Consider the following 56,701-nt stretch of genomic DNA (forward strand, 5'->3'; position numbering starts at 1 on the left):
AAATATATTTTACCGCTTACAGAGATGGTCAGTTCATTAATGCTCGCCTATGACGCATTTGACCGCGTTATGGATGAATATCATCATATGCCTGCACATTTTGAAACAGCATTGAAATATTACCGCCAGTTTAAAATGAAGGTAGACACAAATAAAGCTCAGTTTATTTTAAATCACTTACCGGATCTCCGCTTAAGTGTAGAGTAAATTTGATGCTATGTAGAAAACCCTGGCGAATGCACCAGGGTTTTCTACTTTTAGTGCTTTCGAATTTCGTAACCGCTTTCTTATTGCAGCTGGACTAACCTGACTGACAATTGAGAAATTACACAATTTTTAAGCATAAAAGGAGATAGTTATTTACTTCATGCCCTCCTTTTGATACATTAACTTTGATCTATTCTTTATGGATTAGATCAATCTTACATACATGGTGGTGGGTATATGAACATATTATGGGGATTGATGGGAATTGTTTTTGTTTTGTTTTTAGCTTTTTTACTATCTTCCCGCAAAAAATCAATCCGTTTTCGTCCTGTACTCGTGGGGCTTTTGTTCCAGCTCGTATTTGCGTTTTTAGTGCTGGGATCCACGTGGGGAAGCACTGCGTTTGAGTGGCTGGTCGTCCGCGTGCAGAACGTGATCGACTCTGCCCAGGAAGGGTACATATTCCTGTTCGGGGAAGACATTACGGAGACCGGCGCGTTTGCGTTTACCGTGCTTCCGGTTATTATCTTTTTCTCCTCGCTGATCGGCATTTTGTACTACATCGGTGTCATGCAGATAATTATTAAATTTATCGGCGGTATACTTTCCGCACTGCTGAAAACGAGTAAAGCAGAATCCATGTCTGCAGCAGCCAACGTATTCGTTGGACAGACGGAAGCACCGCTTGTTGTCCGTCCGTTTCTGCCGAATATGACAAAGTCCGAGCTGTTCGCTGTTATGACCGGGGGGCTCGGGTCGGTAGCTGGCTCGGTACTGTTCGGTTATGCAGGACTAGGTATTCCATTGGATTATCTGCTTGCAGCAAGCTTTATGGCTGCGCCGGGCGGTCTGATTATCGCAAAGGTGATTTTCCCGGAACCGGATCTCAGCCTCACCACGGATGAAATTAAAGTGGAAAAGGATACTGAGTCCCACAACGTGATCGACGCAGCAGCGCGTGGAGCTTCTACCGGCCTGCAGCTTGCCTTGAACGTCGGGGCGATGCTGATTGCGTTTGTCGCTTTGATTGCTCTTGCAAACCTTCTGCTGGGAGGCTTTTTCGGACTCTTTGGAGCAGAAGGTATTACAATTGAACTGCTTCTTGGATATGTATTCGCCCCAATCGCCTTTATGATTGGTGTTCCATGGAGTGAAGCTCTCCAGGCGGGCGGATTTATCGGCCAGAAGCTGATCCTGAATGAATTTGTCGCCTATGCGAACTTTGCACCGGAGATTGATTCCTTCAGCGAAAAATCCCAGGCGATCATTACCTTTGCGCTTTGTGGATTTGCGAACCTTTCATCCCTTGCCATCATTTTAGGCGGCTTCGCTTCGCTGGCGCCGACGCGCCGCAACGATATTGCCCAAATGGGACTGAAAGCAGTAGCAGCCGGGGCTTTAGTATCGCTCCTGAGTGCATCGATTGCCGGCATGTTCGTACTGTAAATTCAGAACCATCGCAGGCGCTCCTTTTCGAAGGGGCGCTTTTTTGTATCAATTACGGCGTCGCAGCAGGTGATATGCTACAATAAAAAAATACTCAAATGATTAGGAGGCCTACCATGATCCATGAGCAGTGGAAAAACAGTGAAACCCTAAAATATGTGACATGCCGGCATGCTGAAGCCGCCAAATACAAGGTCGACAGCGTGCTGACCCCGGGGAAGCAGTACCCGGTGAAAAACGAAACGGATGAATTCATTTTCATTATCGATAATACCGGGCGTATCGGCGGGTTTTATAAAGACTACTTTGAAGAAGCGTAAAAAGGAGCTGCAATCGCTGCAGCTCCTTTTGGTTTACATAATGTAATTATGAGAATTAGAAGAATCAGCAGCAACGACCGAAGACACCCAGGAGGATAATCGTTCGGAGAGGAAATCCCGGTCAGCATCAAGCGTCGCTACGTGATAGGAATGCTCAAGCCATTCAAATGACTTGGAAGAAGAAGAAAGATTTTCATGTATAGCGACTGCATTTGCCGGAGGCACAACATGATCAATCCGTGAGGCTGCGACAAACGCCGGGCATGAAATAGAAGGCACCTGAGGGCGCACGGCGGCAGTTAACTTAAGAAGCGAATATACCGACGCTGTCGGCACATACGAATACGTAATTTCTTCTTCCTGAGGAGTCCGGATATCAGGTCGCTCTTCTTCAATGAAAGCAGAGGACGTCTGCGTAACTGCACGCTCCATTTCCGGAACGTCTATGGCTGGGTTTATTAAAGCAATCCCGGCAGCATCCTGAAAAAAAGCAGCGGTGTGAAGGGCGAGAGTTCCTCCCATGGACTGCCCTGCAATGAAAACCCGACTGTGTTTAGCGCGAAGCGACCGGTACGCGGTATGAATGTCTTTGATCCAATCGTGGTGCGTAAAGCGTCCAAGATCTTGATAGGAGGTGCCATGGCCCTGTAGTCTGGGAGCATAAACAGTAAAGCCGTTTTGGGCCAGCTGGCGGCATACATACTGTACGCTCTGCGGGGTGCCTAAAAAACCATGACAGACCAGTACAGCCGTTTCACCACCAGGAAAATAAAGTGATTCAGCGCCAGGAAGCACCCGGGAAACCTGAGGCATGAACATTTCCTCCTTTAAAGTTAACTATTCTGATTAATTTACTAAGGATTATTATAGCTTTAGACATGAAGTTTGTCAATTTGAGGAGGTCTAGAATGCAGACAGTATTTGTATATGGTACGCTATTGCGAAAATTAAACAATTATCATTACATTCAAAACAGTGTATATAAAACGAAACAAGGGATAGTGAAGGGTTTTTTATACAATACAGGCCCGTACCCTGCAGTTGTTGTCGATAGAAACGGAATGAATATTGTAGGAGAATGGATACAAATAGATGATGGGGCTATGAGTGTACTGGATTGGCTCGAGCAGTATGAACAGCCGGGACAGGCGAACGAATATGAAAGGGTATGGGTGAAAGACGCTGGGGGAGAAAAAGAAGGGTGGATTTACACGTACACCCTTTCCCAGGCAGAACGTTACCCACTTATTCCTTCAGGATCCTGGCGTGAACATTTGCTGTCCACCGGTGGGAAACAGGATTGAAAAAAGTTATACTCAAATAGCTTTTTTGTCTCTTTCATGAAGACAGGCATTCCATTCTCCACCAAGAAGAATTGCAAACCCTGTAAGGTAAAACCAGAGCATGAGTACGATTAGATTGCCTAAATTGCCATATATCATAGAATAATCACTGATACTGACATAAAATGAAAATCCAAAAGAAGCTGCCTGCCAGGTGAACAGGGCAAGAGTAGCCCCGGGAAGGGATTCCTTCCAGGTGGTTTTGCGATTCGGTACTACTTTGTAAATCATGGCAAGAATCGCACCTATGACTAAAAAACTGATGATCCAGCGAATCCAGCTCCAAAGCTGCAGGAAATAATCATCTAGGCCGATGAAGCGAAAAAGAAAAGCACCGAGCGGTTCACCATAAATAGGAAGCAGGAGGGATAAAATGATAGCGAGCAGCAGAGATAAAACGATAATGATGCCTTTTCCCAACATGGATACAAAGGAAGGAAGCTTTAGCCGGTAGGCAGCATTAATTGCACGGATAATGGCAAGTGTGCCCATAAGGCTCAGCCAGAGTGTAGCGGCTGTACTGAGTGACAGCAGGCCTACGGACTGGGAATTCAAAATGGCATTTAGGTTGTTTTGAATAATCGTAAAGGCTCCCCCCGGAACATAGGTGCTTATAAGCGAAAGGATATCGTCTGTATTGATGGAAAAAAATCCGATAATACTGATCATCAGCATTAACAGAGGGAGCATAGCGAGAAGAAAGTAATAAGCCAGCTGAGCCGCGATGTCATAGATTTTATCTTCAATGCTTTTTTTAAAGAAAGATTGGAGAAAATGCATAAGATAATCCTCCTTTTTGCGGAAGTCCCTTTTTCTCATTATAATACAGAAGTAGAGAATGAGAAGAGGCGGAAAAGGAGAGGTGTATGAGAAGAGACGAAGAAGGGGAAGAACGCCTCGAAGGTGAACCGGATCCGGAAGACTTTGAGCCGGGTCCGCCGCGAAAGCCGAAAAATAAGCGCCGTGGTTTGTTCAGGGTAGTAGCATTGCTGATGGCAGGGATGCTGGTTTTTCAATCCGCCTATTATTTAATTGATACCTTCCGTTTGGATGCGTGGTCTTTTTTAACCGCTTCTTATCAGCTTTCCAAGCAGGAGGATGTTCAGCAGTGGCAAGAGGCAGTCACGAAAATACAGGCAATAGAAAACGGGGAAACGTCTTTTGGGACTGGTTTTTTCGTTGAAGACGCCAGCGTTTTCATTACAAATTATCACGTAGTCGAAGGAGCGGACAGTGTAGCGGTCGAAACCAGGGAGGGCGACCTTGCAGAAGCAGCAGTGGAAGCTGTAGATAAGCAGGCTGACCTTGCCGTTGTGACAATGAATGAGCAGTGGGAAGGGGGCGGCGTTACACTTGCGGACACGAGTGCACCTGCCGGTTCGGACGTTATCGTGATCGGGAATCCGCTCGGCTTTTCAGATGTCGCCAACCGGGGAGAGATCATTGAGAGGGAGGAAGAGCAGCTGGTGCTTGAAGCTCCCGTGTTCAACGGAAGCAGCGGCAGCCCGGTGCTGACAGAAGCAGGAGAGGTGGCCGGGGTCGTGTTTGCGAGCAGAGAATATCAGGGGGAACGATACGGACTCGCGGTACCTGTGGAGCAGGTGCACGAGGCAATCGCTCGAACAGAAGACAATTAAAAGCAGCATATTACCGCGGATGGGGCAGGTTCGTGGTAATTATTCTAAATAAATAAAAATTTCATTTACCGTATTTATATCAAAAAATTAATTTTATAATTAAGAAATGCAAAATTATAAATGAACATTAAAAGGCATCAGGGCACGAACACCCTGATGCCTGATAGATTACATAAAAACGTTACGCGCGAGCATACTGCTCTTCAATATACTCATCGTAGCTCATTTCTTTGTCGATCATACCATCCGGAGTGAATTCAATAATCCGATTGGCAATCGTCTGAACAAATTCATGGTCATGAGAAGTGAAGAGGACCGAACCGTTAAAGGACTTCAGGCCATTGTTCAATGCCTGGATAGCTTCGAGGTCGAGGTGGTTGGTCGGCTCATCCATAATAAGAACGTTCGCACCGCTTAACATCATTTTGGAAAGCATGCAGCGGACCTTTTCGCCACCGGAAAGCACATCCGCTTTTTTAAATACTTCTTCGCCGGAAAAGAGCATCCGTCCAAGGAAGCCACGAATAAATGTTTCGCTCTGATCGTCCGGGGAGTACTGGCGCAGCCAGTCCACCAGATTAATGTTCAGGCCTTCAAAGTAAGCAGAATTGTCTTTTGGGAAGTAGGAGCGGCTGGTGGTCAGTCCCCATTTGTAGTCGCCGCTGTCCGGCTCCATTTCGCCGGCTAAAATCTGCAGCAGAACGGTTTTTTTCGTTTCCTCTTCGCCTACAAACGCTACTTTGTCCCCGCTGTTAAGGGTGAAATTGACGTTATCAAGCACTTTGACACCATCAATAGTTTTCGACAGATTTTCGACAGTCAGCAGGTCCTTGCCAAGCTCCCGGTTCGGCTTAAATTGCACGAATGGATACTTTCTCGAGGACGGCTTGATGTCATCAAGAGAAATTTTATCCAGCGTCTTTTTCCGGGAGGTGGCCTGTTTGGACTTGGAGGCGTTTGCGCTGAAACGGGCAATGAAATCTTTCAGTTCCTTGATTTGTTCCTCTTTTTTCTTGTTCTGCTCGCGGGCCATCTTCTGGGCGAGCTGGCTGGATTCGTACCAGAAGTCATAATTGCCGACGTACAGTTCAATTTTGTTAAAGTCGAGGTCCGCAATATGCGTGCATACCTGGTTCAGAAAGTGACGGTCGTGGGAAACGACAATGACCGTGTTTTCAAAGTTGATCAGAAACTCTTCGAGCCAGTGAACCGCCTGCACGTCCAGGTTGTTGGTCGGCTCGTCGAGAAGCAGAACGTCCGGATCGCCGAACAATGCCTGCGCGAGCAGTACTTTCACTTTCTGGGAACCGCTTAACGAAGACATCGGCTTCTGGTGCAGATCCTCTGTAATGCCGAGGCCCTGCAGCAGCTGGGCAGCTTCTGTTTCCGCTTCGTACCCGTTCATTTCCGCAAATTCCGCCTCAAGCTCTGCAGCTTTCATGCCGTCTTCGTCGGAAAAGTCGGGTTTCATATAAATTTCGTTTTTTTCGTTCATCACTTCATACAGGCGGCTGTGGCCCATAATGACCACATCGATAACCGTGTATTCCTCATACGCGAAGTGATCCTGCTTCAGCACGGCAAGCCGCGAATCTTTATCCATGATTACATTTCCGCTCTGGGAATCAATTTCCCCGGAAAGAATTTTTAAGAACGTGGATTTGCCGGCCCCGTTCGCCCCGATCAAGCCGTAGCAGTTGCCGGGAGTAAACTTTATATTAACGTCTTCAAATAAAATTTGATCCCCGAACCGGAGCCCAACGTTTTGTACATCAATCATGTTCATATCTCCTTTATAAATAACAGTCTTTTTCATACTAACACGCAGCAGTTCAAAATGAACAGGGGAAGGGACGGTTTTCCGCAGAAAAGAAGACCGGCATTGCTGTCAGATACAGAAAAAGCATGATATAGTAAATGCAGAAAACGGTTAGAGACCAAAGGAGGCATTTCGGTGGCCAAAGGATTAAGCGGACGGCAGGTGATTCTTGCCGCATCCCGGAAAACAGAGGAAATGGAAGAGTTGATTCGGCGGCAGGGGGGAGAGCCGCTTAACTACCCGCTCCAGGGCACCTCATTTTTAAATGAAGAACAGCTTCGGGCTCCGATGCGGGCCTATCTGGAGCAGCCGGTGGACTGGAGCATATTCATGACGGGCATGGGACTGAACGCAATGCTTGATATTGCAGAGGAGGAAGGACTCCGGGAAGCTTTTGTGCAAAAAATCCAGCAGACAAAGGTGGCGGCCCGGGGATACAAGACCGCTAATGTCCTAAAAGGCCTGGACTGCGCTATCGCGGCCCGTGATGATGACGGGACGACCGAAGGCATGATCCGTGCTCTTGACGGCCACGATTTCCGGCAGAAGCAGGTGACGGTGCAGCTGCACGGGATTGAAAACCCGAGGCTCCGCCGGTACCTTGAAGATCACGGAGCCGACGTGTATGACATTCTGCCGTATCAGCATACGCCTCCGGAAGAAGCTGTGGCGTCCGCATGCCTCGAAGACCTTTTGAATGCAGAAAGTGACGCTATCTGCTTTACAACCGCCATTCAGGTGCACGCTCTCTTTCAGCATGCCGCAAAGGCAGGACGCACCGAAGAGCTGCAGGAAGCGCTCAGCCGCCAGGTGGTTCCGACGGCGGTCGGGAAAGTAACGGCGGAAGCGTTAAAAGAAAGAGGCATTGAAGACTACGTGGTGCCGGAAAACGAACGGATGGGCGCCATGATTGTCGCTTTATCCAAACATTTTGAACAACGAAAGGACTAATCCATTGAAACAACTATTCTCACGCATGCAGCGATGGAACGTATTGAATGATAAAGGCGAGTACTATGTTCTCGCTTCGGGAGCCCAAATTGCCCGACTGTATAAAGAAGATACTGACGAAGAGCTTTCCTCCGGGGACCAGGTGGAGGCGATCAGCTGGTTTGACGAAGAAGGAAACAAGCGGCTGGATGTGCATCTGCCGGAAGTAGAAGAGGAAGGCTTTGCCTGGCGGGCAGTCGTGACAAGCGACGCAAGCCATGGCATCGAAGTAGCGGTCGACGAACGGTGGAAGGCGCCGGTGGAACGGCATGATTACCTGCAGGATGAAGCGTACTGGCCCGCTCCGGGAGAGTTTCTGTTTGTGCACCTGGAGTACACAGCCAGCGGCCTGAGAGCCTTTCCGGCAAATGAAGACGATGTGCAGCAGCTGATGGCACCTGCCCCCGCAGAGCTGCACCATACGTGGCTCGATGCTACGGTTTACAGTTCACCGCCGTTCGGGGCCTTTTTATTAACCGCAGACCGTTATAAAATCTTCATCCATGAATCGGACTGGACCCACCGGCCGCGCGTAGGGGAAGAACTGAAGGCGCGTATTACCCACCGCCAGGAGGACGGGTCGCTAAACGCCTCGATGTATCCGCCAAAGGAAATAGCGATCGGCGAAGACGCCCGGCTGCTTCTGGATCGGCTGCAGCGGGAGGGCGGCACGCTCCCATTCGGGGACCGGAGCAGTCCGGAAACCATCCGGAAGGAATTTGGTCTCAGCAAGGCAGCGTTCAAGCGGGCGGTTGGTTCGCTGTTGAAGGAAAAGCACATCCGCCAGGAAAACAACACGCTGATCCTCGAGCATTCGGAGGGGCACAAAGAGTAATGGCTTCAGGTTTTACGAAACCGGGCGGCATATCATGACAGAAGAGCGGACCCTCCCAGGGCCGCTTTTTTTATGGGATGAATACATTAACCGCCGGGCGCCTCTTTAGTTTGAGCTTGAGCGGGAGCATGTTCCCGCGGGCTCTGGACCTAAAGTATGTTTATGAAACGAGTGTGGCTTAAGAACAAACAGATACGGGTATGGTACATGCAATCATACTTTTGAATGGTGGTGGGACAGTGAGCAGCAAGAAGAAAAGCTCCAAAAGCAATGACAACCTTACCTACGCGTTCATGGCTGCCGGCAGTTTAATCGGCGGGGCGCTGCCATTGCTGCGCAAAGATATCGGTAAAAAAACAGAAAAAAACGTCAACCAGACCGCAAAAAAAGCCCGGAAGCTGAGTCCGGAACCGCTGAGCCAGGCCATTAAATCCGGGCAGGGCATGGAGAAAAAAGCCAAGGGGACGGTGAAAACCGTCAAGCGGGCCGCCAAAGTATCAGCGGCTGCCTTTGCAATGGCCAAGGTGCCGAAAAAGATTAAAAAGAAAATTTACACTCTGCGCTATCATGTGGGTGAAGCCGTCATTCATACTGGCGAAAAAATTCAGGGCCCTGCGTATGACCCTGAGCGGACCGCTGCTGATCGTGAGAACAGCAGGGGGCAGCCTTCGTCTGAAACCGGGGAAAGTGCTACAGAAGCTTCTGACAGCAGCGGAACCGAAGACGCCTGGGAGCAGGAAGAAGAGTACGAGGAAGAAAAATTTGAAGGCACGAAAGCCTCGACGCAACAACCGGCAAAAGCAATCAAAAAATTAAAAAAAGCATCCAATGCCTAAGTGAACTTATACTAATTTAATGAGGTGAAGCGAATGGAACCTAAGTTCAAGATTTTTCATAACGACGAAACATTGAGTGAAACGATTGATAAACTTCGCAATGACGGGATCCGGGACGAGGATATGTACATCCTGGCGTACGATAATGATCACGACCGCCGGGCGAGAAAAGATACCGACGCTAAAAAAGTGGGAATGAAGGTGGTCGGATTCGGCACAAGCCTGAAAAACGTATTCCGGGGGAAAACGAAAACCATTTTAACTAAGCTGCAGAAGCTCGGTTTTGATTCAGAAAAGTCCGAGCGCCTCGAAGAAGAACTGCAAAAAGGCAAAACGCTGCTTGTGGTTACCAATCAGGATCAAGTTGAATTTTAAGCCCTGGCGTCAGGGCTTTTTTATTTTACATAGACAACCATTTTTTTACAGTGATATGGCTGATACAATAAAACTTATGCTTTGCTTCTATATCTTCGTCATTTCTTTTTTGCCTGAATGCCGCTCGGCAGGGAGAAAGATTATTTATTTCCATTTTAAGCAGGGTACGAATATCTCATCCCATAGACAGCAGCCATCGGAGAAAAGGGCACATACCTCTGCTGCTTACAGGGGAGTTTGGTGTGCGTTTCGTAATTTATCTCAAAAGTGATCATATCCCCGGAGAGTGATCGGATGCTTCTGCGGTTGAAAAATACGAGTGGCACGATGGACGCCCATGCTATGGTGGAGCGGGAGCATTTTTTATCACCTATGAGGAAGGAGACGATAATCTGTCAGGTACTAAGGCGGGAATTCCCCCTATAAGACAAGTCAAGTGCCCGTTGCTGCTTTACAATGAACGTACATATAAACGGTTAAGACCGCTGGCTAAATAGGCGGATCATGCCGCTTAGATGCCAACCGAACCTAATTCTATGACGCTTGGAGTGTTTTTTTGACTATTTTACTGACTGCTTTACTTGTGATGATTTTTTCTTTTATTGCCGCTCTGGTTATTGCTATTCTCCGCCCGCGTTTATTGGTTAAATCCGTTTTGCCTGCGCTTGGGCTGACATTTGTTTTAGCCGCGATTGCCAGCTACTTTTTCCTTCCGGCCTGGACGATGCTGTCACTGGCTGGGCCCAACCTCGTCGCCCTGCTGGTGTTCAGCGCCATCTTTTACGCCCTGGCCAGGACTTCAGGAGAAGGAGTGCCTGATAAAAGCATCAATATCTCCGCTCTTGGCGGTGCGGTGATCCTTCTCTTTCTGATTGTGCTTCTGGTACGGAGCCTGTTTGGCTACGGGGAGACGCACGAAGCGATCGACAACAACAGCCAGGTAGCGGACAATCCCCCTTCGTTTTCCGAGGAGGAGACGCCTGTGCAGGTGGCGCCTGAATCCGCCCGTAATAAAATGCAAAAAGCAATGTCGGAAGTGGAGAACGCGCAGTTTTATGACTTTGGAGACATTCAGGCCCAGGTGATTGACGGGGAGCCGATGTATGTCGCCAATGTGGATTACACGAACCTGTTCCGCTGGTTCCGTGGTGATGGAACGCCGGGATATTTCCAGATTTCTGCGGTCGACCCGAACGACAATCCGACCTTTGTAGAATCGTCCATGCAGTATACCAACAGCAGCTTTTTTAACGAGAAACTGAACCGGGTGATTTACAGCGCCTTTCCATCCTGGTACCAGAGCGGGAGCACCTATCTGGAGGTGGATGAGGAAGGGAAACCCTAGTACGTTCAAACGGTCTATCAGAACCGCACCTTAACGTGGCACACGGATCATACCAACGCGCAGGTGGTGATCGTTGATCCTGAAACAGGGGACGCGTCCAAGTACAAACCTGATGACGCTCCGCCGTTTGTGGAAAGTGTGTACAGCCCGGCGATGGCGAGTGACATGAACGACAAGTACGGAAAATACGGCCAGGGGCTTTTTAATTACATGTTTGGAAAAGAGGATGTGCTGATTCCAAATGAAAACGGAACCGAGAATAAGGTCACACCGGTTTTTGATGCAGAGGGAAATATGAGCTACTTTACCGACTTTACCAGTCCGAATGAAGACTCGGATTCCACGCTCGGCGTATCCTTTATTGACGCCCGCACCGGAGAGCTTCGTCTGTACAATGGCGAGGAATATACAGGTGCGATGGACACCCAGGGAGCGCGCGGCATCGTGAACCGACAGTTCCCCGAGAAAGAATGGACCGGCAGCATGCCGATCATGTACAACATTAACGGCAATGCGACGTGGGTGGTTAATACGCTCGATCCGGCAGGTTTGTTCCGGCAGTACGCCTACATTAAAGCGAATGATGCCGACGTATACGCGTTTGGCGACACCGCGCAGGGAGCGCTGGAAAATTACCGATCCGCGCTTGCCTCTACCGATGAAGGCGTGCAAGCGAGCGAAGCCGACCGGGAAGAAGCGGAAGGAACGGTCGACCGGGTCGTCATCACGTCCGGCGCCGAGGACGCCAATCTTGTCCAGTTTAAGCTTGAGGGCGATGAAACCCTTTATGTCTACAACACCTCCAGTGATGCTGACGCTGTGCTGATGCAGGAAGGCGACGAGATCAGTTTTACGGTCAACCGCAGCGAAGACATTGGCACGGTCCAGGAAATCACTGACCAGCCGTGGTAGGGACTAGCGGCTGGCACGATTCTTCATAATATAAGCAGCGCGCTCTCAGTAATTTAACTGCCTACAGGGACATATACGTGTCTTTGAAATGGCCCGGAGCGGGAGCGGTGTCTCAGGGCAATTAAAACAGCACCTACCCGCGGTTTTACAGAGCGGGAACGTCATTTTTTCGGCGATATGCCGGAAATGATCTGAAAAGACTCCTTCGGGGGTCTTTTTTATTGCTCATGGACACAGAAAACACTTCGAGTTTCAAATGGCTCCAGGGAATGAATGGAAGCAAGAAGCTTGTGTTGATTAAATAGCAAGGGAAATAAACGGCTATTAGGAGCGGGTTAAAAAATGCTTGTAAAGAAACCGAATCTGAAACTGACGGACACGCATCAAAAGTATCTGAACAGCCGCTGAAAATGGCTGGTATCATAGCAGCATCATTCTTTTCATCAGCTGCCGGGAACCGTCATTACAATTAAAAAGTTTGTTGGCAGCTGAAATGAACAATCGTCTTGGATGCGGTCAGGAATGCACGCAGTGTTAAATAATGAGCCCGGCGGGGAACGCTTAGCATGAAGGGTATCAGTTATCGCAGTTGAAACGACCCGCATAGAATTTATCAAATCTGTCGGAGTGACAGTACAGACGATTCAAGGCAAAGCCTGCATAGGAAAGTTGATTCCTGAAAGGGAAGGCGGAGATATAAAGCTAAAATGACAGCCTGAAGTACTTCATTTATTTCTAGTTAACATAATATATATTATCGGAAGTTAATGATATATTGTTTCAATACTAAAGATAACTTCGTGTTTTGAGACAAAACAAATAAGAAGCATCAGTATTATTCCGTACTGATGCTTCCTCCATTGATTTCTGGCGTATTGGTTTACAGCGTGAGATCAATCGAAAACAGCTGAAAGCTCACATAAAATAAACCGGCGATGAGCAAGGCGTTGATCAGGCCTTCACCAAAGGTGGATCCGGTTTTTGTCGTAAATGGGAACCGAAAGGCATAATGCAGCGGAAACAGCACATGGACGCCTTTGGTGGTCATCATGTCGAGCACAATATGGCTTAAAATTCCGAGGCTGACGCCCCACTGCAGCGCGAGTCCCCATCCTTCCTGCCACTGGGCAAGCGACAAAAAGACGAGCAGCACGAGCAGGAGGCTGTGGGTAAACGTGCGGTGCCCCACTAGCTTCGAAATCAGATGGGAAATGCCCGGCACCCGCCGCCCCATCCACGAATTGGGCTGGCAGATATCCGGGACCAGACCCCCGAAAACCAGGCTTGCGACATAAATACTGGTCTCCCACTCAAAAAAGGCAAACGGCACTGGCGTCAGCCACTGAACGGCCAGGCCGCCCGTGACTGCTCCGATCACATGTGTTCCTGCTTTCATGGTTGTTCAGCGTCCTTTTTGAAAGCGAGCGGAGTGTGATTTACTGGTACGGGATATCCTTCCATACGGCTTCAATCACTCCGTGCTTTTTCGTATCAATAACATAGGAACCATTGCTGTAACGGTCCACCCGCCGGTATTTTGCCGGGTCAATGGTGACCGTCATGTTTTTCGTACGGGCCTTCAGCACAAATGGCTCGCCGTCCAGAATATAGCTCGCGATGATCCGGTGCGGCCTGGATTTGACTTCCTTCCAGAGGACGACCCCCCGCTTGGCCCGGTTCGTTATTGGAATATCATCGAGACTCATGCGTTTAACGCCGCCGCGCTGGGTGACCATGACCGCATCCTCGGTTTTATAGGCCGAGGTTACATGCGCCCCGGCGACCACATCCCCGTCTTTTAAATCAATCGCTTTGACACCAGCCGCCCGGACACCGACAGGAGAAACCTCCTGTTCATGGAAACGGAGACCGTAGTTTTGATGGGTCGTGAGAAACAACTCCTGCTCCCCGTTCGTCTGGTACACGGAAAGTACTTCGTCTCCGTCCTTTACATTCACTCCGATCATGGAGCGTCCGTAGCGCGATGCCTGATAGGCGTTCATTGCCGTTTTTTTGATCATGCCCTGGCGGGTGATAAACACAAAATAATCCTCTTCGGTAAACTCCTGGACCGGCACAACAGCGACCAGCGCATCCCCCGGATCAAGCGGGGAGATATTGCCGATATGCTGGCCGTTATCCTTCCAGCGGATTTCGGAGAGCATATGTACCGGCAGGTAGATAAACTGTCCTTTTTTCGTAAACAAGAGCAGCATATCTGTCGTATTCATGTCGCGGAAAAACAACAGGGCGTCTTCCTCTTTCATTCCCGGCGGTTCGGTATTTGAAGCCGCGTAGGAGCGCTGGCTCGTTCGTTTAATATAGCCCTCTGCCGTGGCGGTTACAATAACATCCTCGGACGGGATCATCACTTCGCGGTCGATCTTAAGCTCTTCAATTTCCGCTTCAATCACGGTGCGGCGGGTGTCGTCATACTGCTTTTTGACTTCCTGCAGCTCCTTTTTCACGACCTGCTGCAGCTTCTTTTCGCTCGAGAGGATACCGCGGAGCCGCTTGATTTCTTTTTCGAGCTCTCCGGCTTCTTTTTCGAGCTGAGTAACATCGGTATTGGTTAAGCGGTACAGCTGCAGGTTCACGATGGCTTCGGCCTGCGCATCGGTGAAGGCAAACTGCTCCACCAGGTTTTCCTTCGCGTTTCTCTTGTTTTCCGACTGGCGGATCGTATCAATCACCTGGTCGAGCACGCTGATCGCCTTAATCAGGCCTTCCACGATATGCTGACGCTGCTCCGCTTTGTTGAGGTCAAACTGGGAGCGGTTGGTGACCACGCTCCGCCGGTGGCTGATGTAGGCATCAAGCAGCTGCTTTAAATTCATCAGCTGCGGGGTCCGGTCGTTAATGGCGACCATATTGAAATTGTACGACACCTGAAGGTCCGTCATTTTGTAATAAAAGTTCAGCACGCTCTGGGCGTCGGCATCTTTTTTGAGCTCAATGACGACCCGGAGGCCGGTCCGGTCCGTGTCATCACGCACTTCGGCGACCCCGTCGACTTTACGGTCAAACCGGAGTTCATCCATCTTCTTTACGAGCGTGGACTTGTTTACCTCATACGGCAGCTCGGTAATCAGAATCTGTTCCCGGCCGCCCCGCACCTGCTCGATGCTCGTTTTGGCCCGGACGACGACTTTTCCCCGGCCGGTCTCATACGCCTGGCGGATGCCGTCCTTGCCCTGAATGACACCGCCGGTCGGAAAATCGGGTCCCTGCACGTACTGCATCAGTTCGTCGGTTGATACCGACGGCTTTTCGAGCTGCGCGACCGCGGCATCAATAATTTCCCCCAGCTGATGCGGCGGAATATCGGTCGCATAGCCGGAGGAAATGCCGGTGGATCCGTTGATCAGCAGGTTCGGGAATTTCGCCGGCAGAACCGTTGGCTCCTCCTGCGTGTCATCAAAGTTGGTTACGTGCTCCACCGTCTCCTTTTCAATATCTTTCAGCAGTTCGGACGAGACGCTCGCGAGACGCGCTTCCGTGTAACGCATCGCCGCCGGCGGGTCGCCGTCGACGGAGCCGTTGTTGCCGTGCATTTCGACGAGCGGGGCACGCACCTTCCATTCCTGGCTCATCCGCACCATGGCTTCATACACGGAGGAATCCCCGTGCGGATGATAGTTCCCGATGACGTTCCCGACCGTTTTTGCTGCTTTGCGGAATGGTTTATCCGCAGTGTTGCCGTCCTGAAGCATTGCAAACAGAATCCGGCGCTGCACGGGCTTTAACCCGTCGCGTGCGTCCGGGAGGGCACGTTCCTGAATAATGTATTTGCTGTAGCGCCCGAAGCGTTCGCCGAGAACGTCTTCGAGACGAAGATCCAAGTATTGTTCTGCATCAGCCACTTACGGTTCCTCCTTAATAATCTGCAAATCAGTGTTATCCAAAATATTCAAGTCCTCTTCCATGCCGAACGCCACGTTGGATTCAATCCACTTGCGCCGGGGCTCCACTTTATTGCCCATCAGCGTGGATACGCGACGGTCCGCGCGAGCGCCATCCTCCACGGTCACCCGGATGAGGGTCCGGCTGTCCGGATTCATGGTCGTCTCCCACAGCTGGGAGGCGTCCATTTCCCCGAGGCCTTTATAGCGTTGGATGGCGTATCCTTTACCAATGCGCTGAATAGCTTCCTGGAGGCCATTCTCCTCCCAGGCGTATTCGGATTTCTGCTTGGGGCCGCTTCCTTTGCTGACCTTGTAGAGCGGTGGCAGGGCAATATAGACTTTCCCCGATTCCACAAGCTCCCGCATGTAGCGGTAGAAAAACGTCAGCAAAAGCACCTGAATATGAGCACCATCGGTATCAGCGTCTGTCATAATCACAACCTTGTCGTAATTCCGGTCTTCGAGTGTGAAGTCCGTGCCGACCCCGGCGCCGAGGGCATAGATGATGGTGCGGATTTCTTCGTTTTTCATAATATCATCGAGCTTCGCTTTTTCCGTGTTAATGACCTTGCCGCGCAGCGGGAGCACAGCCTGAAATTTACGGTCGCGCCCCTGCTTGGCCGAGCCGCCGGCCGAATCCCCTTCGACGAGATACAGCTCATTGCGATCCGGGTTTTTGGACTGCGCGGGGGTGAGCTTGCCGCTCAAGAGCGCGTCTTTTTTCCGGTTCTTTTTACCATTCCGGGCTTCCTCCCGGGCTTTGCGCGCGGCTTCCCGCACCTGGGCGGCTTTGATGGCTTTTTTGATCAGCATTGTGCTGACCGTCGAGTTTTCCTCCAGAAAATATGTCAGGCGGTCCGTAATGTACTGATCCACCGCGGATCGGGCCTCCGGCGTACCGAGCTTGCTTTTCGTCTGCCCTTCAAACTGCAGCAGATGCTCCGGAATCCGGATGGAGACCACGGCGGTCAGTCCTTCACGGATGTCACTGCCGTCAAGGTTTTTATCCTTCTCCTTTAACAGCTGCAGCTTGCGGGCGTGTTCGTTGAGCACCCGGGTAAACGCCGAACGGGCGCCGGACTCATGCGTACCGCCGTCGCGGGTACGGACATTGTTCACAAACGACAGCATGTTCTCCGTATAGCCGTCGGTAAACTGAAACGCAAAGTCCACCTCGATATCCTGGGCCTTCCCTTCAAAGGAGACGACCGGATGCAGGGTTTCCTTGTCTTCGTTTAAATACTCCACAAACGCCTGAATGCCGGTGTCAAACTGAAATTCCTCGGTCACCGGTTCTTTGTCGCGCTTATCATGCAGACGGATGCTTGTGCCCTTCAACAGAAACGCGGCTTCGCGCAGGCGTTCGGCCAGCACATCAAACTGGTAGTGCACTGAATTGAACATGGAAGCGTCCGGCTTAAACCGGATCGTCGTCCCGGTTTTTTTGGTATTTCCCTTCTGTTCAAGGGTCGTCACCGGACGGCCGCCGTTTTCAAAGCGCTGCTCGAAAATCTGGTTGTCCCGGTAAATGGTGACTTCAAGCCATTCCGACAGCGCGTTAACCACCGAGGCCCCGACGCCGTGCAGGCCGCCGCTTGTAGCGTAACCGCCCTGGCCGAATTTTCCGCCGGCGTGAAGCACGGTCAAAATGACTTCCGGAGTCGGCTTGCCGGAGCTGTGGGTGCCGGTCGGCATGCCCCGGCCGTGGTCGGATACAGAGACGCTCCCGTCTTTATGCAGCGTCACTTCGATCACGCTGCCGTAGCCGGCGATCGCTTCATCGACCGAATTATCAAGAATTTCAAAAACAAGATGGTGAAGCCCGCGGCTGTCCGTGCTGCCGATATACATGCCCGGACGTTTCCGGACCGCTTCGAGCCCCTCCAGTACCTGAATGGATTCATCGTTATATTGATAGGATTTATCTGCTGCCACTCCTGTCTCTCCCTTCTTCGTTCTTCGTTCTCCGTTCTAGTTATATTTCATACTAACACAGTTTGTCAATGAACGGGAACATATGTTTTGATTTTGGGGCCATCCCTTCTCCAGACAGGAAAACCTTGGCAGGATAGCCCCGCCAAGGTTGGATACTGTTCGGTATAATCGGTGCTTACGCGATCGCATGCTCCACTTTAATGCAGCGGTCCATGATCACCGTCATGCCTGCATTGGCCGCAATATCGTACGCTTCCTCGCTCACCAGGCCGAGCTGGGCCCAGAATACGTCTGCGTCCACCTGGGCTGCTTCCTCGGCCACGCCTTTGAGGAACTCGCTGCGGCGGAACACATTGACGATATCAATGTGGCCCTCAATGTCCTTCAGCGAGTCGACGGCCGGAATGTCAAAGACTTTTTCCACCGTCGGATTGACCGGAATAATCTCGTAGCCCGCTTCAAGCATGACTTTGCTGATCTGGTAGGACGTCCGGTACGGGTTATCCGACAGGCCGACGACCGCGATGCGTTTGCTTCGGTCGAGAATGGCCCGTATTTCTTGTCGTTCAGGGTTTTTCATTGGTGGTCCCTCCTTGAGATACGAATCTACTGCCTGTTAGTTGCTGCCAAGCAGGTTGTTTTCTTCGAGGTAGTCCCGGGCTACTTCCCGGTGGTCGGCGCCTTCATAGTCCACCTCGTAGTTCATTTCCTGCATTTCTTCATTGGTAATCTGGCCGCCGAGGCGGTTTAATGCTTCTTCGAGACCAGGGTTGTCATCCAGGGTTTCCTGCTTTAACAGCGGAGCCCCCTGGTACGGCGGAAATACATTTTCATCGTCTTCAAGTACGGTAAGCCCGTACTCTATGATATACGCATCGGTGGAGTAGGCGTCAATCAAATCGATCTGGCCTTCCTGCAGCGCATTGGAACGAAGGCCGGCGTCGAGGGTTTCCACTTCATCAAACTCGAAGCCGTAGGTGTCGACAATCGCGGGATAGCCGTCGGTCTGACGGTCGGCGAACTCAAAGGTAAACCCGGGCACAAGCTCATCGGTATGCGGCTCGAGATCGGAAATGGTTTCAATGCCAAGGCTGTCGGCTTCCTCTTCGCGGAGCGCCAGAGCATACGTATTGTTGTACTCCATCGGCTCGAGATAGGCGAGGTCGTCATCGGCAAGCAGGGTGCGCGCTTCCTCGTATACTTCTTCCCGGGTGCTTCCGGCCGGCACGCCCTGGTCATACAGGTTGGCAGTGACGGTGCCGGTGAACTCCGGATAAATATCAATATCGTCGGACTCCAGGGCGTTAAACGCAATGCTTGTGCTCCCTAGTCCGGCGTCCACGCTCGTATCAAGGTCGGTGTTTTCCTCAATCAGCAGCGAGTACATGTTGGCGAGAATTTCAGGTTCGGCCCCTTCCTTCCCGCCGATGACGAGCTCTTCCTGCTGGGTGGAGGCAAGCGCCGGAGTGATAACCACTAACAGCGCCACGCCGAGAACAATCGCCACGGGAGCAAGTGCTTTGCCCTGGGACGTTCGTTCCGTGATACGCAGCACCAGGTCAAAAAACAGAGCCAGCAGCGCGGCCGGAATGGCACCGAGCAGAATGTAGGCGTTGTCCGCCCGGTCGATGCCCGTCATGATGAAATCCCCGAGGCCTCCCGCACTGATCAGGGCTGCCAGGGTGGCGGTTCCGACAATCAGCACCATGGACGTCCGGATGCCGGCCATGATGACCGGCATGGCCATCGGCAGCTCAATTTTGCGCAGGCGCCGGAAGGAATTCATCCCCATGCCGGTGGCCGCTTCCACAAGGGCCGGATCCACGCCGGCAATGCCGGTGTAGGTGTTGCGCAGAATCGGAAGCAGCGCGTAGGCGGTCAGCGCGACCACGGCCGGCACGGTGCCGATCTGGTTAAGAATGAGAATCATGAACCCGAGCAAGGCCAGACTCGGAATGGTCTGAAGCACAGCGGCGATGCCGATGATCGGCTCGGCAATCGACTGGCGGCGGGTTAAGAGCACGCCGACCGGGACCGCAATAAAGGACGCGCACAGAAGCGAGATCAGACTCATGTTTACGTGTTCCCACACGAGGGTCCAGAACTGGCCCTGCTCGTTGGTAAACAGCTGATACGTGTTTTCGAGTAAGTTCATGCCTCCGTGTCACCTCCTGCGGATGCGAGTTTCGCTTTCTGTAGAAACTGCATCACGTCCTTGTAGCTGAGCGCCCCGACGAGCCGTCCTTCTTCGAGCACCGGCAGCGCTTCGGCGTCGGTGTCGTTGAACGTCTTGAGGGCGTCGTACAGCACGTGATCCGGGGAAATCACGGTTTTCTGGGAGGCGATGGAGTCGCCGTCCCGGCGGCCGAGAAACGTGTCGTTCTGGTCGAAGATATACAGCGGAGCCGGGTACAGCGGCATTTCGGGCATGTCGTGGACACTTGCGATGTACTGGCTGTCGCGGCCGCTCATGACCGAACGGACCGGGGTGTCCCATTCGTCCCGGCGATCCCCGATAAAGTCCCGCACAAAATCATTGGCCGGCTCATTTTTCAGCTCGCGCGGCGTGCCGACCTGGACGATGTCGCCGTCTTTCATGAGGCAGATCCGGTCGCCGAGGGCAAGTGCCTCGTCCATGTCGTGGGTGACGAAAACAATCGTTTTTTGAATGTTCTGCTGCAGAGCGCGGATGTCCTCCTGCAGCTGTTCCCGGCTCAGCGGGTCGAGGGCACTGAACGGCTCATCCATCAGGATAATGTCCGGATCCGCGGCGAGTGCCCGTATTACCCCGATCCGCTGCTGCTGGCCGCCGGAGAGCTCCGACGGTTTCCGGTTGCGGTATGTATCCGGGTCGAGGCCGACCATCTGCAGCAGTTCATCGACGCGTTCCTTGATCTCGTTTTTCTTCCAGCGCCGCATTTCCGGAACGACCGCAATATTTTCGGCAATGGTCATCGTCGGAAACAGCGCAATCTGCTGCAGCACGTACCCGACATTCCACCGCAGTTCATGGCGGTCCCACTCCCGAATGTCCTTGTCCTGGATGCGGATCGTGCCGGTGCTTGGTTCGATCAGCCGGTTGATCATTTTCAGCGTGGTCGTCTTGCCGCACCCGCTCGGGCCGATCAAGACGAAAAATTCCCCCTGCTCGACCGTGGCGTTAAAGTTTTGAACGGCCGCGTCGTCGGCACCGGCAAACGTCTTTGCAATGTCAGTGAATGTAATCATGCCAATCCCCCTCTAATGGTTCTGTTGCAAGGGACATCTAAATTATTAGAGTCTCTACTTTATTTCACAAAAGTGCATCCTTCAAACGTCCCGGGGCGGAACCCCCGCTGCATAGGGCAGCGGGATCAGGACCAGCGGTACAGGCTCTGATATTTATGGGACAGGTGGGCAAGCAGCGGCTCCGGGTTGGTCCCTTCCCCGGTCGCGGCTGCAATGATGTCGGCTGGCCGTTTCATCCGGCCGTGCTGGTGCACGTGTTCGGTCAGCCAGTGCCGGATTGGTGCGAGGTCACCACTTGTGATCAGATCATCGAACGCCGGCAGATCGCGCACCATGGCCTGCTGGAGCTGGGCCGCATAGATATAGCCGAGCGCATAGGACGGGAAGTAGCCAAAGGCACCGCCCGCCCAGTGTACGTCCTGGAGCACGCCTTCCGCGTGATTGGACGGTACGACGCCGAGGTACTGCTTCATTTTTTCGTTCCACGCTTCCGGCAGATCCTTCACCTGCAGGCTGCCTTCGATCAGGGCTTTTTCCAGCTCGTAGCGGAGAATGATATGCAGGGAATAGGTCATTTCATCGGCTTCAATCCGGATCAGGGACGGTTCGACGCTGTTGACGGCAAAGTAGAAATCGTCGAGGGCCACGTGCTGGAACTGGCCGCCGCTGAGCTCCTGAAGTTTGCCGTAGTTGTTTTCCCAGAAGGAGCGGGTCCGCGCCACGAAATTTTCCCAGAAGAGCGACTGCGATTCATGGATGCCCATCGATGCGCCGTCCGCCAGAATCGTTCCGGCCAGATCTGCGCCAAGGTTTTGCTCATACAGCGCATGGCCGCCTTCGTGGATGGTGCCGAAGACGGCGGTGCGGAAGTCGGATTCGTCGTATTTGGTGGTGACCCGCACGTCGTTTTGGTTCAGTCCGACCGCAAACGGATGCACGGTTTCATCCAGCCGTCCGGCATCAAAATCGTACGTCATCTGCCGGAGCACATGCTCGCTGAAGGCGCGCTGCCGGTCCTTCGGAAAAGGCGCATGCAGAAACGATGTGTCCGGCCGCACCGATGCTGCTTTTACTTGTTCCACGAGCGGCATCAGGCCGTCGCGGAGCCTGGAAAAGGTCGTATCCAGGGTGGAGACAGTCATGCCGGGCTCAAAGTCATGCAGAAGCGCGTTGTACGGGTGCCCGTTGTAGCCGAGGTAATCCGCGAACCGGCGCTGGTACGCGACGATTTCTTCGAGGTACGGGCGGAACCCTTCAAAGTCCCCGGACGCTTTCGCCTCTTCCCAGTACGATTCCGTTTTGGACGTAAGCGTCGTAAACGCCTGATACTCGTCGCGGGGCAGACGCTCCATCCGTTCCACCTCGGTGAGCGTTTCTTCCGCGGCTCTCCGGGCGACCGAAGACACCTGCTCGGCTGCCTCCGGCTCGAGCAGATACTGGCTCATTTCTTTCAAGCGTCCGAAGGTTTTCCGGGCAAACAGCTCGGTCGCAAGCGCCCCAACTACTTCGGAGCGCTCCTCCACCCCTTTTTTGGGTGCTCCGGTCCGTGCGTCCCATCCGAGCAGGCTGAGCGCCTGTTTGTAAGCGTCCAGGCTGCGCTGTTCGGTCAAAAAATCCCGTTCAATCTGTGCATAATCCGGCATAGTGATTCCTCCTTGTTATGAACTCTGTTTGGTGTGACTCTCTCCTTCATGATATAACAAAGAGTGGAAGGGAGCGAAAGATACGTATGCAAATGACGATTACTGAAGAAGCAGGCCGCCACTACAAGCAGGAAATGGACCTCGCCGACGGGGCGGCTGTACGCCTGTTTGTCCGTATCGGCGGCGTGGGTTCCGGCGGATTTTCCATCGGGGTGGAGCCCGGGGACCCATCCGGCACCAGTTACCGGACGGAAGCGGGCGGCCTGCGTTTTTTTGTGGAACCGCAGGACCAGTGGTACCTCGATGGCATGACGATCAGCTATCATCCGGCCATCGACTACCTTCATTTTGACAATCCCCGGCTCGGGGACACCGATCACCCGAACAATTAGGACGGGCGGGGCGGTCTCGGCCCCCAGTACTGGTAATAATCTGTTTTGATGTTGCCGTTGTAGAGCTTGCGCCGTTTGGTCGCCTGCCGGCCGAACAGGGATTCAAACTGTTCATGGGAGGTCAGCACGTAGTAGGACCAGGTCGGTGTATCCCGGGCAATGCGGCCGAGCGCCCGGTACATTTCCTCCACCTCTTCCATTTCCCCGATTCGTTCCCCGTACGGCGGATTGCTGATAACGGCGCCGTACTCGCCCTTGGGCTTAAAGTCCCGCGCCGCCATCTGCTTGAACGTGATCAGGCCGTACATGCCGGCTTCTTTGGCGTTTTCCTCCGCGACTTCGATGGCCTTCGGATTCAAATCGGTGCCGGTGATCATGAGCGGCTGGTCGTCGCGGATGAGGTCTTCGGCTTCCTGGCGCGCCGCCTCCCACTGCATGGCTTCGGCCCATGGCCACGTTTCGCTCACAAACGAGCGGTTCACGCCGGGGGCCATGTTCTGGCCGATCATGGCCGCTTCGATGGGAATCGTGCCCGACCCGCAGAATAAATCGACGAGCGGGCGGTCCGGATGCCAGTTGGCAAGCATAACCATTGCTGCCGCCAGCGTTTCCTTGAGTGGTGCCTGGGCGTGCGTCTCCCGGTAGCCGCGCTGGTTCAGGCCGGCCCCGGACGTATCGAGCGACAGCACGGCTTCGTCCTTATGCAGCGCCACCTCGAGCTTAAAAAGCGATCCGTTTTCCGGAAACCATTCGCTCTCGTAGGACTGCTTGAGCCGTTCCACCACGGCTTTTTTGACGATCGCCTGGCAGTCCGACACGCTGAACAGCGTGGATTTGACCGATCGGCCGCTGACGGGGAACTCGGCATTTTCGGGCAGGAACTGCTCCCACGGAAGGGCCTTCGTCTGTTCAAATAGTTCATCAAACGTTTCAGCGGTAAAAGCTCCAATCTTGATTTTCACCCGGCCGGCGGTCCTGAGCCACAGGTTGGCCCGGGCAATGCCTTCAGCGGGGGCTTCAAATTCCACCCGGCCGTTTTCGGTGCGCAGGTGCCGGTAGCCGAGCGCTTTGATTTCTTTGGCGACCAGGGCTTCAAGGCCCATCGTCGCCGTAGCGATTAATGTGTATGTTGGTTGGGTCATAGGTTCCTCCTTGGACGTAAAGGTCCGTTCATATCTACTAAAAAAACCCCTGAATTATACTCCAGGGGTTTTGCTTCAAGAAGCCGGGACCGTTCGTGTAAGCCATGTTCTGTTCCCTTGTGCTGCCAGCGGCTGTTCACCTTGCACTCGGGTGGTAATCATCTATCTGCAGAAAAAGTTCTGCCCTTTCGTTCCGTTGAATTTCTTCCGAAAGGCGCCCCTACCTAATTTTGGGTTTCTCGCTCGAGGGGTTTACCGCGTTCCACTCCGGCCGTTTCCAGCCGGACTACGTCACTGTGGCACTGTTCAGGGGACTCCAGCCATATCCGGACGGACACAGGCTGTTTCCCCGCCGTCAGCTCCGAAACGAAGCTGCTCTGACTTATGGTTTCGTCAGACACGAACACTACAGCCATCTCAGGCTGTGCGAGCATGGACTTTCCTCTGTATGGGTACATACAGCGATTACCTGAACGAATCCCGGCTCTTTATGGCCAGGTGCAATTATATCGGTTCCGGGCAGAAGAAGCAAGCAAAGAAACTGGGAATCAGCAGCGATCGGTCTTGCCCGAAGCGAGCACGGCCTGTCTGGCCAGCCGGTCAGCCGCGCGGTTGTCCCGGGAGGGCACCCATTTGAGAAAACAAAGGGGCAGCTCCTCTTCGGCACGGAGGATTTTGGATAAATACGGCTGATAAAGCTTTCGTTTCACAAACCGCTTTTCCACCGACGCATTCACAAGCTGCGAATCGGTCCGGATCGAGGCCGAATACCAGCCGCGCTCGCGGCAGAGCTCATACGCCTGCACGCACGCTTCAAATTCCGCTTCGTTGTTGGTGAGGCAGCCGAGCGGGCGGGAAAATTCCTCCACGCTGCCGTCATCGTGCTTCACAAATATGCCGATACCGGAAGGCCCGGGCTGTCCGGCGCTCGCTCCGTCAATATGAATCGTCCGCATATGCCCGCGTCCCCGCCTTTAATCGTATAGTTTCTTGCCGAATACTTCTTTTTCGAGGTTCGAGAGCCGTTTTAAAATATCGTAATTGGTTGTCCCAGCCGCCGGTTCGGCTGCGGTGGTGTTCGAAGCGGTGTCCGTACTGCCGGCGCCGCTTTCGGACCGGGTGGAGGTCGACGACGTCACGGTTCGCTGGTAGCGGGAATCTCCTTCCGGCGATGCGGCGGTCCGCTGCTCCGGCGAGCGGTTCAGCTGGTCTTCGAGCTCGCGCACTTTCTGTTCGAACCGTTCATAATCCTGAATAATAATGTCCAAAAATTGGTCGACTTCGTCTTTGTTGTAGCCTTTGACACTGTTTTTAAAATCTTTGTCTAAAATGTCTTTGGCAGATAACTGTGTCTGTTCCATCAGCAAGGACCACCTCTGCTTTATTTGTATGATACATTCGCGGCCGCCGGCACCTGCCGGGCGGATAACCGCGTATTTATCTGTTTATATTCTTTCAGAATACATAAAAAAAGTCAATTTCCTTCCCGGGACTATCCGTCCCACTCCCGTTCCGCTTCCTCGCGCACTGTTTCCTCAAGGTCCTCCGGCACGATGGTATAGACCGGGTAATGATCGCTCTCCTGCCGTCGTTCGGCGGAGGCAAGCATATACCTGGGCACGCCCTCCTGCTCCTCGTCATACAAAATCAGAAGAGCGTCCGTATGGGAAATAATAAAGTCGTTTTTTACCTTCAGCTGCGACGGATTGACATACGGGCGCTTGGAAATCGCGTCCACGTAGTCTGCGCTCTGCTTCAGCTCCGCGTAAGCGGTGCGGACGTGCTCCGGCCAGATGGAGTCCTGTTCAAGAAACGGCTCAAGCACGGCGAGCTGAATATGGTCATACTCCTCCCGTAAGCTGTTCCATGCTTCAGCCGCCCACCATTCCACGCCGGGCTGCCCGGAAATAATCAGCCATTCGCTTCCCTCTTCAATCAGCGCCCGCAGCCGCTTTTCGAGCGTTTTTCGGATGTAGGCAATCTCCGGGGCGTCGTCTTTGAAGATGCCGAGCTCTGCCGGCTTGTACCCGGTCGCTGCGAGCCGCCTCAAGACGTCCGCCCCCGTTTGCCCATCAGCCGCTCAAGCCGTTTGTGCAGGTCCGCCTGCTGCCCGGCCGGAAGCGTGATCCCTGCCCGTTCGGCCTTGCTCTGGACCCCTGCAGCGTACAACAGCGCCCGCTCGGGGTTTTTCGCCTGGTGCTCTTCCCATTTGGCAAGCTCCACGCCGGCCTCAAGCGTATACCGCGAATCCTCGTTGCGCTCCCAGACCTTTTCAAACCAGGGAATGGCTTCGGCCTGCCGCTGCTGTTTCTTTAAATTGACGCCGTAGCGGTGCATTGTTTCGCCGTCCTCTTCCCCGCTTTCGACCATTGCGGTGTAGTGCTGGGCGCTTTTCGTCCATTCCTTCTGCTGATCAAACCATTTGGCGACGGCAAGCGATTGTTTTTCACTTGTACCGTCAGCGAGAATTCGTTTGGAAATATCAATATAAAGCGTGATCAGTGACAAAATATCCTGCTCGTTATGCTCCATGATGCCGGTCACAAACTCGGGAAGCCCTTCGTTCACGTAGTCAAAGTACAGCATCGGCGCGAGGTAGCCCGGGGTGTCGTCGTGGCGGACAAATCCGAGAATATCCCGCTCCACCACGCTCAGCCGGCACGATTCCAGCCGGTCAGCAAACAGGCGCCGGCTCGCATGCAGAAGATCAAAGTGGCCGAAGGCCGGAAGCTTCGGCACCTGGTTGCGCAAGAGGGTATGCCGGGTCTGCACCTGCGGCCAGTCAAACGATTTGCCGTTGTAGGTGACCAGGTTTTCCGCCGAATAGCATTCGGTTAAAAAATAGTGATAAAGTGCGACTTCGTGCTCCGGCCCGGGGAGAAAGTACTGTGACACCTCGACCCGGTCCGCGTACACCCGGGCACCGCCAAGCAGGAAGATGGTGGTGCCGGTCCCCCCTTTCAGCCCGGTCGTCTCGGTATCGAAAAACAGCAGGTCCTCCGGCCTCCGGTTCTCCGGGTGCAGCGGATGAAACGCGGCTTCCTCCTTCCAGCGGTCAAACACGGTAAACAGCTCGTCAAACGAGGCGCTGCCGTGGATATAGTCAAGCGGATACGTCACGGTCCGTTTTAAAATCGTTTCCCCGTCGTAATGCTTCGGCACCGCGCCAAAAGCTTCCCATTCGTCGAGGTGCAAAATCCCTCCCTCCTCCCCCTTTTTTTCTTCGGTAGGAGCGGGAGCAGAAGGGGCTTCCTCCTGCAAATGCGTTTTCATTCGTTTGAGTTTATTTTTCATGCTCACGGTCGGTACTCACCTCCTGTTCGGCCTGAAGCCGGTGAATGAATGCGAGCACGGTCGCTTTCGTGTTTCCGCTCAGCATAATATCCGACCCGATGCAGGACGGGCAGCCGTCCTGGCACGGACAGGCCTCAATCAACGAGGCGCAGTCGCCCAGCACGTCGGGCAGGTCGGTGAAAATGGTGGAGGACAGCCCGACGCCGCCCGGATAGCGGTCGTATAAAAAGATAGTCGGCTGCTCCGAATGGGTCGCCTTCATCTGCGGTACCACGTGAATGTCGGACGGGTCGCACATGACCCGGACGGGCGCCGTGTGCCGGAGCACATTCGCAAGCCCCATCATCGCCTGCTCCAGCGTGTCGCGCCCAAACTCCTGGGTATCTTCGGGAAAATGGAGCCAGCAGGCATTTGTATGCAGCTCCTCCTCCGGCAGGTGCACGGTTCCAGAGCCGATGTTTTCAAACGTCGCCAGCTTGATTTTTTTAAAGATGGTCACCTTGGCGTGCACCATCACATCCCCGAAGCCGGCGTGGTACGACGGATAGTCGGACGTTTTATCCTCTTCGAGCACCTTCAGCTCGACGGCCATGTTGGCATCGGTGTAGTAGTCGACCCGTACCTCCTCCACATACGCTTTTTTTTCGTCCCAATCCAGATAAATGACCTGGTACTGCACGCCCTGGTGAATGTAAATGGCTTCGTCATGCAGCAGAGTCATGGCGCTGAAGCGGTCCATCTGTCCGATCACCTTGGACGCGGACGGCACCGTCTGGTCGATGATGACGACGTTTTCCTGCGAAGCTGAGCGCAGGCTGATGCCGTGCGCCGGAAACGCATCGCTCATCCAGTACCATTTGGAGCCCCGGTGGTGCACGACGTTTTCCTCCGACAGGTACTCAAGTACATCGTTTACCTCAACGCCGCCGAATGTGTCGTCGTCCCGGAATGGCAGTTCAAAGGCGGCACATTTCACATGGTCGACGAGAATGATCAGATTATCGGGATGGATGCGCGCGGTTTCCGGGTTTTTCTCCAAAAAGTAATCGGAATGCTGGATCATGTACTGGTCGATCGGGTTGGAGCTTGCGATCATGACGATCAGCGACTCCGACTGGCGCCGTCCCGCACGCCCGGCCTGCTGCCAGGCACTTGCAATCGAGCCCGGATAGCCGGACATGATGCACACCTGCAGCTGCCCGATGTCGACGCCAAGCTCGAGGGCGTTGGTGGAAATCACGCCCATAATATCGCCGGAACGCAGCCCTTCCTCAATAGCCCGCCGCTGGTTGGGCAGGTAGCCGCCGCGGTAGCCGGTCACGAGGCTCTGCTGGCCGGTCTGCTTGCTGTTCAAATGCTGCAGATGACTTAAAATGACCTCCACCATTACCCGGCTCTTCGTAAATACAATGGTCTGGACGTGCTGCTCGAGAAACGTATTGGCGAGCCGGTTAACTTCCGAAAGGACCCCTTTTCGGATATTCATCGCTTCGTTAATGACCGGCGGGTTATAAAACACGAAATGCTTTTTCCCCTGCGGTGCTCCGTTGTTGTCCACAAGCTCAAAGGGCTGTTCGGTAAGGGTCTCGGCGAGCTCACGGGGATTGGCGATCGTTGCGGAGGTCGTGATAAAGGTCGGCTCTGCCCCGTAGTAGCGGGCAATGCGCAGCAGCCGGCGCAGGACGTTCGCCACGTGGCTCCCGAATACGCCGCGGTACGTATGAATCTCGTCAATCACGATATAGCGCAGGTGCTCAAACAGCGACACCCATTTGGTATGATGCGGAAGAATGGCTGAGTGCAGCATGTCCGGGTTGGTCATGACGATATGGCCGGCGCGCCGGATTGACTGCCGGATGGTCGGCGGCGTATCTCCGTCATACGTGTAGCTGTTGATGGAGGCCCCGATCTCCTCGATAAATTCATTGATTTCGCTTTTCTGGTCCTGGGCGAGCGCCTTGGTCGGAAACAGATACAGAGCGCGTGCTTCCGGCTCGTCCATGATCGTCTGCAGCACCGGGAGGTTATAGCACAGGGTTTTCCCGGAGGCGGTCGGCGTAATGGTGACGACATTGGCCTTGCGTCCGTAAGCTGCTTCAAACGCGGAATGCTGATGGGTATACAGCGAGTCGATGCCGCGGGCGGCAAGACCGGCGCGCAGGCGCTCATGCAGCTGTTCCGGGAAGGCCGCTGTTTTGGGCGGCCGTGCCTCCACGGTATGCCAGAATTCTATATTGGGCGCAATGGACGTGTCAGTTTTCATCCACTGCATTAATTCCTGTAGGGATTGTTTTTTCATGGTTGCTCACCTCAGCATATTCCCATTATAGCGAATGTATGTTTGTTTTTCTATCCCGGCTGTTTTTGTTGTTATAACACAGAAAAGGCTTCCCGCAACGGTATGCGGGAAGCCTTGTCGGGACGTGAGCGTTATTTAGTGTTGGTGTGATAGTCATTAATCATGTCGAGAATCGTCTGATTTTCCTCTTCCGGGGTATAACGGTCTTCTTTCGATCTTGTGAAATGACGCATCCTAAAATCGCTCCTTTTCGTTAATGTTGTTATAATGTAATTCAAATTATATACCGTTGTTATAATACAGTCAACGGTTATTTATTAATTTTTTTGAATTTTTTATAAAAAAAGCCCCTCTGCTTGATCGCAGAGAGGCTCTATCGACGGTTCAGCGGGCGGCAGCAGCGCGGATGCAGCTGTCGATTGTTTTTACCAGTGTATTAATTTCGGGCTTGCTCACCTGGGCATCGGCTCCGACTTTTTCCCCTTTGTGAAACAAATCCGCGGTAATCAGAGAGGAAAAGATAATGACCGGAAGGCTGCGGAGGCTTTCATGGTCCTTGATTTTTTTTGTCAGATGATGGCCGTCCATCTGCGGCATTTCAATGTCTGTAATGACGAGATCCGGCAGGTTTGCCGCGGCATCTTCTGTCAGTAATTCTTCCAGATACTCGTACGCTTCCCGTCCGTTTTCAAAGGATCGGTGCTGCTTATAGCCGGCTTCTGCGAGTGTATCGACAATCAGATGCTTGAGCACCGGCGAGTCCTCCGCAATTAATACGGTCGTGTTTTCCCGGTCCGGCCTGTACGACGGCAGATGCTGGTCAAATAGGGTGTCCGGGGAAATGTCGCTGATGATTTTTTCGTAATCAAGCAGAAAGACCATGGCGTGCTCCATTTTCACAATACCGATGGAGCGTGCTTCGAGTCCCTGGGACAGGGCATTGGGCTTTTCAATATCCTCCCAGCTGATACGGTGAATACGGGATACTTCTTCGACATGAAACGCTACCTTCACCTGATTCAGCTCGGCGATAATGTATTTGTCATGCCGGACGTCGTCCGCCCCGTCGTGATGGAGCACTTTTTTTAAGTCGATCACCGGGATCACTTCATTGCGCAGCCGGACAATTCCTTTGACGTGCTCGTGATGGTTGGGCACGGGAGTAACCTCCACCTGATGAATGATTTCGCGCACCTTTAACACATTGATGCCGAATTGACTGCTTCCGACGGAAAAAAGAACAATTTCGAGCTCATTCGTCCCGGATTCTAATAAAATATTTTTTTCGCTTGCTAAGGACATGCCATTTCCCCTCCTGGTCTCTTTACTTTATATATCGGCCCCTCCCATCAGGTATTAAAGGCATCCAGTCAGGAGTTTTTATTTTTAGATGTTTTTGGCTCGTACGCGGAAGGTATAGGAGTGACAGGAGGCTGATAGAATGAAAGCACTTGTGATAAATGAAGCCGGAGACCCCGGCCAGTTAAAGGAAGCAGACATCGACATGCCGGAGCCGGAAGCTCATGAGCTCCGCATTAAAGTACATGCTGTGGGCTTAAACCCGGTCGATTATAAATTAATGGCGTCCCCTCTACCGGAATGGTCTTTTCCTCATGTTTTGGGACTGGACGTGTCCGGGGTGATCGATGAAGTCGGCGCGGACGTAACCGATTGGTCAGTCGGAGATGAAGTGTATTATCACGGAAATATGACGAAAGACGGCGGATTTGCTGAATTTACCACCACCCGGACGGATGTGGTTTCATCTGTGCCGAAAGGCTTGACGCATGTGGAGGCCGCGTCAATGCCAACGGCCGGCTTTACGGCCTACCAGTCGCTGTACCGGAAGGCCCCGCTCCGTCCCGGACAGACGATCATGATTCAGGCCGGATCCGGCGGTGTCGGCAGCTTTGCAGTCCAACTCGCCAAGCATCTCGGCCTTGCGGTCATTTCCACCTGCTCGAGCGAAAATGCGGACTATGTTAAAGATCTGGGCGCCGATCATGTGGTGGACTACCGCAGTGAGAATGTGGTGGAGGAAGTACACAAATGGACGGACGGCCGCGGCGTCGATGTGGTACTTGATCTGGTCGGACAACAAACAGCTACCGAAGCACTGGATTATCTTGCCTTCAACGGTCATTTGATTGCTGTTGTGGCATGGCCGGATCTTTCCCACTACGTAGCAAAAACGCTCGCCCCTTCGATTCATGAAGTGGCGCTTGGATTTGTCTATCGTTCCGATGACGAAGCGCAAATTAAAGATCTCGGGTTCATTGCCCGGGAACTCGGAGAACTGGCTTCCCAGGGAAAGGTGAAGCCTTCCGTAAGCCGGACCATCAGCTTCAGTGAGATTCCGGATGCGTTAAAAGATATGCAGGATGGTCACACACGCGGAAAAATCGTGGCATCGTTCGAGGCATAAAATGTTCCAGGGCCCTTTCTCTTATCAGAAAGGGCTTCTTTTTTAGTAATTTTTCTGCTTTCCATAGCTATGTGTTTTTATTCTAATAATAAATATGGTAATTGAAATTTTTTATTACTAACCGAACCGCTATGTCCGGTTACCGGCGTGTTGTCGCTCCACCGGTAATAAACCATGGCCGCTGCTCATGCCATTGAATGCTTCCGTTCACATCAAATGCAGTTGAAACCTCCCGATCCGTCAGGACGTCCTGTTTCTTTCCATCTGCCTGCACCCGGCCGTTTTTCATAATTGTTGCGGCTTCCACAGCTCCCGGCAGTTCTTCGAGATGATGAGTTACATACAGCACAGTCGGCGCCTCGGGGTGCTTCAGCGACGCTTCAAGCCCTTCGATCAACTCCTCTCTTCCCTTTACATCAAGCCCGGTGCACGGCTCGTCAAGCAGCAGCAGCTTCGCTCCTGTTGTCCAGGCCCGCGCAAGCATCACCCGGCGCTTCTCCCCCTGCGAGAGCGCTGCATACGGCACGTCCCTGTACTGTGAAACCCCAAACGTGTGCAGCGCATTCTCTGCCCGTGCTGTGATTTCTTCCGGTGCCTGCTCATAAATACCGATGCTCGCAAAATAACCGCTTAACGCGACATTAAAGGCGGTTACCCCAGCACGGTGCTGGTACTGATCATCCAGGGCGTTGCTGACGATGCCGATTTCCCGGCGGAGGTTCTGCATGTTCACCCTGCCGTGACGGCCAAACCAGGTGTGCACTTCTCCTTCAGTTGCCCACACCTGTCCTAAAATTGCCTGCAGGAGTGTGGTTTTACCGGAGCCGTTTAAGCCGAGAAGCGCCCGGTGCTCGCCTTGATTGACCGTAAACGAGACGCCGTCAAGCCGGACCCGGCCGTTGGTTCGTATGCTGACATTTTTTATCTCCACTAAACGCTCCATCGTCTGGCCTCCTTACGCTTCGGTGTGTTCATACAAATGAATATTGTTTGCGATTGTCTGATTTTTGTTTTTCAGCATCCATTTAAGCGTGGGATGATAGTCAAGCACCGGCGATGGCTCGATCAGGTGCAGGGTATCTTCATCGGCTGCCCGGACTTCCGGCGAGGTTCCAGGTGAAGCGTGCAGCTGGAATTCCTGAAGCCCCTGGCACCCGCCCGTGAATTCATAGGCAATCGTGATTGTCTGGTTGCTGCCGAGGCGGCGGATCGCTTCCGCTGCCCGGTCCGTTACGTTTATCTGCATAGCTTGTGCCTCCTTTGATTCTATCCATTATAGCAAAGCTCTTCCCAGTATAAAAAAAAGAAGCCCTGAAAGGCTCCTTTTTAGGCATTCAATGGAAGCGGCCGGTGCAGAATCTTCACTCGTTCAGGAAGTTCCCCGGACTTGCGTGCTTCCATCAGTCTCCGGTACATCCGTTTACCGCCGACTGCATTGGCTGAGTGTATAGTAATCTTTGAAGGTATAATTTGTTTTTCAAGTAAATACAGCACGACGGAAAAACCATTAAAATACTTTGTTCCCAAATCGTGGTCAAGCGACAGATGGCTGACATCAGCCGTGTTTTGCAGTAATCGCATACATTCTTCAGCTGTTTTCACTAATACGTGATTATCCGGAGACTGTCGGACGTCGTCTAAAAAAATATTTGTTCCGTTCATGTCCCCATCCTTTATCTTACAGAGTAATTGTAGTATAACACACTTACTCTCTCTGTCCAACCAGCCTCCGGACCTCTGCTTCAAGCTGGGCCCATTCCCGTTCGGTTTCTCCCGTTTTTTCCTGCCTGAGCCACTCCGCCTGGCGGCGGGAAGCCGTCTCCCACTCAGCGGTGCGCTGCTCCCACCGGGCCCGTGCGGCCGCCTCTGCCCACGCATAGACGTCTTTTTTCACGGTTTGCAGCTCTTGTTCCACGACGGGACGCAGCTGTTGCTCCAGCACTTCACGGTACACCTTGTTCTGGCCCTTCATGAAAAAATCATAGTGGGTCAGCGTCTTCCACTCGCCTTCGACTGCTTCTGCGATCGCCGGCACCTCCGGCGGGGGGAATTCGATTGGCGGAAAAGCCGCCTGCTCCCCCGAAAATACGTAACGGAAAGAGTCCGGAAGCTGCTTTCTCCAGTACTGCTCTTCTTCGTTCATGGTACGGTGCATCCATTGCTCAATCCGGGCGGAGGTAATCCTTGTTTCCTGCAAGAAGCGCTGCAGCACCTGCTGGACTGCCTCCGTCGTTTTCCGGCGAAGCTGGGAGCGAAACGACGACTGATCGTGAAAGTACGCCCGCGAAAACCAGAACTGAAATTCCTCCCGGTAATAATAAAACAACCGCTGGCGCACGTAAAAAAACAACTCCTCCGTTTCCTCCGAAAGCCGCTTTTCGATGAGCTTCCATGATTCCGTCCATTTGTCCTGCGTGATGAACTGCTCCAGCTGCGCGATGTCGTTTTGCCTTTCCCGTTCCTGTTCGGCATCCGTCCGGCCCGCATCCGCCCGTGTTCGTTCCACATAGTCCAGGACCTCCGCAGCTTCCCGGCTGCCCTCTTTCATGACAGTCGTCTCAAGCGTAGCGGAAAGAAACTGCTCAAATACGGCCTCGAATCCTTCCAGGCCGCCGGCCGTTTTGTCCTGAAGCGATACTTTTCCGGAAATGGGCAAAACGAGCGGGTTATGAATGCCAATCGCGGCCAGCTCCTCCCGGACGTACCGGAGAACCTCCTCGAGCTCCCGCCTGCCGGCGGCCAGATCCGCTGCATTGACTAAAAAAATGAGCTTATCATAGGAAAAGGTCTGGTTCACCGCAGCCAGCTGTTCCAAAAACGCTTTGTCCCCGCGGGAAAACGCATGATTGTAATACGATAAAAACAAAATAGCGTCCGCGCGCTTCATTTCCTGAAACGAAATGTCCGCGTGCCGCTGATACACAGAATGTATGCCGGGCGTATCGACGACCTCCATCCCTCTGCCGGTCCAACTCGTAGAAAGATAAACGTCCGCCCGCTCGATCATCATCGCGGCTTCTTCAGCACCCGCGGCCTGCTGAAAAGCTTCGAGGGAAACCGTTTCCGGACGGCCGGCACTGCTCTCCTGCTTTTCATAGGACACGACATACTGATCAAGCATCCTTTTTTCTTCCTCCCGCATGGCGTCGAACGTAAGCGCCTCCAGATGCTGCTGCTCGAGTTCCGTCCGTTTCTGCTTTTCTGCTTTCTCCGCACGCTCCTGCAGCTCTTCTTCATAGGCGGCGTACCGGCTGCTCCATTCTGTCACATGCGAAAGGCGCACCTCGAACGAAGCGAGCAGGTCATTCATGTCCTGCAGGACGTCGGCCTGCTGTTTATAATAAATCACCGCACTCCGGTCCGGATGCCGGTCGTCCGGCGCTTTGATATGAGTAATGGCTGCTGTCGTCGGGTTTGCCGACACCGGCAGTACTGTTTCTCCGGCCATGGCATTGGCCACGGTGGATTTTCCGGCGCTGAACCCGCCGAAAAAGGAAACGCGGAACGCCTGCTCCCGAAGCCGCTGGGCCCGGGCCTCCAGCCGCCGGGCAAAGCCTTCAAGCGGGGCATACGGCTGTACGAGCCGGGCCAGCTTCTGCCACTTATCTGCCGCTTCCTCCGGGTCCGGGAGGGTTTCCCGCTCCCGGCCGGCACTGTCCAGGTAATCCCGGTACCATTCGTGCACCGAATAGACTTCTTCGCCCGTCGAAGGAGCCACAGCCTGCGTCACTGGCTCACGCTCTGCCGGCTGCGCCAGCGGAACGGCCTCCTGGGCCCACCGCTGCTGCGCGGCCTCCAGCAGTTCTTTTACCCGGTAAAATTCCTTTCGCCACACTTCATAAGCCTCCCATGCCTTTCGATGGGCTGCCATTTTTGTTTCCTGGCGATGAGCTTCCGTCTCTTTGTGGGCACGGACCTTCTCCAAAAACAGCGGCATCCAGTCGGCGAGCTGCCGGCGGTAGGCCGTCTGCATTTTTTCCTCCAGCGTGCGGCAGTAGGTTCTCGCATAGGCCTCGGTGAGACGTGCCCCTTTGTTTTCCGCTTCCTCGAGCATCGCGGCGTCTGCGCGCACCTCCATCGTCTCAATGGCGGCTTCCACTTCCGGATCTCTGCCGGCGTATCGTTCGGCGGTCTGCTTCATATCACGTTTTAAATGATTTTCGAGTTCATTTTTAATGTTTTCATTCAACTCTTCTATCACCCGTGCTTCGCGTTCCTTACGCACCCTTGCTGTTTTTTGCGTTCCCAGCCAGCTTTTCACACGAAAGGTGACAAGACGGGACTCCAGATACGCATGCACGGCTGCCCGTGTGTGATAAGGCATCAGCTTGGCCCGGGCAAAGGCTTCAAGAATTGTCCGGCGCATCGCTTTTTCCGCCTTTGTTTCCCAGTGCCTGAACTGCCCGGCCGCTTCCTGATCGGCCTCAAGCGCATCATAAAAAGCTCCCGGCGTGGAAAACGCCTCCCAGATGTGCTGCACCTCCCCGTCCGGCTCCGCGGCGGCAAGACGACTCCGCAAATGGGACACAGTGATGTAATAAGCCCTCGAGGCACAGGTCTGGCGGATGCGCTCCTTCCGCTCCCCGGAATCTTCAGGCAGCATTTTTTCCCGCAGGGCTTTCCAGGAATCAGCGGTCCGTTCCGGATAAAGAGCAGACACAAAGAAAATGCTTTCGTATTCGATCTGCCTCCGTTCCAGGCTTTGCCGGATCCGGTCCTGGTACGCCTGAAAGGAAAGCTCCTCCTCTTCATGCTTATCCACCTGGTTGACAATCAGAGACGGGCGGACGTACTGCTCGTTCAGCTGCTGCAGAAATAAAAAATTTTCTTCCGACTCCACCTGCTGGTAGTCGGTGACGTAAAATAGTTCATCCGCTATCATCCATTCCGACTCCGCCGCCCGTTGATGAGCGGCTTCGGTGGAATCGATGCCCGGCGTGTCAAAAAGCGTCACTCCCGCCGGCAGCGGAAGATCCGGGTGCTGCACCTCCACCCGCTCGGTCTCTCCGGCCATCATCCAGGCGTTTGTCCAGTCTTCCGGCGGTACGGCCGCTGTCTGTCCGCCGGTGGTAATCTCGTAGGAGACAGTGCCGCCGGTGGTAAATGAAACGATATTTGCACTCGTCGGCACCGGGTGGGCCGGCAGCCATTCCCCCTCCAGTAGCTGATTGATCAGCGTGCTTTTGCCGGCGGAAAAATGGCCGCATACGAGGACATGGTACGCCGATGCGTTATTTTTCGCCTTCAGCCGCTGAAGGTCCTTCTGCTCCTCTTCGTCAAGCGCCGGCATGACCACGAGCTCCTCCAGGCCGACGGCGACCGCTGCCTGGGAAAATGTATGCCGGGAGAAAAAGCTCCGGACCGTGTCGTTATTCCATTGATACATGTCAAGACTTGGCCGCTGCACCGTTACCGCGCTCCTTTTTATGTAAAAACGCCGCTCCTCCGTAGCAGAAGAAGCCGGCGCTGTTTACAGCAGATAATCTTTTTCATACAAAAACGCGTAGGGAATGTCCACAAACACGTACAGATCCTCCGTAATCGGATGGGAATACGTCCGGATCATTTCATCGCTGTGAAAATCCGTATACATATCGGATAGAATTCCCCGCTGTTCAAAATTCATACGCACAATGTTTTCGAGAAAATACGGGCGCCAGCTCCAGTTGCGGTTGCGCTCCTCTATCCGGTATTCCCACGCTTCGCCGTTCTGGCGCGAGGCGTTTCCGGAAAGCTGATACCCTTCCCCATCACACACATATACCCGGAAGCTCATCTCCTCGAGCGACTCTGCGGTTTTCAGCGTCCATCCGTCAATGTCTTCCATCACATCCATATGCTTGAGCCGGGCATTCAGCCGCTTGTTCAGTTCGGCAGTAAGCTGGATCTGGGCTTCAATTTTTTTGCGTTCCACATCAATGAAATGGTGGATGTCCTTTTTCATCCGTTCCTGAAACTGATCCTTTTCAATGAACGTCTCTTTCGGCTTGTCGAGATAAAACCCCTGGTAGTACCGGGCACCGTTGCGCCAGGCGTAGTTCAGCTGATTAAACGACTCGATTTTTTCAAATAAAAGCGAAGCCCCAATCTTTCTCGACAGCGTCGATAACGAATGCAGCACGTCCCGGTAAATGCTCGGAACGGCAAAATTTTCAGAAAACGTCACGTCCACCTTCAGCACGTTGGGCTTTAAATAGGCAATCTGTTCCAGATGAATCGCTTCCTTGCCGAGATTGTCAATCGCAATCGACAGCCCGGCGCTCTGGGCGTACTGCATAAAATGCTTCAGGCGGGACAGATCCTGCTGGAAATCCGTTGCTTTCAGCTCCAGGCAGATCGAGGTCGGGGCTATGCCCCTTTCTTCGTACCCGAGCAGAAATTCAACCAGCCCGTCTCCCCCGTCCCCCAGAATGGTGGCCGCATCCACGTTCAAAAAGATCATATCCGCCCGTTCTTCGGCCACAAATGTTTCCAGGGCAGCCTGGTGCACGGCACGGTCGATTTCCTGCTTATACTCCCACGGCACGTTCGGGTCCCGAAAGCAGTTCTCCAGCGTTTCGGCGGTCCTGTTATCGTTCTGGAAGCGGCCGAGCACTTCATACGCAGAAATTTCCAGCTTATCTGCACTCAGTATCGGCTGAAAGTATACCATGATCCGTTCTTTGTTCATCAATACGTCTAGCGCATCCAACTCCATCACCCAATCTTCCGCTCTCAGTCTTCGGCGGCTCTGCCAGTTTGTCATTTCTTACTGTTCGCACACGCGTCTATTATATCATCTTTTTTCCGCCGACTGAAAAAACTGTTTCCAAAATTGGAAACAGTTTTAGGCAAAATCGAACGGCGTTTCCTGATAAACATAGTAGTTCAGCCAGTTCGTAAACAGCAGCGTCGCGTGGGCGCGCCACATTTTCAGCGGGGAATACAGATGATTGTCCTCCGGAAAGTAGTTTTCCGGCACCTCTGTCCCGAGGCCGCGCCGCATATCGCGTTCAAATTCATCGCGCAGAGTTTCTGCATCGTATTCGCTGTGGCCGGTCACATAAATCCGTTTGCGGTCCTTCGTCGCTACAATATACAGCCCGGCTTCGTCGGATTCCGACAGAATGTCAAGGTCCGGACAGGCCTCCACGTCCTCCCGTCTCGTTTTCGTGTACCGGGAATGCGGCACATAAAACTGATCGTCGAACCCGCTCAGAAGCTTTTCGTTACCGCCATTAATATAGTGCGGATACACGCCGAACTGCTTTTTCGGGAGCGGATGCTTATCGATGCCGTGGTGGTGGTACAAGGCAGCCTGGGCGCCCCAGCAAATGTGCAGCGTGTTCGTGACGTTCTGGTCGCTCCACTCGAGAATGCTCTGCAGCTCTTCCCAGTAGTCCACTTCTTCAAATGGGATTTTTTCAAGCGGTGCTCCGGTGATAATCATTCCGTCGAATTTTCTGCTCCGCACTTCATCAATCGTTTTATAGAACGACGACAGGTGCTCGCGCGGCGTATTTTTGGAGCGGTGGGTGTCCGGATGCAGAAAGGATACATCCACTTGCAGCGGCGTATTACTGAGCATCCGCAGAATCTGTGTCTCTGTGCGTTCCTTCAAGGGCATCAGGTTCAGGATAACGATTTTCAGCGGGCGGATATCCTGCAGATAGGCCCGGCTTTCGTTCATGATGAAAATATTTTCTTTTTCCAGCGTATCTTTGGCCGGTAAATAGTCAGGCACTTTAATAGGCATGCACTATCGTACTCCTTTAGCGTATTTCGGTGTTCTCTCCTTTTCTTTCTGTTATCTGTATACCAAACATCGCGGTCGTCGTCCAGTCTTTCCGTATTGGTAAAAACGGATGGCCGCAAGGGACCATCCGCAGACGCTTGTTATTCTTTCCACCACGTATCGTACAACGTTGCCGGCAGTTCCCGTTTATGCGCCGTTTTGTTATACATGCCCACCAGCCGTTCGTGGGCTTCGGAATCGATGCTGCGGCCTTCGAGAAAGTCGTCAATCTGATCGTACGTCAGCCCGAGTGCTTCCTCATCCGGAAGACCCGGACGGTCGCTTTCAAGATCGGCGGTCGGCACTTTTTCAAACGTCGATGCCGGTGCTTCAAGCTCGCGCAGCAGCATTTTGCCCTGTCGCTTGTTCAGGCCAAACAACGGTGCCACGTCGCAGGCGCCGTCCCCGTGCTTCGTGTAAAAGCCGGTGACCGCCTCTGCTGCATGGTCGGTGCCGAGCACAAGGAGCCCTTCGGCCCCGGCGACATCATACTGGGCCTTCATCCGCTCCCGGGCCTTCGTGTTGCCTTTGATAAAATCGGACATGGTCGTTCCGAGGGCCTGCTCAAACGCCTGCACCGACGCGTCCACGCCCGGCTGCACGTCGATCGTATACGTTTCCTGCGGCTCGATGTAGTCAAGGGCCTTCGAAGCATCGTCTTCATCATGCTGCTTGCCGTAAGGCAGACGGAGCGCGACGAATTTAAACGGCACGGCCTGCTCGGTTTCAAGCTCATCGACAGCCATCTGGGCGAGCTTGCCGGCGAGCGTCGAATCCTGGCCGCCGGAAATGCCGAGCACAAAGCCTTTGGCCCCGGCCTGCTTCGCATATTCTTTTAAAAAGTGCACCCGGCGCTCGATTTCCTGCTTCGGATCAATCTCCGGCGTTGTCTGCAGTGCTTCAATAATTTCGTTCTGCGTTGCATTCATAGTTCGTGCCTCCAGATTAAATTATTTGTTTGGACGGGGAGCCTGGATACCAAACCGCTCCATCTGCGTCCACTGCTTCTCCTCAGACAGAATGTGCGCTTCGTAGTCCCCCAGCAGGTCAAAATGCGGGTAATCTTCGCGGTAATGGATCCATCCGGCCTTCAGTCCGTACTGCCTGCCCCAGCGAGCAAGTGTTTCCACGTCCCTGCAGGAGGCTTTTGTGACTGTATCACAGTCGGGAAAACGCGGATCGTACCAGTAATGCGTCAGCAGGGCCACTTCGCCCGCCGCAGCCTTTTGCTTCCAGGCTCTCAGCTCCTGGGCTTTAATGCCAAACGCCATCGTCTCCACCGCCTTTGGCAGATCCGGCGGGTGTTTGCTCCGCCAGCCGGTTGTAGGCCTCATGCCAGTCCGGCAGCGCCCTTCGAATAGCTACCGGCTTAAACGTTTCTTTACGGACGCACACGTGGCTCGAAAACGCCCGGATGCACGTCTCTCCATTGGCGTTAGTCACAATATACCCATATTTTACACGCACTCCGTCATAAGAATCAATCCACGTTTCAATTTCCACGTCCTCGCCGTAGACGGCCGGTGTTTCGTAATCGATATCAATGTGAAGCACAGGGAACAAATAGCCGGCTTTTTCAATATCCGGATAATGAAAGCCCATCTCTTTCATATGATGCGTACGTCCAATTTCGCACCAGACCACATAGGAGCCGTGATGGACGATACCCATCTGGTCCGTCTCAGCATATCGTACTTCAATTGGTGTATGAACGCTCTTCATGTCCTTCTTCTCCTTCGGATTTTACCCGTACTTCAAGCGCATGCTTCACGTCTTCGGCCGTCAGCTCGTGCAGGTCTTCATCGCTCTGCTCCGACTGGAACAGCCGGAAGGCCTGCTGCTGAAAGATTTCTTCAGCCACGTCTTCGGCGAGCCGGGCGTTGCCGTCCGTGTTGGAAATGGCGTACCTGCTTTCAAGCAGCTCGCGCGCTTCCGGCTCAAAATGATAGCCGAATCGCTCGACCGAGCGCTCTGTAATCTCGGCCAGATCCTCCGGCGTATACGGCGGGAAGTAAAAGGTTTTTTTGAAACGGGATTCAAGCCCCGGATTCATTTCAAGCAGCTGCTGCATCGGCTCCGGATAGCCCGAAAGGACAACCACCAGATTTTCGTCGTGCTTGGTCATTTCTTCGACGAGCGTATCAAGCGCCTCCCGGCCGAAGTCGCTCCGCGAGCTCGACATCAGGGCGTACGCTTCGTCAATAAACAGCACCCCGCCGAGGGCTTCGCGGACCTTCCGCTTCGTTTTCGCGGCTGTCTGGCCGACATATTCGGCGACGAGGTCGCTGCGGCCGGCGACGATGCAGTGGCCGCGCTTTAAAAACCCGTATTCTTTCAGGATGCCGGCATACACCTGGGCGAGCGTCGTCTTGCCCGTGCCCGGCGGCCCGGAAAAGACGGTGTGCAGCTGGATCGGCACGGTCGGCGCCCCCTCTTCGCGGCGCTGCTGCTGCACGCGGATAAAGGAGGCGAGCTTTTTCATTTCCTGCTTCACGTGATCGAGGCCGATGAAGTCATCGAGCTGCTGCACGGCGGAGCGTTTGTCCTTCGGCTGTTCGCCTTCCGGCTCCTGAATGTCATCAGCAGTCAGCAGCGAAAAATCGTCAATACCGATATAGTCCTGGTTGCCGATTGCCGCCCCTTTTTGGAAAATGCTGTCGAGCACAATGTTTTTTACAGTCCGGCCGTTGCCGAACGTTTCATCCACCTGTTCCTTTTCGATCCGTTCTTCGAGCACCCGTTTGCTTTCCTCGCTCAGGAAAAAGTCGTTTTCAAGCGCGACCTTTTCCCCGATTTCCATCAGCTCATCCATGCTGTAGTCGGGCAGGTGGATATGGTTGCTTTCCGGAAACCGGCTGCGAAGGCCGGGATTCGCGTGCAGAAACTGCCGCATTTCTTCCGGATAGCCGGCCAGGATAACCGCGAACGTACCGGCGTATTCCCCGCTCGTCATCGCCGAAACCAGGGTATCAATCGCCGTCTGTCCAAAGTCGTTTCCGGCCATTCCTTCACGTTTTAAGCTGTAGGCCTCATCAATGAACAGCACGCCGCCGACCGCTTCCTTGATCAGCGCCATGGTTTTTTCCTCGGTCTGGCCGACGTACGAGCCGACAAGGCGGGAACGGTCGGTTTCAAGCACTTCATCGCGCTGCAGCAGGCCGAGCTGGTGATAAATTTTAGCCAGCAGGCGGGCGAGCATCGTTTTGCCCGTGCCGGGGTTGCCCGTCAGAATCATATGAAGGCTTCGTTCATCCTTCCACTGGTACCCCTGCTCCTTCCGCCGCTTCTGGTACTGCAGATAATGATACATGTTATGGACGCGGGACTTCACACCGTGCAGGCCAATCATGTCATTCAGCTCTTCAAGCGGGTCGGCATACTCCTCGCCCACCTTCGTGAGCGAGCTCGACGCTTCGTTCCACTTTTCCTTCAGCTGCTCCACATGGCTGATCGCTTCTTTAATTTCGCGCACGGCTTCGGGCGAATAAAACGAGCCTGATGCTGTATCCATGTAGGCCTGAGCGCTCGACGCCAGCCGTTCGCACGCCTGCTTGATGTTTTCAAGCAGAAACGGAAGCTCGCGCAGGTGTTCGTTTTCCACCACGTTCAAAAAGTCCACGGTCAATTCTTCCGGATTCCACGTGTCAAGCGTATCATCCAGATACTGAATCATCTGACGGCACTGCTCGCGCAGCTGTTCAGCCACACGGTAGCGGGCCGATGCCGGATCTGTTTCGCGGAGCGGCGTCAGCTGGGTATCCAGTATATTTTCCTGAATGCTGTCGATCCGCTCCATCGGCCGGAGCTGCTGCAGAAGCGGCACCGAATCGTCAAGCTCCTCTGCTTTTTGCAGCCAGTTGCGGATCATCGGGTCAAACCGGCGCTGGTGCTTCCATCGGTCTCTGGCCATGAGCGCGTACACACGCGCGCAGCCGGAGGGCTGTTCGTTTTCCTCCAGTGTCCGGATGCACTCGTAGGCCCGTTTGACTGTAATATTATTTTCTTCTTTTTCCCATCTATCGATTATATCGTAAATGTTATTTTGCTCGTTAATTTGCAATAAAGGCACCCCCTATCGGGAAAAGGACGAAAATGAGTAGTCATCTTTATCGTATTCCCTGGTTGAACACGCATTAGTCCTTATTTTTATTATAAGAGGTTGATGAAGGTGTGACAAATTTTATCATTACGGTATGTGAAATTTTAAACCTCTTTCAAACGAAAGCCCCGGTTCCCCGGGGCCTTCTTCTAAACATTATTGATTGCGTTTTGCTTCTGCCGCTTCAAGGTTGTTGCGGAGAACCATCTGCAAAATACCACCGTGACGATAGTAATCCATCTCAACGTCACTGTCGAAACGGGCAACTACCTGGAAGGTAGTCGTTTTGCCGTCCTGATCAGTGGCAACGACGTCTATCATGTCATGCGGCTTTACGGTATTATCAATTTTTACATCGAATTGCTCTTCTCCGGTCAGACCGAGAGAATCAGCGTTTTCGCCTTCCTGGAACTGCAGCGGGAGCACGCCCATCAGCACAAGGTTACTGCGGTGAATACGCTCGAAGCTTTCCGCAATAACGGTCTTAATGCCGAGCAGGTTTGTCCCTTTCGCTGCCCAGTCACGGGAGCTTCCCATGCCGTAATCTTTGCCGGCCATTACAAGCAGGCCAGTGTTTTCCTCTTTATATTTCATCGCTGCATCATAGATGGACAGCACTTCACCGTTTGGCCAGTAGGTCGTATATCCACCCTCTGTGCCAGGCGCCAGTTGGTTTTTAATCCGGATGTTGGCGAACGTTCCGCGCATCATCACTTCGTGGTTACCGCGGCGGGAACCGTACGAGTTAAACTGTGCGGGCTTCAGTCCTTTTTCCATCAGGTAGCGGCCAGCCGGGCTGTCCTTTGCGATGGACCCTGCCGGAGAAATGTGGTCGGTCGTAACCGAGTCGCCGAATTTCGCGACAGCCCGCAGAGCGCTCAACGGTTTAATGTCTTCCGGCTCCTTGGACATTTCTTCAAAGAACGGCGGATTCTGAATGTACGTGGAATCATCGTCAAAGTCGTACAGCTGCGCATTTTCGTCCGATTGCAGCTCGTTCCAGCGCTCGTTGTTGTCAAAGACATTCTCGTACTCTTCTTTAAAGAGGTCCGGAGACACGTTTTGCGTGATAAAGTCTTTGATTTCCGTCGCGGACGGCCACAGGTCGTTAAAGTATACGTCATTTCCGTCTTTATCCTTGCCGAACGAATCACGGTACATATCAAAGTCAACTGTGCCGGCCAGCGCGTACGCTACAACAAGTGGCGGCGATGCCAGGTAGTTGGCTTTTACGAGCGGGTGAATCCGTCCTTCAAAGTTACGGTTACCGCTCAGTACGGATGATACGAGCAAATCGCTGTCTGTGATCCCTTTTTCGATCTCTTCGAGCAGCGGGCCGCTGTTGCCGATACACGTGGTACAGCCGTAGCCGACCAGGTTAAACCCGAGATCGTTCAGATACGGCATCAGGCCGGAATCGTCAAGATAGCGGGTAACAACTTTGGAACCTGGAGCGAGAGATGTTTTGACGTATTCCGGTACTTCAAGCCCTTTCTCCACCGCGTTACGGGCGACAAGGCCTGCACCGATCATCACGTATGGATTGGACGTGTTCGTACAGCTTGTGATAGCTGCGATGGCAAGCGCCCCGGTTTTCATCGTCGACGTTTTGCCGTTTGGATGTTCGATAGTCGCTTCGTTGTCGATCTCCTCCGGAGACAGGCCGAATCCCTGGTTGCCGGCTGGAGCCGTAAGCGCATCATTGAACTGTTTTTTCATGTCGGATAAAGTAATCAGGTCCTGCGGGCGCTTCGGCCCGCTCAGGCTTGGTTCAATAGCCGCCAGGTCAATTTCAATCACCTGGGTGAACTGCGGTTCTTTTTCGGATGGATCAAAGAAGATGTGGTTGTGCTTGCAGTAGTCTTTTACAAGCTGCACATGCTCTTCATCGCGGCCGGTCAGGCGCAGATAGTTGAGCGCTTCTTCGTCAACCGGGAAGAACCCACAGGTCGCGCCGTATTCCGGTGCCATGTTGGAAATCGTCGCCCGGTCAGCAAGCGGCATTTCCGCCAGGCCTTCGCCGAAGAATTCCACAAATTTGCCGACAACGTTCGTTTCCCGGAGCTTTTGGGTAACGCGCAGCGCCAGGTCTGTCGCTGTCGAACCATTTGGCAGGGAGTTTACGAGACGAACGCCGACCACTTCCGGTGCCGGGAAGTAGGATGGCTGCTGCAGCATGCCCGCTTCCGCTTCGATACCGCCAACACCCCAGCCAAGGACGCCAAGGCCGTTGATCATAGTCGTGTGGGAGTCCGTACCAACAAGTGTATCCGGATACGTGTCCACTTCGCCGTTTTCTGTTTCTTTTGTGTGTACAACGGAAGCAAGGTACTCCAGGTTCACCTGGTGCACAATGCCTGTAGCCGGCGGTACAGCGCTGTAGTTGTTAAACGCTTTGGTTGCCCAGCTGAGGAGCTTGTAGCGTTCTTCGTTTCTCGAAAATTCAAAGTTCATGTTCTGGTTTAACGAGTCATCAGTACCGTAACGGTCCACCTGTACTGAGTGGTCCACCACAAGATCAACCGGAATTGCAGGGTCGATGACATCCGGGTCTCCACCGAAATCATTCATTGCTTTCCGAAGCGATGCAAGGTCCACGACTGCCGGAACCCCGGTAAAGTCCTGAAGAATAACGCGGGATGGTTTGAATGGCACGTCATACTTGGAGCCTTCTTCCGATCCCCATTTTGCTAAGCTTTCTACGTGTTCCTGTTTAATTACGTGTCCGTCCAACTGTCTTAGTACAGATTCGAGCAGCACACGAATGGAATATGGCAGCTTCGACACATCGCCGACTCCTGCATCCTGAATAGCTTTAATGTCGTAATAATAATACGTTTTGCCATTCGATTCAAAAGCCTTGCGAGCATTGAATACGTCTTGATTTTGAGCCATATGTACCCCTCCTTCTTGATCTATTATACAACAATCCAATAACGTTGTCGAAAAAGTAGATGAGGATAAGCAGAAAGGCCTGCAACTGTATTACTTCACTGCCGCCTTTCCTGCTCTGTTTCTCGACCCACTTTCATAGAATAGCAAAACTTTCCTCAAAGATAAATATTTTCGGATAAAAATTCGGAAAACGCTTGCCTCTTTTTTTCGTTTGTTAGATTCCGAGCAGCTTTTTCCACCACGGTTTTTTCTCTCCTGCGTCCGGATTTCCGGCATCTGCTTCCGGTTCATCCTCGGCAAATACGTCCTCGCGGTTAATCGCGGTGTCGGACGTGACGACCAGTCCGTACGTGCCCTCCGGATCGTCGTGCGTGACGCGCCGGTAGGGAACGCGCCGGGTTTCGGCTGCTTTCCGGTACGGCCGCAGCGCCTCAAGGCTCAGATGGCCGTCGACGAGTACTTCCTTCGCCTTACGGTCGTGCATTGCATTCAGCACTTCCTGGCGTATTCCTTTTTCCATCACCTGTTTTTTTGTCAGCGCCAGAATGACGCGTTCGCGGTACGTATCAAGATACAGACGCCGCTCCGCTTCATTGGGCAGTTTCTTTCCGTGTATTTCATTTTGAAGGTGTTCGTTTACATCATTGGACATGGGCACTTCTCCCTTTCATTAGGATGAATGACGGGAGGGTACGGAGCTGTCAGGCTCCGGCTCCCGCTGAAGAACCTTTTCGAGCTGTTTGTATTTCACGGCCATGTAGACGCGCCACGGCACGAGCATGGCAAATGCCAGCAGAAAGAACATTCCGGCAAGCACTGCGGGCTCAATCGCATCGCCGATGATCAGCTTAATGATCGTCCGCACAATTAAGAGGCCGACCAGAATGAATGAAAAAGCTTTGGACCGTCGAACAAAAATCCGGCGTTCCCTTATTTCAAAAGACGTGGTGGCCATCAGCAGAAAGGAGAAAACAAACCCGACGAGAAGCGCCTCGCCGACCTCAAGCCCGGTCGGACGGGCCGGCGGGTAAACAAACATCAGCGCGCCCGTCGCCATGAAAAACGGCGGCAGCACGATTTTTTTGAATGTCGCCGGCTGCTTAATGGCTTTCATACGGATGACGATCACGACAGAAGCCATAAAAAAGGCCGTGAGGGTCGTAATAATCAGCAATGTACTCACTTCGGCCGCCTTCCTTTCTATAAAAATAGGGTGTATCACATGAAGGCTTTCCTGCCTTTATGATACACCCCGAAGCGGCGTCCCGCAATTGTTCCCTCTTTTACAGCACCTCTTCATTTTCATGCTGCAGTCGGTACATTTTTTCATACAGTCCTCCGGAGGCAAGCAGCTCCTGGTGCGTCCCGCGTTCAGCAATTTCACCCTGATGCAGGACGATAATCTGATCGGCGTGCCGGATCGTGGAGAGCCGGTGGGCAATCATGATGGTCGTCCGGTTTTCCAGGAGGCTTGCAAGCGCCCGCTGGATAACTGCTTCACTTTCGCTGTCGATATTTGCCGTTGCCTCATCGAGTACGAGCACCTTCGGGTCATGAGCGACGGTCCGGGCAAACGTGATCAGCTGATTTTCCCCGTTCGAAAACGAGCTCCCCCGCTCTCCCACCTGTTCGTGGTACTGGTCCGGGAGTGCTTCGATAAACTGATCCGCCCCGACAAAAGCAGCTGCCTGCCGCACTTCCTCGTCGCTCAGTTGGTGGTTGTGCATCGCAATGTTTTCCCTAACCGTTCCCGTAAACAAAAACGGATCCTGAAGCACGAGCCCGACGTGCCGGCGCAGCGCCTCTTCCGGCCAACGCTGCAGGTCCTTGCCGCCGAGAAAGATGGTGCCCGCATCGTGTTCATAAAACCGGAGCAGCAGGTTAATGATGGAGCTTTTACCGCTGCCGGTATGGCCGACAATCGCAATCGTCTCGCCTTCTTTTACCGACAGATTAATATCCCGGAGGACCGGGTGCTCGCCGTCATAGCTGAACGTCACGTGATCAAATTCGATCTCTCCGCTACGCGAGGCTTCTCCAGTCTGCCGTCCCCTGGTCACTGCTGCCTCCTGACCGGTCACGTCCATTAAATGAAATACCCGGCCGGCGGAAACAATCGACTGCTGATAGAGCGACATCTGCTGCATGATTTCATTCACCGGTTCAAAGAAACGCTCAAAATAGTTGACGAAGGCATAAATCACTCCGACCTGTACGGCGCCTTCCATGGATAAAATGCCAAAATACGACAGCACGCCGACGAGAGCAAGCACCGACACGAGGTCGATCGCCGGACGAAGAAGCAGGCCGTCAATTTTCATGCTTTTCAGACCGGCTTCGTAGTGGGCATCATTGATCCCGGAGAATTCCCGTTTCATCCGGTTTTCCTGCCTGAACAGCTGTATCACCGACATGCCCTGAAGGCTTTCATTAATTTTCGTGTTCAGCCGGCTCAGCTTGCCGCTCATTTCCCCGTAGTATCTGGCGCTATAGCGGCGGTAGAGCATCATCAGCAGAAGCAGAAGCGGCATAATCAGTATCGCGGCTGCCGCGAGGCGGACATCCAAAAAGAACATGGCGATAAGCACCCCGACCAGAAACACCCCGTTTTGGATAAAGGTCGATAGCACTTCCATGTACAGCTCCCGGATCCGTTCGGTGTCGTTGGTTATCCGGCTCACGAGCGCCCCGGACGGTGTCTGGTCGTAAAAACGCATCGATGCGCCCTCGACGCTCGAAAATACGTCTACACGAATCTGCTGGATGCTTTTCAGCGCAATGCGCTGAAACCAGTACGTATGAAAATACACCATCACCGCGGAAAGAACGGTGGCCGCTGCGAAAATGGCCGCGAGCCACGCCAATTCATCCACCGGAAATACTCCCGGCGTCACGTAGCTGTCAATAAAGACCTTTACGAGATACGGACTGAGAAGCTCCGCGCCGACGCCGATCACAAGAAACGTACAGGCAAACGCCAGCAGCCGTTTGTGGACACCCGCGTACTTCAGCAGCCGCTTCACGATCGCCCGCTGCTCCTGTTTGGTTAACACTTTATCCTCGTGCAGCATCAGCGGTCCCCCCTTTCCACCTGGGCCTTCAGTTCTTCGCGCTCCACCATTTCTGCATAGATGCCTCCGGCTTCCATTAAAGCACGGTGGGAGCCGTTTTCAATGATCGTGCCGTGTTCCATCACCCATACCGCATCCGCTTCTTTTACCGTGCTCATACGGTGCGTAACGATAAAGGTCGTTTTCCCACGACGCTCCTGCTTCAGCGCTTCAAGGATCTGCTGCTCGGTGTTTGCGTCCACAGCGGACAGGGCATCATCGAGGATGAGAATTTCCGGATTCTGCAGAAGAGCCCTCGCAATCGAAATCCGCTGCTTCTGGCCTCCGGAAAGAGTGACACCGCGCTCCCCGACAGCTGTCGCGTATCCGTAGGGAAGCGCCACAATATCGTCATGAATGGCTGCGAGGCCGGCCGCACGCTGAATGTCCTGCTGGGTGGCCTCCGGGTTGGAGAAGGCGATATTGTCTGCCAGCTTCATCGAAAACAAAAAATGCTCCTGAGGCACATTTCCGAATGCGAGGCGGTACGTATCCAGATAATAGGCCTCCGCCGGCGTTCCGCCAATCGTAATGGCTCCGTCTCCGCTTTTCAGCTCCCGGAGAAGCAGCCGCAAAAGCGTCGTTTTCCCGCTCCCGGTCCGCCCGACGATCCCGATGGTCTGTCCCGGCTGCACGGACGCGTGAATATCGTGCAGCGCGCTCGTTTCCGACCGCGGGTAATAAAATTCATCTATATCTATCTGCACCGCCCCGGCCGGCACGTCCTGCACTCCGGCCTTCTGGTCGGTAATGTCAGTCCGCTCGGCCATCAGGCTACGAATGCGGTCATACGACGCGTGCCCGCGTTCAATAATGTTAAAAAACCATCCAAACGCAAGCATCGGCCAGATCAGCATACCCAGATAAACGCTGAACGTCGTTAACTGCCCGATGGTAATCGTTCCGTCGTTCACATATCCGGCACCAAAGCCAATCGCGAGCAGATAGCATACGCCGATGATAAGGGTGATTGTCGGATCAAACAGGGCGTCAATGCGGGCGACCCGCTCGTTTTTGTCCACAACGTCCCGGGACTGCTCATCAAACGCTTCGATATCTTCCTGTTCGTACCCGAACGTTTTTGTTACCTTCACGCCGGAAATGCTTTCCTGCGTCCGGTTGTTCAGCTGCGAAAAGGACTGCTGGGCAGCGCCAAACCGCTGATGAAGCAGATGGCCGTACCAGCTTGTTAACAGAGCCATCAGCGGCATCGGCAGAAGCGTAATCAGCGTCAGCTGCCAGCTGATGCCGATCGCCATGGCCAAAACGACGAATCCCCCCATGACGAGCGAATCCACAATCGTTAAGACGCCCTGCCCGGCCATCATCTGCACCGCGGTAATATCGTTGGTGGCGTGTGCCATTAAATCCCCCGTCCGCTTCCGTCCGAAAAAATCGCTGCTCATCCGCGTGAAGTGCTGATACAAATTGTAGCGGAGCGTACGGCCGAGATGAAGCGAGGAACCGAAAATCATAATACGCCAGACATACCGGAGCACGTACATACATATCCCTGCCGCAACCATTGCCCCCATCCAGGCGGTCAGCATGCCGGTCGTCAGGCGGCTTTGTTCGATCGCATCGACCACCACCCCGACCACATACGGCGGCAGAAGGGAAAGCAGGGCCACAATAATGAGCAGCAGGATCCCGAAGCTGTACTTGAACCGCTCCTGCCAGAAAAACCAGCGCAAATCCCAAAAAGCGCGCATCCGTCTCACCCTCTCTATGGATAAAAAAGCACCCTCTAGAAGCTAGAAGGGTGCTGATCGTTATTTCTTATCTTGTTGTCGCTGCATTGCTTTCATCATTTGGTTGATCTTCTTCTGGGATGGGTTCTGCCCCATCTGCATCATCATAACGCGCAGCATTTGTTCATTAATAGGAGGATTCTTTTTCAAATAGTTCATCATCGTTTTTCTTGCGATAAAGAAACCGATGGCTATACCAACTAGTAAAATGACAATGCCGATAATTGTTAACCATAGCCAGCCCATGTGTCTTACCCCTTTCCCGAATACCTAACATATATGTGTGTGTTGTTAGCGTCTCTAAACAGACCTTGTTTATTATAACGCATTCTTTTATGTAAAGAAAGCACCGATTCGAAAGATTCAGCACCGGTGCTTAATTTTTCACCCGGATGAAAATAAGAGAAAGCAGCCGGCCGGCTGCTTTCTCATCAACACATAATTATTTGATCAGCTGTCTGGCTGCTTCAGCCACCTTGTCCGGTGTGAAGCCGTACTTTTCAACGACTTCCCCGCCCGGCGCGGACGCACCGAAGCGGTCGATGCCGTACACGGAGCCGTGGGAGCCGACATACTTGTACCATCCGAAGGACGATCCCATTTCCACGGCCATGGCCGGTACGCCGTCCGGTAGCACGGACCGGCGGTAGTCCTCAGATTGATGATCGAACGCATGGAAGTTCGGCATGCTGACGACGTTGACCGTCAGCCCGTCGTTCTGCAGCTGGGCTTTCGCATCCACCGCGAGGGACACTTCCGAGCCCGCAGCGACGAGAAGGAGATCCGGCTTTTCGGCCTGTTCGCCGATCACGTAGGCTCCTTTGCGGACGCCTTCCACCGCTTTTTCCTTCGTGTCTTCGAGCGTCGGTACGCCCTGACGGGTCATGACGAGCGCCGTTGGCGTCGATTCGCTTTCCATCGCCACGCGCCACGCAGCGACCGTTTCGTTGCCGTCCGCCGGACGGATCACGTTCAGGTTCGGAATCGCCCGGAGCGCCGCCAGCTGTTCCACCGGCTCATGCGTCGGGCCGTCTTCGCCGACCGCGATGCTGTCGTGCGTGAATACCTGCGTCAGCGGCAGCCCCATCAACGCGCTCAGGCGCAGCGCCGGACGAAGGTAATCGGAAAAGACCAGGAAGGTCGAACCGAACGGCTTCAGACCGCCGTGCAGCTGAATGCCATTCACCGCTGCCGCCATGGCGAATTCGCGGACCCCGAACCAGATGTTGCGGCCGGTGTAGTCGTTGCGGCTGAAATCATTCTCCGCTTTGATCAGTGTCTTGTTGGAGCCGGCCAGGTCGGCCGATCCGCCGAAGAGCGACGGCACGGCGGCCGCTACTTCCTGCAGCACATCGCCGGACGCGGCACGGGTCGCTACTTTTTCATCCGTAAAGACCGGCAGATTGGCATCCCAGCCTTCCGGCAACTCGCCGGCAATCGCCTGTTCGAGTTCGCCGGCGAGTTCCGGGTTCGCCTGCTTGTAGGTGTCAAACAGCTCGTTCCATTCCTGTTCGGCCTTCGCACCGGCCTGCTTGACTTCGTCAAACAGCTCGGTCACCTCCGGCGGGATATGAAACGCGTCGTAGTCCCACTGGTAGGCTTCTTTCACCAGGTTGTACTCCTCGTCGCCTATCGGCGCGCCGTGGGCCGCATTCGTGCCGCCTTTGTTCGGTGCTCCGTAGCCGATGACGGTCTTCACTTCGATCATCGACGGTTTCGGGGACTGCTTCGCTTCTTCGATCGCTGCTTCAATCGCATCGACGTCGTTGCCGTCTTCGATAAAGACCGTGTGCCAGCCGTAGGCTTCATAGCGCTGCAGCACGTTTTCGGAGAACGACTGGTGAAGCGCGCCGTCAAGCGACACGTCGTTGGAGTCGTACAGCACGACCAGGTTGCCGAGCTTCAGGTGGCCGGCGAGGGACGCCGATTCCGAAGTAACGCCTTCCATCAGGTCGCCGTCGCCGCAGAGCACGTACGTGAAATGATCAACCACGGCGTGGTCGTCGGTGTTGTACTTGGCTGCCAGATGGCGCTCCGCCATCGCCATCCCGGTGCCCATGGCCAGTCCCTGGCCGAGCGGGCCGGTGGTTGCCTCCACACCGGCGGTATGCCCGTATTCCGGGTGGCCCGGCGTCTGGCTTCCCCACTGGCGGAAGTTTTTCAGTTCCTCGAGCGAGAGGTCGTAGCCGCTCAGGTGCAGCATGCTGTATAGAAGCATTGATCCGTGTCCGGCGGACAGCACGAAGCGGTCGCGGTTAAACCAGTCCGGATTGGCCGGGTTGTGGTTCATGGATTTGGTCCAGAGCGCGTACGCCATCGGCGCCGCTCCCATCGGAAGCCCCGGGTGACCCGACTGGGCTTTTTCAATACTTTCGATGGACAGCGTCCGAATCGTGTTAATTGCTAACTGTTCTGTGCTAATTGCCATGCATATGTCCCTCCACTGTATGTATTTTTGGATGGAAACCCGCACTTGTGAGTTGACCCCGCGGGAATTTCCGTGTTCTAGTACGCTTTTATGATAAAGGTTTTAAAACGATTACACAAGCGTGTTAGTAGAGAAAGAAGAAAATCAAAAGGCCTGCTCTTTGTTAAGACCAGGCCTCTCTTTTATCTTAATGCCGGAAGCTGCGGTTCCGTCGTTTGACACGCTCGAGCTTGCTTGGAGTTACATCCGTGCCCTCTTCATCCACCACTTTTACGTTTTCGAGCTGGTTTTTAAACGAGGAACGGAATTTACTTAAATATTCCTGACGCAGCGCCTGCTGTTCTTCTTGTTCTTCTGCGGTCAGCCCCGACGATTTTTGACGTTTGGCTAACTCATTAATCCGGTCAATTTTTTCTTTCGAAAGCATAAGTTGCCTCCCTTAAAATGGCGTTCCTTTTTTATTATATTAAAAACAGCGACGTACCGCAAACAAATCATTGCGGTTCTATCTCTGCGCGCTGCTGTTCATATTCTTTATAACGGCGGTGCACCGTCGCTTTAGAAATATCATAGCCAAGGCCCCGGAGCGTCAGAGCGATATCTTTAAACGTCAGCTCCCGCTGTTTCAGCTTAACAATTTCTTCAATGGGCACCTCTATTTTCTTCCGGCCGCCGCTGCGGTTTAATCCGAAGTTTTCTTCCGGGTGGTACCCGTTTTCCACCGCCCGCTGCATCCCCCGCTTAATTTTAAAATTATGCAGCCGGCGCTGATGCTCTTCCACAATGGACAAAATTTCCATAATCATATGATCGGTATCCGCAATTTCGAGCTCCCCGTCATCCTTCACTGTATAGATGGACGTGCCCCTTTTCTGCAGTTCATGGAGCACGGCGATTTTAGCATTTCCGCGTCCAAGCCGCGTATCATCGGTAATCAGCAGTATATCCGCCCCGGTGTCATCGAGGAGCTCAAACACACGGAGAAGCCCGTCCCGTTCAACGGAATAGCTGCTCTCCTGTTCTGTCACGGTCTGCTGCACCGCCCATCCATTCGCTGCGGCAAGAGCCTCCAGATCCTCCTGCTGTCTGGCAAGCGAGGACTGCTGTTCTTCTTTTTCCGTACTTACCCGGGCGTAAATGATGCATGCTTTCATTTATCTGCGTTCCTTTCCGTTCGTGTTTTACTGTTCGGCAGCGTCAAACGAAACCGTTCGTTCCCATGGCTGTTCCTGATAGCCCGGCCTATCCTTCAAAACCGGATGCTCCTGTTCATAGACGATTTCTGCCGGCCGGTCTGCTTCCGTGCCGCCCAGCGTGTCCGGAGTGATCGAAGCGTCCGCTGAATATACCAAAAATAAAAGCGCGAATGCAAATAAGGCAAGCATCGTCCAGTCTGTTGAAGTGAAGGTTTTGAGTTTATTCATATGCATGTTCCCCCTGAATGAGAATGTATGTTCTTATATTCATTCAGTATACCAGAATACCTGTTCCCGTCAACAGAAATATTAGAACGGGTGTTTGCGTTTTTGTTCCCCTCATGCTATACTTTACTCAGAAAAATTCCTCAAAAGGAGGTGCGGAGATGAAGCTATCCAAGCGCCAGCAGCAAATTCTTGATTATATAAAAGAAGAAGTAAAAGAAAAAGGCTATCCGCCTTCGGTCCGGGAGATCGGAGAAGCCGTGGGGCTCGCCTCGAGTTCAACGGTGCACGGGCACCTCGCCCGTCTTGAAAACAAAAATTTAATCCGCCGCGACCCGACCAAGCCGCGGGCAATTGAAGTGCTTGAGCTTGAAGACCAGGGCAGCGAGCCGATTCACGAAAGCAAAGCTGTGTACGTGCCGGTGATCGGTAAAGTCACGGCCGGGGAGCCTATCACTGCGGTGGAAAATGTAGAAGAATACATCCCTCTTCCGGAGCGCATGGTGACCGACGAAGAACAGGTATACATGCTTACCATTCAGGGGGACAGCATGATAGAGGCCGGCATTTTTGACGGGGATCTTGTTGTCGTTCAAAAACAGCAGACCGCTGATAACGGCGATATTATTGTCGCTATGACCGATGAAATGGAAGCAACGGTTAAACGGTTTTATAAAGAAGAAAACTTTATCCGCCTGCAGCCTGAAAATGCCACCATGGACCCGATCATTTTAGAAAACTGTACGATACTCGGCAGAGTCACCGGCGTTTTCCGCACCATCTTTTAATCATATAAATCAGGCCGCCTGCTAGAGGAAGCAGGCGGCCTCAGGTTGTAGACAAAGGCCTCCGAAAATGAATTTCGGAGGCCTTTGTTGTGCCATCGAAAGAAAAA

General features: G+C 53.3%; 51 protein-coding genes and 1 other RNA gene (1 of these 52 running past the window's edge). 14 read left to right on the top strand and 38 right to left on the bottom strand.

The annotated features are described in order from the left end of the window. From ACTRXG_RS08830 to ACTRXG_RS08840, 3 genes are all read left to right on the top strand, one after another. Positions 1–207: the final stretch of a hypothetical protein gene (locus ACTRXG_RS08830; RefSeq protein ID WP_091610979.1), read on the top strand. It extends 222 nt beyond the left edge of the window; the window shows 207 of its 429 coding nt (coding positions 223–429); the start codon falls outside the window, past its left edge; it ends in the stop codon at positions 205–207. 237 nt (positions 208–444) lie between these two features. After that, the gene (locus ACTRXG_RS08835; RefSeq protein WP_474263429.1) at positions 445–1,653 is read left to right on the top strand and encodes a NupC/NupG family nucleoside CNT transporter; all 1,209 of its coding nucleotides are present in this window, start codon (positions 445–447) and stop codon (positions 1,651–1,653) included. Between the two features lie 116 nt (positions 1,654–1,769). Further along, positions 1,770–1,973: a DUF6501 family protein gene (locus ACTRXG_RS08840; protein WP_322525057.1), complete on the top strand. Its 204-nt coding sequence runs from the start codon at positions 1,770–1,772 to the stop codon at positions 1,971–1,973. A gap of 33 nt (positions 1,974–2,006) precedes the next feature. On the opposite strand, the gene ACTRXG_RS08845 is transcribed toward ACTRXG_RS08840, so the two are convergent. Continuing rightward, positions 2,007–2,786, bottom strand: coding sequence for an alpha/beta hydrolase (locus ACTRXG_RS08845; RefSeq protein WP_474284686.1), 780 nt, complete (start codon positions 2,784–2,786; stop codon positions 2,007–2,009). Positions 2,787–2,881: 95 nt separating this feature from the next. Between ACTRXG_RS08845 and ACTRXG_RS08850 the strand changes: the two genes are divergently transcribed. Continuing rightward, positions 2,882–3,277 (top strand): gamma-glutamylcyclotransferase family protein, encoded by a 396-nt coding sequence (locus tag ACTRXG_RS08850; RefSeq protein ID WP_474284687.1) that lies wholly within the window; start codon positions 2,882–2,884, stop codon positions 3,275–3,277. A 12-nt stretch (positions 3,278–3,289) separates the two neighbouring features. Here ACTRXG_RS08850 and ACTRXG_RS08855 read toward each other — a convergent pair whose 3' ends face one another. Further along, complete coding sequence (locus tag ACTRXG_RS08855) at positions 3,290–4,096, bottom strand: YihY/virulence factor BrkB family protein (RefSeq protein ID WP_474263423.1); 807 nt, start codon at positions 4,094–4,096, stop codon at positions 3,290–3,292. Positions 4,097–4,182: 86 nt separating this feature from the next. On the opposite strand from ACTRXG_RS08855, the gene ACTRXG_RS08860 reads away from it, so the two are divergent. Continuing rightward, the gene (locus tag ACTRXG_RS08860; protein ID WP_474284688.1) at positions 4,183–4,953 is read left to right on the top strand and encodes a trypsin-like peptidase domain-containing protein; all 771 of its coding nucleotides are present in this window, start codon (positions 4,183–4,185) and stop codon (positions 4,951–4,953) included. A gap of 181 nt (positions 4,954–5,134) precedes the next feature. Here the strand turns inward: ACTRXG_RS08860 and ACTRXG_RS08865 are convergent, their stop codons facing one another. Then, positions 5,135–6,733: an ABC-F family ATP-binding cassette domain-containing protein gene (locus ACTRXG_RS08865; RefSeq protein ID WP_462866948.1), complete on the bottom strand. Its 1,599-nt coding sequence runs from the start codon at positions 6,731–6,733 to the stop codon at positions 5,135–5,137. Positions 6,734–6,907: 174 nt separating this feature from the next. Between ACTRXG_RS08865 and ACTRXG_RS08870 the strand changes: the two genes are divergently transcribed. The 6 genes from ACTRXG_RS08870 to ACTRXG_RS08895 all read left to right on the top strand — a co-directional run bounded on the left by ACTRXG_RS08870 (position 6,908) and on the right by ACTRXG_RS08895 (position 12,065). Beyond that, entirely contained in the window at positions 6,908–7,723 is an 816-nt protein-coding gene (locus tag ACTRXG_RS08870) for a uroporphyrinogen-III synthase (RefSeq protein ID WP_474284689.1), read from the top strand. 4 nt (positions 7,724–7,727) lie between these two features. Continuing rightward, the gene (locus tag ACTRXG_RS08875; RefSeq protein ID WP_474279344.1) at positions 7,728–8,597 is read left to right on the top strand and encodes a S1 RNA-binding domain-containing protein; all 870 of its coding nucleotides are present in this window, start codon (positions 7,728–7,730) and stop codon (positions 8,595–8,597) included. 239 nt (positions 8,598–8,836) lie between these two features. Beyond that, the gene (locus ACTRXG_RS08880) at positions 8,837–9,433 is read left to right on the top strand and encodes a hypothetical protein (protein ID WP_474279346.1); all 597 of its coding nucleotides are present in this window, start codon (positions 8,837–8,839) and stop codon (positions 9,431–9,433) included. 33 nt (positions 9,434–9,466) lie between these two features. Then, positions 9,467–9,808 carry a YflT domain-containing protein gene (locus ACTRXG_RS08885; protein ID WP_022792168.1) on the top strand — a complete coding sequence of 114 codons (342 nt, stop codon included), beginning with the start codon at positions 9,467–9,469 and terminating at the stop codon, positions 9,806–9,808. Between the two features lie 556 nt (positions 9,809–10,364). After that, positions 10,365–11,153: a hypothetical protein gene (locus tag ACTRXG_RS08890; RefSeq protein WP_474284690.1), complete on the top strand. Its 789-nt coding sequence runs from the start codon at positions 10,365–10,367 to the stop codon at positions 11,151–11,153. Between the two features lie 66 nt (positions 11,154–11,219). After that, a complete protein-coding gene (locus tag ACTRXG_RS08895; protein WP_474284691.1) occupies positions 11,220–12,065 on the top strand; it encodes a hypothetical protein in 846 nt (281 codons plus the stop codon). Between the two features lie 880 nt (positions 12,066–12,945). Here the strand turns inward: ACTRXG_RS08895 and ACTRXG_RS08900 are convergent. The 7 genes from ACTRXG_RS08900 to ACTRXG_RS08930 all read right to left on the bottom strand — a co-directional run bounded on the left by ACTRXG_RS08900 (position 12,946) and on the right by ACTRXG_RS08930 (position 22,776). Continuing rightward, positions 12,946–13,461 carry a metal-dependent hydrolase gene (locus ACTRXG_RS08900; protein WP_474284692.1) on the bottom strand — a complete coding sequence of 172 codons (516 nt, stop codon included), beginning with the start codon at positions 13,459–13,461 and terminating at the stop codon, positions 12,946–12,948. A 40-nt stretch (positions 13,462–13,501) separates the two neighbouring features. Next, positions 13,502–15,928, bottom strand: coding sequence for a DNA topoisomerase IV subunit A (gene parC, locus ACTRXG_RS08905; protein ID WP_474284693.1), 2,427 nt, complete (start codon positions 15,926–15,928; stop codon positions 13,502–13,504). Next, positions 15,929–17,905 (bottom strand): DNA topoisomerase IV subunit B, encoded by a 1,977-nt coding sequence (parE, locus tag ACTRXG_RS08910; RefSeq protein ID WP_474284694.1) that lies wholly within the window; start codon positions 17,903–17,905, stop codon positions 15,929–15,931. It abuts the gene before it with no gap. A 175-nt stretch (positions 17,906–18,080) separates the two neighbouring features. Beyond that, entirely contained in the window at positions 18,081–18,485 is a 405-nt protein-coding gene (locus tag ACTRXG_RS08915) for a CoA-binding protein (protein WP_322525042.1), read from the bottom strand. Between the two features lie 36 nt (positions 18,486–18,521). Continuing rightward, the gene (locus ACTRXG_RS08920) at positions 18,522–20,060 is read right to left on the bottom strand and encodes an ABC transporter permease/substrate-binding protein (RefSeq protein WP_474284695.1); all 1,539 of its coding nucleotides are present in this window, start codon (positions 20,058–20,060) and stop codon (positions 18,522–18,524) included. Then, positions 20,057–21,133: an ABC transporter ATP-binding protein gene (locus ACTRXG_RS08925; protein ID WP_474284697.1), complete on the bottom strand. Its 1,077-nt coding sequence runs from the start codon at positions 21,131–21,133 to the stop codon at positions 20,057–20,059. The genes ACTRXG_RS08920 and ACTRXG_RS08925 overlap by 4 nt, the downstream gene beginning before the upstream one ends. Positions 21,134–21,258: 125 nt before the next feature. Next, positions 21,259–22,776, bottom strand: coding sequence for a carboxypeptidase M32 (locus ACTRXG_RS08930; protein ID WP_474284698.1), 1,518 nt, complete (start codon positions 22,774–22,776; stop codon positions 21,259–21,261). 86 nt (positions 22,777–22,862) lie between these two features. Here ACTRXG_RS08930 and ACTRXG_RS08935 point away from each other — a divergent pair, with 86 nt between their 5' ends. Continuing rightward, positions 22,863–23,168, top strand: coding sequence for a HesB/YadR/YfhF family protein (locus ACTRXG_RS08935; protein ID WP_474284699.1), 306 nt, complete (start codon positions 22,863–22,865; stop codon positions 23,166–23,168). Here the strand turns inward: ACTRXG_RS08935 and ACTRXG_RS08940 are convergent. The 8 genes from ACTRXG_RS08940 to ACTRXG_RS08975 form a co-directional block, all read right to left on the bottom strand. Beyond that, positions 23,165–24,310, bottom strand: coding sequence for a THUMP domain-containing class I SAM-dependent RNA methyltransferase (locus tag ACTRXG_RS08940; RefSeq protein WP_474284700.1), 1,146 nt, complete (start codon positions 24,308–24,310; stop codon positions 23,165–23,167). The two genes, ACTRXG_RS08935 and ACTRXG_RS08940, sit on opposite strands and share 4 nt — an antisense overlap. A 93-nt stretch (positions 24,311–24,403) precedes the next feature. Beyond that, positions 24,404–24,787, bottom strand: an RNA gene (rnpB, locus tag ACTRXG_RS08945) — RNase P RNA component class B. A gap of 71 nt (positions 24,788–24,858) precedes the next feature. Further along, the gene (locus tag ACTRXG_RS08950; protein WP_474284701.1) at positions 24,859–25,266 is read right to left on the bottom strand and encodes a ribonuclease HI family protein; all 408 of its coding nucleotides are present in this window, start codon (positions 25,264–25,266) and stop codon (positions 24,859–24,861) included. Between the two features lie 18 nt (positions 25,267–25,284). Next, entirely contained in the window at positions 25,285–25,677 is a 393-nt protein-coding gene (gpsB, locus tag ACTRXG_RS08955) for a cell division regulator GpsB (protein WP_474263388.1), read from the bottom strand. Positions 25,678–25,802: 125 nt separating this feature from the next. Next, a complete protein-coding gene (locus ACTRXG_RS08960) occupies positions 25,803–26,360 on the bottom strand; it encodes an SLOG family protein (RefSeq protein WP_474284702.1) in 558 nt (185 codons plus the stop codon). Continuing rightward, complete coding sequence (locus tag ACTRXG_RS08965) at positions 26,357–27,604, bottom strand: ribonuclease H-like domain-containing protein (protein WP_474284720.1); 1,248 nt, start codon at positions 27,602–27,604, stop codon at positions 26,357–26,359. Before ACTRXG_RS08965 ends, ACTRXG_RS08960 begins: the two co-directional genes overlap by 4 nt. After that, entirely contained in the window at positions 27,594–29,903 is a 2,310-nt protein-coding gene (locus tag ACTRXG_RS08970; RefSeq protein ID WP_474284703.1) for a DEAD/DEAH box helicase, read from the bottom strand. The genes ACTRXG_RS08965 and ACTRXG_RS08970 overlap by 11 nt, the downstream gene beginning before the upstream one ends. Positions 29,904–30,287: 384 nt before the next feature. Beyond that, on the bottom strand, positions 30,288–31,205 hold the full coding sequence (locus ACTRXG_RS08975; RefSeq protein WP_474284704.1) for a chemotaxis protein: 918 nt from the start codon (positions 31,203–31,205) through the stop codon (positions 30,288–30,290). Positions 31,206–31,344: 139 nt separating this feature from the next. Between ACTRXG_RS08975 and ACTRXG_RS08980 the strand changes: the two genes are divergently transcribed. Continuing rightward, on the top strand, positions 31,345–32,328 hold the full coding sequence (locus tag ACTRXG_RS08980; RefSeq protein ID WP_474284705.1) for a zinc-binding dehydrogenase: 984 nt from the start codon (positions 31,345–31,347) through the stop codon (positions 32,326–32,328). A 139-nt stretch (positions 32,329–32,467) separates the two neighbouring features. On the opposite strand, the gene ACTRXG_RS08985 is transcribed toward ACTRXG_RS08980, so the two are convergent. The 20 genes from ACTRXG_RS08985 to ACTRXG_RS09080 all read right to left on the bottom strand — a co-directional run bounded on the left by ACTRXG_RS08985 (position 32,468) and on the right by ACTRXG_RS09080 (position 55,809). Then, positions 32,468–33,271, bottom strand: coding sequence for an ABC transporter ATP-binding protein (locus ACTRXG_RS08985; RefSeq protein WP_474284706.1), 804 nt, complete (start codon positions 33,269–33,271; stop codon positions 32,468–32,470). A gap of 12 nt (positions 33,272–33,283) precedes the next feature. Continuing rightward, positions 33,284–33,574: an iron-sulfur cluster assembly accessory protein gene (locus ACTRXG_RS08990; protein ID WP_474284707.1), complete on the bottom strand. Its 291-nt coding sequence runs from the start codon at positions 33,572–33,574 to the stop codon at positions 33,284–33,286. Positions 33,575–33,654: 80 nt separating this feature from the next. Beyond that, positions 33,655–33,990 carry a cyclic-phosphate processing receiver domain-containing protein gene (locus ACTRXG_RS08995; RefSeq protein ID WP_079476470.1) on the bottom strand — a complete coding sequence of 112 codons (336 nt, stop codon included), beginning with the start codon at positions 33,988–33,990 and terminating at the stop codon, positions 33,655–33,657. A gap of 43 nt (positions 33,991–34,033) precedes the next feature. Then, on the bottom strand, positions 34,034–37,735 hold the full coding sequence (locus ACTRXG_RS09000; protein ID WP_474284708.1) for a dynamin family protein: 3,702 nt from the start codon (positions 37,733–37,735) through the stop codon (positions 34,034–34,036). Positions 37,736–37,798: 63 nt separating this feature from the next. Next, positions 37,799–39,073 carry an EAL domain-containing protein gene (locus ACTRXG_RS09005; RefSeq protein ID WP_474284709.1) on the bottom strand — a complete coding sequence of 425 codons (1,275 nt, stop codon included), beginning with the start codon at positions 39,071–39,073 and terminating at the stop codon, positions 37,799–37,801. Positions 39,074–39,154: 81 nt separating this feature from the next. Continuing rightward, positions 39,155–40,063, bottom strand: a complete 909-nt coding sequence (metA, locus tag ACTRXG_RS09010; RefSeq protein ID WP_474284710.1) for a homoserine O-acetyltransferase MetA — start codon at positions 40,061–40,063, stop codon at positions 39,155–39,157. Between the two features lie 140 nt (positions 40,064–40,203). Next, the gene (gene nadE, locus ACTRXG_RS09015; RefSeq protein ID WP_474284711.1) at positions 40,204–41,031 is read right to left on the bottom strand and encodes an ammonia-dependent NAD(+) synthetase; all 828 of its coding nucleotides are present in this window, start codon (positions 41,029–41,031) and stop codon (positions 40,204–40,206) included. 21 nt (positions 41,032–41,052) lie between these two features. Continuing rightward, a complete protein-coding gene (locus ACTRXG_RS09020; RefSeq protein WP_474284712.1) occupies positions 41,053–41,373 on the bottom strand; it encodes a hypothetical protein in 321 nt (106 codons plus the stop codon). Next, positions 41,357–41,824 carry an acyl-CoA thioesterase gene (locus tag ACTRXG_RS09025; RefSeq protein WP_474284713.1) on the bottom strand — a complete coding sequence of 156 codons (468 nt, stop codon included), beginning with the start codon at positions 41,822–41,824 and terminating at the stop codon, positions 41,357–41,359. Before ACTRXG_RS09025 ends, ACTRXG_RS09020 begins: the two co-directional genes overlap by 17 nt. After that, positions 41,799–44,162, bottom strand: a complete 2,364-nt coding sequence (locus tag ACTRXG_RS09030; RefSeq protein WP_474284714.1) for an AAA family ATPase — start codon at positions 44,160–44,162, stop codon at positions 41,799–41,801. The genes ACTRXG_RS09025 and ACTRXG_RS09030 overlap by 26 nt, the downstream gene beginning before the upstream one ends. Before the next feature lie 195 nt (positions 44,163–44,357). Further along, the gene (acnA, locus tag ACTRXG_RS09035; protein WP_474263362.1) at positions 44,358–47,096 is read right to left on the bottom strand and encodes an aconitate hydratase AcnA; all 2,739 of its coding nucleotides are present in this window, start codon (positions 47,094–47,096) and stop codon (positions 44,358–44,360) included. Between the two features lie 214 nt (positions 47,097–47,310). Next, positions 47,311–47,748: a DUF1694 domain-containing protein gene (locus ACTRXG_RS09040; RefSeq protein ID WP_474263360.1), complete on the bottom strand. Its 438-nt coding sequence runs from the start codon at positions 47,746–47,748 to the stop codon at positions 47,311–47,313. A gap of 18 nt (positions 47,749–47,766) precedes the next feature. Then, positions 47,767–48,279, bottom strand: coding sequence for a CcdC family protein (locus ACTRXG_RS09045; RefSeq protein ID WP_462867003.1), 513 nt, complete (start codon positions 48,277–48,279; stop codon positions 47,767–47,769). Between the two features lie 100 nt (positions 48,280–48,379). Continuing rightward, positions 48,380–50,167, bottom strand: coding sequence for an ABC transporter ATP-binding protein (locus ACTRXG_RS09050; protein WP_474284715.1), 1,788 nt, complete (start codon positions 50,165–50,167; stop codon positions 48,380–48,382). Further along, positions 50,167–51,918 (bottom strand): ABC transporter transmembrane domain-containing protein, encoded by a 1,752-nt coding sequence (locus ACTRXG_RS09055; RefSeq protein WP_474284716.1) that lies wholly within the window; start codon positions 51,916–51,918, stop codon positions 50,167–50,169. Before ACTRXG_RS09055 ends, ACTRXG_RS09050 begins: the two co-directional genes overlap by 1 nt. A gap of 60 nt (positions 51,919–51,978) precedes the next feature. Beyond that, a complete protein-coding gene (locus tag ACTRXG_RS09060) occupies positions 51,979–52,203 on the bottom strand; it encodes a YneF family protein (protein ID WP_022792130.1) in 225 nt (74 codons plus the stop codon). Positions 52,204–52,399: 196 nt separating this feature from the next. After that, entirely contained in the window at positions 52,400–54,385 is a 1,986-nt protein-coding gene (gene tkt / locus ACTRXG_RS09065; RefSeq protein ID WP_474284717.1) for a transketolase, read from the bottom strand. A gap of 187 nt (positions 54,386–54,572) precedes the next feature. Then, positions 54,573–54,812, bottom strand: coding sequence for a DUF896 domain-containing protein (locus ACTRXG_RS09070; protein ID WP_474260822.1), 240 nt, complete (start codon positions 54,810–54,812; stop codon positions 54,573–54,575). 67 nt (positions 54,813–54,879) lie between these two features. Continuing rightward, positions 54,880–55,539, bottom strand: coding sequence for a YneB family resolvase-like protein (locus ACTRXG_RS09075; protein WP_474284718.1), 660 nt, complete (start codon positions 55,537–55,539; stop codon positions 54,880–54,882). Between the two features lie 27 nt (positions 55,540–55,566). Then, positions 55,567–55,809 (bottom strand): hypothetical protein, encoded by a 243-nt coding sequence (locus ACTRXG_RS09080; RefSeq protein ID WP_474260820.1) that lies wholly within the window; start codon positions 55,807–55,809, stop codon positions 55,567–55,569. A gap of 158 nt (positions 55,810–55,967) precedes the next feature. Here ACTRXG_RS09080 and lexA point away from each other — a divergent pair, with 158 nt between their 5' ends. Beyond that, a complete protein-coding gene (gene lexA / locus ACTRXG_RS09085) occupies positions 55,968–56,594 on the top strand; it encodes a transcriptional repressor LexA (RefSeq protein WP_022792125.1) in 627 nt (208 codons plus the stop codon). The last annotated feature ends 107 nt before the right edge of the window (positions 56,595–56,701 follow it).

It is taken from the genome of Marinococcus sp. LNSP9103-4 (assembly GCF_056034345.1).

Coding starts and splice junctions, on each gene's coding strand:
- acnA (WP_474263362.1), bottom strand. CDS start 47,096: ATGGCTCAAAATCAAGACGTATTCAATGCTCGCAAGGCTTTTGAATCG.
- ACTRXG_RS08990 (WP_474284707.1), bottom strand. CDS start 33,574: ATGCAGATAAACGTAACGGACCGGGCAGCGGAAGCGATCCGCCGCCTC.
- ACTRXG_RS08935 (WP_474284699.1), top strand. CDS start 22,863: ATGCAAATGACGATTACTGAAGAAGCAGGCCGCCACTACAAGCAGGAA.
- ACTRXG_RS09060 (WP_022792130.1), bottom strand. CDS start 52,203: ATGGGCTGGCTATGGTTAACAATTATCGGCATTGTCATTTTACTAGTT.
- ACTRXG_RS08885 (WP_022792168.1), top strand. CDS start 9,467: ATGGAACCTAAGTTCAAGATTTTTCATAACGACGAAACATTGAGTGAA.
- ACTRXG_RS09025 (WP_474284713.1), bottom strand. CDS start 41,824: ATGAAGAGCGTTCATACACCAATTGAAGTACGATATGCTGAGACGGAC.
- ACTRXG_RS08940 (WP_474284700.1), bottom strand. CDS start 24,310: ATGACCCAACCAACATACACATTAATCGCTACGGCGACGATGGGCCTT.
- tkt (WP_474284717.1), bottom strand. CDS start 54,385: ATGGCAATTAGCACAGAACAGTTAGCAATTAACACGATTCGGACGCTG.
- ACTRXG_RS08850 (WP_474284687.1), top strand. CDS start 2,882: ATGCAGACAGTATTTGTATATGGTACGCTATTGCGAAAATTAAACAAT.
- ACTRXG_RS09050 (WP_474284715.1), bottom strand. CDS start 50,167: ATGCTGCACGAGGATAAAGTGTTAACCAAACAGGAGCAGCGGGCGATC.
- ACTRXG_RS09075 (WP_474284718.1), bottom strand. CDS start 55,539: ATGAAAGCATGCATCATTTACGCCCGGGTAAGTACGGAAAAAGAAGAA.
- ACTRXG_RS08995 (WP_079476470.1), bottom strand. CDS start 33,990: ATGAACGGAACAAATATTTTTTTAGACGACGTCCGACAGTCTCCGGAT.
- ACTRXG_RS09020 (WP_474284712.1), bottom strand. CDS start 41,373: ATGGCGTTTGGCATTAAAGCCCAGGAGCTGAGAGCCTGGAAGCAAAAG.
- metA (WP_474284710.1), bottom strand. CDS start 40,063: ATGCCTATTAAAGTGCCTGACTATTTACCGGCCAAAGATACGCTGGAA.
- ACTRXG_RS08975 (WP_474284704.1), bottom strand. CDS start 31,205: ATGTCCTTAGCAAGCGAAAAAAATATTTTATTAGAATCCGGGACGAAT.
- lexA (WP_022792125.1), top strand. CDS start 55,968: ATGAAGCTATCCAAGCGCCAGCAGCAAATTCTTGATTATATAAAAGAA.
- ACTRXG_RS08865 (WP_462866948.1), bottom strand. CDS start 6,733: ATGATTGATGTACAAAACGTTGGGCTCCGGTTCGGGGATCAAATTTTA.
- ACTRXG_RS08835 (WP_474263429.1), top strand. CDS start 445: ATGAACATATTATGGGGATTGATGGGAATTGTTTTTGTTTTGTTTTTA.
- ACTRXG_RS08950 (WP_474284701.1), bottom strand. CDS start 25,266: ATGCGGACGATTCATATTGACGGAGCGAGCGCCGGACAGCCCGGGCCT.
- ACTRXG_RS08925 (WP_474284697.1), bottom strand. CDS start 21,133: ATGATTACATTCACTGACATTGCAAAGACGTTTGCCGGTGCCGACGAC.
- ACTRXG_RS08980 (WP_474284705.1), top strand. CDS start 31,345: ATGAAAGCACTTGTGATAAATGAAGCCGGAGACCCCGGCCAGTTAAAG.
- ACTRXG_RS09055 (WP_474284716.1), bottom strand. CDS start 51,918: ATGCGCGCTTTTTGGGATTTGCGCTGGTTTTTCTGGCAGGAGCGGTTC.
- ACTRXG_RS09070 (WP_474260822.1), bottom strand. CDS start 54,812: ATGCTTTCGAAAGAAAAAATTGACCGGATTAATGAGTTAGCCAAACGT.
- ACTRXG_RS08985 (WP_474284706.1), bottom strand. CDS start 33,271: ATGGAGCGTTTAGTGGAGATAAAAAATGTCAGCATACGAACCAACGGC.
- ACTRXG_RS08965 (WP_474284720.1), bottom strand. CDS start 27,604: ATGAAAAATAAACTCAAACGAATGAAAACGCATTTGCAGGAGGAAGCC.
- ACTRXG_RS08840 (WP_322525057.1), top strand. CDS start 1,770: ATGATCCATGAGCAGTGGAAAAACAGTGAAACCCTAAAATATGTGACA.
- ACTRXG_RS09040 (WP_474263360.1), bottom strand. CDS start 47,748: ATGTCCAATGATGTAAACGAACACCTTCAAAATGAAATACACGGAAAG.
- ACTRXG_RS08930 (WP_474284698.1), bottom strand. CDS start 22,776: ATGCCGGATTATGCACAGATTGAACGGGATTTTTTGACCGAACAGCGC.
- ACTRXG_RS08920 (WP_474284695.1), bottom strand. CDS start 20,060: ATGAACTTACTCGAAAACACGTATCAGCTGTTTACCAACGAGCAGGGC.
- nadE (WP_474284711.1), bottom strand. CDS start 41,031: ATGAATGCAACGCAGAACGAAATTATTGAAGCACTGCAGACAACGCCG.
- ACTRXG_RS08845 (WP_474284686.1), bottom strand. CDS start 2,786: ATGCCTCAGGTTTCCCGGGTGCTTCCTGGCGCTGAATCACTTTATTTT.
- ACTRXG_RS09080 (WP_474260820.1), bottom strand. CDS start 55,809: ATGAATAAACTCAAAACCTTCACTTCAACAGACTGGACGATGCTTGCC.
- ACTRXG_RS08860 (WP_474284688.1), top strand. CDS start 4,183: ATGAGAAGAGACGAAGAAGGGGAAGAACGCCTCGAAGGTGAACCGGAT.
- ACTRXG_RS08915 (WP_322525042.1), bottom strand. CDS start 18,485: ATGAAAAACCCTGAACGACAAGAAATACGGGCCATTCTCGACCGAAGC.
- ACTRXG_RS08970 (WP_474284703.1), bottom strand. CDS start 29,903: ATGAAAAAACAATCCCTACAGGAATTAATGCAGTGGATGAAAACTGAC.
- ACTRXG_RS09005 (WP_474284709.1), bottom strand. CDS start 39,073: ATGACAAACTGGCAGAGCCGCCGAAGACTGAGAGCGGAAGATTGGGTG.
- ACTRXG_RS08855 (WP_474263423.1), bottom strand. CDS start 4,096: ATGCATTTTCTCCAATCTTTCTTTAAAAAAAGCATTGAAGATAAAATC.
- ACTRXG_RS08900 (WP_474284692.1), bottom strand. CDS start 13,461: ATGAAAGCAGGAACACATGTGATCGGAGCAGTCACGGGCGGCCTGGCC.